Below are 44,999 nucleotides of genomic sequence, written 5' to 3'. Positions count from 1 at the left end.
GTGAAGGTAAAGAATGTTGAAGGGTGCAATCTAAATTTTCAGATAAAGTCATAAAAAAATGAGCGTATTTACATACACTCATTTTTACTACATTTTACTAATATTTGCTTAACTGACTGGCATTACAGTTAAGACTGGGTTTTTTATTTAATTATCCTCTTTATCTGGATTTACCCTTCCTACTCGTAGCGATAGTGGCCAACTTACTACCCGGGGCAATTCCGGATCTTCCCATTCTGGCAATAAGGCATCTGCCAATACATTCAGCGGATTATGTCCGAGTGCCTGGGTGGCTGCTTTTACGGCTGACCAGGTACTCATATAGCCTATCAGTTGGTAAAAGTTCCACTCGACTTGTAATACCGGCGGCTGTACAGAAATTTCCTGAAATGGAAATGGCAGATTTTTGTATCCTTCATCGACATGGCGACGTTCAGGTGCCCAATAGGGTGCGATCGTCACTTCATAAAAATGTCTGAAATAATGATTCAGATGTTCTTCATCAATGCTGAATACCCCATAACTAATAAGAGCCAGAATGGCATTGGATTTTGCAATACGGTGAACTTCCGCATAGAACTTGTCCAGATCCAGCCAATGGGCAGCTTGTGCGACTGAAATCAGGTCAGCACTTTGATCAGCTAAGGGTATATTTTCAGCTAGGGCATGAAGGTATTGAATTTTCGGATGAGGTTTGGCCTGTGCGATTTGTTCGCTACTCGCATCAATGGCAATGATCTGATCAAAATAATGCGCCAAAACCTCTGAAAACTGTCCTGAGCCACAGCCGACGTCTAAAGCCAATTTGGTACTCGTTGATAGCTCTGCCAGCATCTTCCCCAAAGTGTCCGGATAATGCGGGCGAAACAAGGCATAATCTTGAGACTGCTGGGAGAAATGGTCTTTAAATTCCCGACTTTTCATCTGCACTTTCCTGACCTGCTTTCTAACAGCTTAGCTTGATCCGGAAAGGCGACAATAGTAATTTGGTTTCATTTCCAATAATTTTAAAACTAAAAAATTAGCGTATTTTAATTATCTAAAATTTTTAAAAATCAGCGAGTTTAACTATTTTGCTTGATCTGATAATCGGCTTTAAAGTTCTGATAATCACGTCGCTCTGCGGAATCTTCAGTTAAAGCTTCTACTTCCTGCAAGGTATTCAAACAACGTGCAGTGAGCTGGATATATTGCTCGGTGCCATGGCTTTTCCAGACAATTTCTTTTTCTTCTAAAGGACGGATGACTTTTGCCGGACTGCCAAGTACCAAATTATTCGCTGGCACTTTGAATTTGGCCTTAACTGTACTGTTGGCCCCAACAATGACATTCTCCCCGATCTCGGCCTCATCCAGAATTACGCTGTTCATACCGATCAAGGCATTTTTTCGTACCACGCAGCCATGCAGAATGGCACCATGACCGACATGGCCATATTCTTCAACCAAGGTCACACTGTCCGGAAATCCATGGATGGTACAGGAGTCTTGGACATTGGCATTTTTCTGGATATGAATCCGGCCAAAATCGGCACGCAGCGAAGCGAACGGACCAATATAAACTCCGGCTTCAATGATCACATCACCGATCAGCACAGCCGTAGGATGGATATAAGCTTCAGGGCTGACGACAGGAATCACCCCATCAATCGCATAACATGGCATAGACTCCTCCTTGAGCTATTACATTCATGATTTTTTAAAATATTAAAAAGTCAATTCCGGCTGCTTTAAGCCACCAAAACGTTTATAAAATTGTGGATGTGCAGGTGGCATAAGGCCTTCCGCTGTCCGGGCAGTCTCCAGGAAAAACTCATCTCCTGCTGCAAATACTGCCTGATATAGATTGGTACTTAAGTTACGTGCAATCAGTGACAACCAGTCTGTTGGTAACAGTTCAAATGGCAGATTCGGGTCTTTCAGTAAAATACGGCGATATTGATGGATCAGCAGAATACGAATCTGAAAGGCTTGTACTGGATCCAGTTCCTCTTCATTTTCCACCAGATAGAAAAATTCACGGAAATCACTAATAAATTTTTCATAACGCTGATGCAATTCAGGGATTGGCCAATTGGTTTCAACCATGCGTTTAATGGTCGGATAAGATTCCTGCCAAAGCTGTAAAGTTTCAGCACGGAATACTACCACCTGATCAGTCATCTTGTTATTCAGTAAAAGGTTTTGCAATTTCTGCTGATCACAACCCGGATAGGCCATGACATTGGTCGCGATATTGGCAAAGCCTAACCATTCCAGTTCTTTTTTTAGTATCTGTTTATTTTCCAATTCAACTGAACTGAGCAGAACCAGATCCCATTTCTGATCCCATTCATTATGTTGGAAGCTGTAAATTTTCTGGTCTGCGGTAATAAAACGCTGACGGCTGCTTTCGGTAATCCGGTAATAACTGGTGCGGCCAATTTTTTCAGAACTCAGCCAGCCATTTTGTACCAGACGGAATACGGCGGTACGCACAGAACGCTCATTGAAGCCGAATACATCCATCAGCTGAATCAGGCTGGCAAGACTAATGACTCCCCCGCGGTGATAAATACTGTCACCAAAAATCGTCATTACCAATGAGGTTCCACTGAGGGTCTCATTCTGAATGAAATCATCAATTACTTGTTTTAATTTCGGATTCATTACGTTCAATTTACCTTGTTAAAGCCGGATGACAGACCTGAGCCTGTCATCCAGACGTATTTAAGCGGACTTTCGGATATCAAACACCCGCTGAGCCTTACCTTCAGAGCGTGGCAAGCTACCTTCCGGTAAAACTTCCACACTGACACTAATCCCGACCATGGTCTTGATTTGTACTTTCAGCTGATTTGCCAATTGGTGTGTCATATTTATAGCATTATCTTTACGCATTTCGGTACGAATATGCAATGTATCCAGGTGACCCTGTTTACAAATCTGAATCTGATAATTTGGAATAAGCTGCGGAATATGCAGGATTTGCTCTTCAATTTGTGATGGGAACACATTCACACCACGAATAATCATCATGTCATCACTGCGACCGACAATCTTGTCCATACGACGCATGGTACGTGCTGTACCTGGCAATAAGCGTGTCAGATCACGGGTACGGTAACGAATCACTGGCATACCTTCTTTGGTAATAGTGGTAAATACCAGTTCACCTAATTCACCATCAGATAATACTTCACCAGTTTCCGGATGGATAATTTCAGGATAGAAGTGGTCTTCCCAGATGGTAGGTCCATCTTTGGATTCCAGACATTCCATCGCCACACCTGGCCCCATCACTTCAGACAGGCCATAAATATCCAGTGCATCAATACCCAGACGTTCTTCGATTTCACGGCGCATTTCATTGGTCCAAGGTTCCGCACCAAAGATCCCGGTCTTGATGGAACAGTCCTTGGCAGTCCCGAATTTTTTCTCCAGACACTCAATAATGTTCAGACAATAAGATGGCGTGACCATTAAAGCTGTTGGCTTGAAATCATGAATCAGCTGTGCCTGCTTGTCGGTCTGGCCACCTGACATTGGAATTACGGTGGCACCCAGACGTTCTACGCCATAATGTGCACCTAGGCCACCAGTAAACAAGCCGTAACCATAAGATACCTGAATCGTATCTTTACTGCTGAGTCCGGCTGCACGTAACGAGCGTGCCACCACATCTGACCAAGTATTAATGTCATTCTGGGTATAACCGACTACAGTAGGCTGACCTGTGGTTCCTGAAGAAGCATGTACACGGACAATCTGCTCCTGAGGCACAGCAAACATGCCAAATGGATAGTTTTCGCGCAGATCCTGCTTGGTGGTAAAGGGGAATTTTGCCAGGTCTTCCAGTGATTTCAGATCATCCGGATGCACACCGGCTTCATCAAACTTTTTCTTGTAAACCGTACTGTTCTGATAGGCATGCTGCATCATTTTTTTCATACGTTCCAATTGCAGGCTACGTAATTCATCTACTGAAGCGGTTTCAATCTGTTCCATTGCATTGTTATTCATATTCTTGCTCCTGCTGCAGTCATCCTGACTGCTGATGATTTCTCTTTTGATTCAGTCCTTAAGCCACATTTTCCAGAATCAGTGCGACACCCTGTCCAACACCGACACACATGGTACAAAGGGCATATTTTCCTTGCTTGCGCTGTAATTCTTTCATGGCAGTAATCACGAGTCGTGTACCGCTCATTCCGAGTGGATGGCCAACGGCAATAGCACCCCCGTTTGGATTGACTCGTGGATCATCATCCTGAAGGCCTAGCTCACGTAGCACTGCAAGTGCCTGTGCGGCAAAGGCTTCATTCAGTTCGATCACATCCATCTGTTCCAGACTTAAGTTTGTCTGTTTTAATACTTTCTGTATCGCTGGTACTGGTCCAATCCCCATATAGCGTGGCTCTACACCTGCACTGGCAATTCCTACCACCCGTACTAGCGGTTTCAGTCCATATTGTTCTGCGAAATATTTATTACCCAGTAGCACACAGGCTGCACCGTCATTGACACCAGACGCATTACCCGCAGTTACCGAACCACCTTCCTTTCGAAATGGTGCTTTTAAAGAAGATAACTTTTCTAAAGTAGTATCGGCACGTGGATGCTCATCTTCAGTAATCACCTGAGTAGAACCTTTAGCGCCCTTGATTTCCACTGGCAGGATTTCTGCCTGAAAAATGCCATTCTGCTGTGCCTGTGCAGTTTTTTGCTGACTGTGATAAGTAAACAGATCCTGATCTTCACGATTAATCTGATATTTTTCAGCCACATTTTCTGCCGTTTCCGGCATGCTATCTACGCCGAAACCTGCCTTGAATTTTGGATTGATAAAACGCCAGCCAATGGTGGTGTCATAAATTTCCGGAGTACGGCTAAATGCTGTGATGGGCTTGGATTGTACAAATGGCGCACGGCTCATGGATTCTACCCCACCGGCGACTACAAATTGCGCTTCACCCGATTTAATTGCACGTGCTGCCAGACCGACAGCATCCAGACCGGAAGCACAGAGACGATTTACAGTAATCGCGGGTACACTTTCCGGCAGGCCCGCTAAAAGTGCTGCCATACGCGCGACATTACGATTATCTTCACTGGCCTGATTGGCACAGCCTAAAATCACTTCATCAACTTCTGCCCATGGCAGGTTGGGATGCTGCTGTTTTAAATACTGGATCGGCAAAGCAGCAAGGTCATCAGTACGAATACTGCTCAAACCACCTGCGTAACGACCAATTGGGGTACGAATACCGTCAAAAATATAAACATGTTCCATCGTTCTTGTTCCTTAGCTCGCCATACCTCAGTCTGTTGGCGATACTTGTTGCGCCTGTCCTAGCGCTGTCTGCTTAGTTCAATATATACCAGGTTGTATCACTCTTCACCAAAAATACGATACATATTTTTTAAGATTTGTAAATTTGTGTCATATTAAATTCTATTTACTCACCCGAATCATTTATCTGAATAAATAAAATAAAAAACAAATTACATATCAATAGCTTGATTAGAAAAATATTACGTAAACCCATGTTTTCAGATTTCATTTACTATCAGAGTAATACAACATATAACATAGGACCTAGCTAACCATCAGATCAAATAGGTATCACATTCATACCTATCGGGAATAATTCAACTCGACCAAGTTGCTAAGCGATAACTGAAAGGAAAAAATCGCACAACTTTGAGCCGAGTCAAATCCATCTCCGGCAGATTTAGCAGCCCTTATATTGTGGTGTGCGTTTTTGCATAAAGGCCTGAACGCCCTCACGATAATCACTAGAACGGCCTGCCAGACGTTGCAGATCCTGCTCCAGAATCAGTTGCTCATCCAGATTATTGTCTGCAGCGGCATGAATCGCTTTCTTGATCAGGGATAGACCATAAGTCGGCTGAGTCGCCAGATGTTCAGCCATTTTTTCAGTTTCTGCCTTTAACTGATCATCTTCAACTACCTGCCAGATCATGCCGAGTTGCAGCGCACGTTCAGCCGAGATTTTGTCACCCAGCATCGCCAGACCCATCGCTTGAGCACGGCCAACCAGGCGTGGTAGGAACCAGGTACCCCCTGAATCTGGCACCAGACCGAGACGGCAAAAAGCCTGAATAAATGAAGCAGATTTCGCTGCTACCACGATGTCACAAGCCAGAGCAATATTGGCACCTGCACCCGCTGCTACACCATTTACGGCACAGATCACCGGTTTTGGCATTTCAGTAATCAGTTTAATCAGCGGGTTGTAGTATTTTTCAATGGATAAACCTAAATCTGGAGCATCAGCATTTGGATCTACTACACGGTCGTTCAGGTCCTGACCAGCGCAGAAACCACGACCTTCTGCAGAAATCACCACTGCGCGAATTGCTGAATCTTGCGCCCAGCGTTTTACGACAGAAGATACTTCCTGATGCATGGTTTCATTAAAACTGTTGAGCTGTTTTGGACGGTTAAAAGTCAGGTAGCCCACTGCATTTTTTTCTTCAACAATAATTGTTTGGTAATCCATTACACACCTTTTAAGTTTCTATTTCGTTCATGCATTTATCTGCATAGTACTTAATTTAAAATCTTTACTCGTCGAAACTGAGACGAACATTTCGAGTGGTTGGACGCGCCTGACAGCTCAGCACATAACCTTTCTGGATTTCTTCTTCTTCCAGGCTATAGTTGATTGCCATTTCCACTTCACCCTGCAGCACCTTACATTTACAGGTTGCACATACCCCGCCCTTGCAGGCATAAGGCAGATCCGCACCTGCACGTAAAGCGGCATCCAGAATGCTGTCATCCTGTTTGGATACTTCAATGATCAGCTCACGACCATCCAGAATGATGTTGACCTTTTCCTCGGTACGGCTTTCGATCTGCTGTGCAGATGCTTTTGGTGCAGCCCCGGTATTGAAGCGTTCGGTGTGAATTTTGCTGCGTTCGATCCCAAGGGTTGGCAAAACGGTTTCTACTGCATTCATCATTTCTTCAGGGCCACAGGCAAAGCAGTGATCGGTTTCTGCTGGAATCAGGCCTGCCTGGAACAGCTGCTGCAGTTTTTCTGCATCAATACGACCATTGAAAATCTCGCTGTCATTCAGTTCACGCGAGAAAATATTGATCAGTTGCAAACGCTCTTTAAAACGGTCTTTCAGATCCATGATCTGTTCAGAGAACATGGTCTGTTTCCAGGAACGGTTACCATAAACCAGGGTAAAAGTGGCATCTTGCTTACGGCTCAACACTGCTTTGACAATAGACAAAATTGGTGTAATGCCACTACCTGCAGCAAAACCCAGATAATGTTTACCACCAGTCTTGGCCGCTTTCTGGAAAAACACACCTTGTGGTGGCATCACTTCCAGTACATCGCCCACTTTCAGGTTTTCATTGGCCCAGGCTGAGAACTGGCCTTGATCAATTTTCTTGATCGCAATACTCATGTCTTCATCACTATCGCTACAGATCGAATAGCAACGGCGCAATTCTTCCTGTTCTGTAAGATGACGGATGGTCAGGTGTTGGCCCGGCTGATACTGAAAATTTTCGGCATGTTCCGGACTCAGTTCAAAAGCAATGCAAATTGCCTGTTCAGTCTGAGGCTGAATAGATTTAATGGTTAACGGAATAAACTGGCTCATTTCAAAATCCTTCTTAAGCTGTGGCGATCTCACGCTTTATTGTTATGGCTTGTGCGCTTAAGCCCTTAAATACATTTAAAATAGTCAAACGGCTCCAAGCATTCCTGACATTTGTACAGCGCCTTGCAAGCGGTTGAACTGAATTCACTGAGTAATCGGGTGTGGTGGCTATGACAATGTGGACACTGGATGCCATCGCTGAGTGCGACATGGGTACCGCAGCTGTTTGAACCACCTTTGGGCGGAGCAATACCATATTGCTGCAGCTTCTGTTTGCCTTCCTCACTCATCCAGTCGGTGGTCCATGCTTCTGACAGATCGACCACAACTTTGACCGGCGTCAGCTCATGTGCTGCAAATGCCTGGGTGATTTCCGCCTTGAGCAGATCGGTTGCCGGACAGCCACTATAGGTGGGGGTCAATCGGACGATGATTTCCTCCTGCGAGTTGATCTCCACCCCACGAATCATGCCTAGGTCAAGGACCGACAGGACCGGGATTTCCGGATCGGAAACCTGTGCCAGGACTTCCCAGCATTGATCTTCTACATGTCTAATCAAGTTCATGCCACTCACTCCCTGTGATGTGCTGGATTTACCAGTTCATGCCTGGATAGCTGCGCTGCATATATTGCAGTTCCGTCAGTACATAACCTAGATGTTCGGTATGTAGTCCTTGCTTGGCACCGCTACGGTAAGCGCCGCTTTCTGGCATGCTCAGTTCAAAACGTTGCAGCTCGGCAGATATGGTTTCCAGCCATTTTGGTTTCAGCAGTTCAAGGTCAGGAATCAGGTGAGCATCAACCAGCTGACGTTCATCTGCAGTCAGGCTGAACAGCTCTTCAGTAAAACGCCATAGCTGGTTTAGACCATGCTGAATTTTTTCATGTGCTTCTGCCGTACCTAAGCTCAGGCGTTCCATCCATGCAGTAGAAAAACGCAAATGGTATTTCACCTCTTTCAGCGACTTGATGGCGAATGAGGAAATCTCTTCATTCCTGCTATTGCTCAGGGCTGCAAACAGCAAAGCATGGTAATGATCCATCAACCATTGACGCACAATGGTTTGACCAAAGTCATTATTTGGCTGTTCGCACAGCAATAGGTTGCGGTATTCACGCTCGGTACGGAAATAGGCCAGTTTGTCTTCATCACGACCTTGCCCTTCAATTTCACTGGCTAGACTCAACGCGGTACGTGCCTGACCCAGCAGGTCCAAACCGATATTTGCCAATGCAATATCCAGCTCTAGCTCCGGTGCGTGACCGCACCACTCTGCCAGACGGTGTGAAAGGATGAGTTGGCTGTCGCCAACATGCAGTAAAAATTGTGCCAATACCTGATTCGTCATTGCTCTTTCCTCCACCTTACATGTGTTCGATGCCATCTGGAATGTGATAGAAGGTCGGATGACGGTAGACCTTGTTCAATGAAGGATCAAAAAACTCCGATTTTTCATCTGGTTGAGATGAGGTAATCAGTTCAGATTTCACGACCCAGATACTTACACCTTCATTGCGACGGGTATAGACGTCACGGGCATTTTGCAGGGCAATTTCATCATCAGGGGCGCGCAGGCTGCCGACATGACGGTGGCTCAGACCCTGTTTGCTGCGAATAAATACTTCGTATAAAGACCAGTTATTCTTGTTCATTTGCATATCCTTGTGCTATTCCGTTGCCTTAAGCGATTTTTCGTTGATCTGACTGCTGCTGTTGCTTGCTGGCATAAACTGCTGCTGATTCACGCACCCATTTGCCGTCTTCCCAAGCCTTGCGACGTGCTTCAATACGTTCGTGGTTGCATGGACCTTTGCCTGCCAGTACATCGAAAAACTCATCCCAGTTCACTTCGCCAAATTCATAGTGGCCTGTTTCTTCATTAAACTTCAGGTCTGGATCCGGTACAGTTAGGCCAAGCTGCAATACTTGCGGCACAGTGTTATCGACAAATTTCTGACGCAATGCATCATTACTGAATAATTTGATTTTCCACTGCATGCTTTGCGCACTGTTTGGAGAATTGTCATCACTTGGACCAAACATCATTAATGCCGGCCACCAGAAACGATTCACTGCATCCTGTGCCATTTGTTTCTGTTCTGGCGTGCCTTGTGCCAGTTGCATCATGGCCTCAAAGCCCTGACGCTGGTGGAAACTTTCTTCTTTACAGATACGCACCATGGCACGTGCATAAGGACCATAAGAGGTACGGCATAACGCCACCTGATTGACGATTGCAGCACCATCTACCAGCCAGCCAATCGCCGCTACATCTGCCCAGGTCAGAGTTGGATAGTTAAAAATGGATGAATATTTCATGCGGCCAGCAATCAGCTTTTCCATCATGTCATCACGGTCTGCACCTAGCGTTTCTGCTGCACTGTAGAGGTATAGGCCATGCCCTGCTTCATCTTGTACTTTAGCCAGCAATACCGCTTTACGTTTCAAAGTCGGTGCGCGGGTAATCCAATTACCTTCTGGCAGCATGCCAATCACTTCTGAATGTCCATGCTGGCCAATCTGGCGGATCAGGGTCTTTCTATAGGCATCCGGCATCCAGTCCTTCGCTTCAATCGAAATGTCCTGCTCTATCTTCTGATCGAATGTTTGTTGTTGCTTATTCATGTTTGTCTCACTTATCCCAAGTGCTGATACAATCAAATTAAAACGATACAAATATAAAATCAATACTATTTTTTAAGTATCATATATTTTTTAAAAGCATTTTCTATTAAGCTATTGTTTTTATTGTTTTTAAATTTTTAATTACATGAAAGTTACTTTTTTGTTTGCGGATTATGATTGACATTTAAGTTTTTTGATTGCAATTTATGAAACATCAAAAGTAAAAATAAACTCAACAACGTATCATAAATGGAGTTATACAATGTTGGAACTGGACAGCACAACCCAGAGTACGGATCTTCAGGACGACACACAGGCGCATTACGCAGCTAAAGTTAAAGTATTGAGTTCACTGGTTTTAGGTGGTGAACATAGCGCACAAAATGACTTGCGTACGGTCTATCACGCCATTAGCGGTGAAGCGATTTATCAAGTCAGCAGTCACGGCATCGACATGCATAACGTAGTGCAATATGCCAAACAGAAAGGTGCTGCTATTGCCCACTGGACCTTCCACCAGCGTGCCAACGCCCTGAAACAGGTGGCACAATATTTACTGGAACGTAAGGAAGATTATTACCGCTTGGCAGCCGCAACCGGCTGTACCCGCAAAGATGCCTGGATTGATATTGAAGGTGGGATCGGCACTCTGTTTGCCTATTCAAGTCTGGTTCGCCGTGAACTCAGCGATGAAACGGCACTGGTTGAAGATGCCTGGATTCCATTGTCCAAACAGGGCAGCTTTGGTGCTAAACATATCCTGAGCCCGAAAGCCGGTGTGGCCGTACATATCAATGCATTTAACTTCCCAATCTGGGGTATGCTGGAAAAAATTGCACCTACTCTACTAGCCGGTGTGCCATGTATTGTGAAGCCGGCAACAGAAGGCGCAGAACTGACACATGCAGTCGTTAAAGACATTTTAGCCAGCAATTTACTGCCAGAAGGCACCCTTCAGCTGATCTGCGGACAGACTTATGACCTGTTTGATCACCTGAATGCACAGGATACGGTAACCTTCACAGGTTCGGCTGCTACCGGCCAGAAACTGCGTGCGCATCCACACCTGAATGCCCACTCCATTCCATTCAGCATGGAAGCCGATTCGGTGAACAGCGCCATCCTGACCCAGCAAGCCAACGATGAAACCATTGACCTGTTTGTGCGTGAAGTCTTCCGTGAAATGACAACCAAGGCCGGACAAAAATGTACTGCAATTCGTCGTGCCTTTGTGCCAGCAGCATTGCTCGATACCGTACAACAACGCCTGACTGAAAAACTACAGAAAGTGGTCATCGGTGATCCTGCACAGGACGGCGTAACCATGGGTGCTCTGGCCAGCGTTAAACAGAAGCATGATGTTGCTGCCAAGGTAGAACAGCTGGCACAGGAAGCTGAAATCATCATAGGTAGCCACCTGCGCCAGGACTTTGCCATCCAGGTCGCACATCCGGAAAAATCTGCTTTCTATCCACCAACAGTATTGTTATGTAAAGATCCGGTACAGGCCCAACAGATTCATAATATCGAAGCCTTTGGCCCAGTGGTTACATTGATGCCCTATAGTGACCTACCACAACTGGCAACATTAGTAGCTCGTGGTGAAGGCAGTCTGGTCGCTTCAATCGTGCGTAACCATGATGAAAATATTGAACAGCTACTCAGCAAGATCGCGCCTTGGCATGGTCGTGTGCATATTCTGGATCGTGAAAGCGCTAAGGAAAGTACCGGTCATGGTTCACCACTGCCATTGTTAGTGCATGGTGGTCCGGGGCGTGCTGGCGGTGGTGAGGAACTCGGTGGTCTGCGTGCAGTGAAACACTATATGCAGCGTACTGCTATTCAAGGCTCACCAAATGTGCTGACTCAGGTCGGTCATAGCTGGACCGCGGGTGCGGAGGTATTTGAAGACCGCGTGCATCCATTCAAGAAATCCTTTGATGAACTGCGGATCGGTGAACGCCTGCTGACTGCACGCCGTACCATTACTGAAGCTGATATTGTCAACTTTGGTGGTTTAAGTGGTGATTACTTCTATGCACATATGGACAAGATTGCGGCTGCAGAATCCCTGTTCGGTGAACGCGTCGCACATGGTTACTTCATTGTTTCTGCCGCTGCTGGCTTGTTTGTTGATGCTGCTCCAGGTCCGGTTATTGCCAACTACGGCATGGACAACCTACGCTTCGTAGAACCGGTGAAAATTGGTGATACCATTCAGGTAGAACTGACCTGCAAGCAAAAAACACCTAAACCACTGCGTGATGAGCAAAAACCGCATGGTGTCGTGGTTTGGGACATCAAAGTGAAAAACCAGCGCAATGAACTGGTCGCGACCTATGACATCCTAACTCTCGTAGAAAAAGCTGCTTAACAAATATTTTCAGACACTTAAAGTAAGAAGGGAATCTATTTGATTCCCTTTTTTATTTATTTGAAAATAATTGTATCTTTTTAATACAGACATATTGACGGCTGTGCAAATTACTCCTAGATTAGATTAATTGATACACATTAAAAATAAAAATAATTAAATTTGTATCAAATAAACCAATCACTATAACTTGCACAGGATGTTGCATGATGAATGAAAAAACATTGGTCATAGACAAGGTTGACAATGACGTCCAACCACTCGATTCTCATCTAAAAATTACTACGCCTATCCCCGAACAGGTAGCTACAGAAATTCCACCAGCAGCTCCAGAACGTAGTAGCTATCAATGGTATGTGGTGATCATCTGTATGGTGGCCTATATTTTGTCTTTTGTAGACCGCCAGATTTTATCCTTGATGATTGAGCCGATTAAGGCCGACTTGATGCTCAGTGATACCCAGTTCAGCCTGTTACAAGGTCTAGCATTTTCCCTGTTCTATGCCTTTATGGGCGTACCAATTGCGGCACTCGCAGATAAAAAGTCTCGTGTGAAAATTATTTCGGTTGGGATTGCTTTCTGGAGTCTGGCAACTGCAGCCTGCGGTCTCAGCAAAAACTTTATCCAGATGTTCCTGGCTCGCCTCAGTGTCGGTGCAGGTGAGGCAGCCCTATCTCCTGCTTTTTACTCAATCGTAGCGGATCTATTCCCTAAACATAAACTGGGTCGTGCGCTAGGCGTATATGCGATTGGTGCTTTTATCGGTTCAGGGCTGGCGTTCCTGATCGGCGGTTATGTGATTGGTCTGCTCAAAGATGTTAGCTTTGTCACTTTACCGGTAATTGGTGAGATCAAGACTTGGCAACTGACCTTTATGATTGTCGGTTTACCGGGTGTATTGCTGGCGCTGCTCATGATTTTGACCGTACGTGAACCCGAGCGTAAAGGCCTCAAAATGGATGCGAATGGTGTCGCAGTGAAAGCATCTTTTAAGAATTCCATCGGTTTTATCAAAACCCATAAAAAGACATTCTTCTGTCATTTTATTGGCTTCTCTTTCTATACCATGATGCTGTATTCCCTGCTCGGCTGGGCACCGGCCTACTACATGCGTCACTTTGGCCTGGATGCAAGCCAGACCGGATATATCCTTGGAAGTATTATTCTTGTCGCAAATACTTCAGGCGCCCTATTCTGTGGCTGGCTCATCGACTTCTTTTCTAAACGTGGCTATAGCGATGCAGCGATTCGTGCCGGTGCAATTGGCTGTGCTGCCCTGATCATTCCAAGTGTGCTATTTACTCAGGTCGACAATATGCAGCTTTCATTCGCACTGATCTTTGTCGCCATGTTCTTCTCCACCTTCCCGATTCCAGCATCAGCCGCTGCTACCCAGATGTTGACACCAAACCAGTTGCGCTCTCAGGTATCAGCCAAATTCCTGTTGATTTCTAACCTGATTGCACTCGGTGTGGGTACAACTGCGGTGGCGCTGATTACAGACCGATATTATGAAAATACCCTAATGGTGGGGAATTCAATTTCTATCGTCAATGCGATAGCCGGCCTGATTGGTGTATTCCTACTGTATAAAGGCTGTCAGTATTATCGTGAAAGCATGAAAGTTGAAAAGCTGGTCGATTAAGACAATATTAGATTTTCAAGCTTTAAATCCAAACCTTAAATCAGCCGATTTAAGGTTTTTTATTTAGATAGCAAAAGATCAATAGATACTCATTCACACTCAATCTTTTTCTGCAATTCATATGAAAATTAAACTGCCTGGACTTTCCCACCAAAAAGCCGTATAACACCGTTTTTCGAATTAACAGGTGTTGACCATTGAAACTTGTTCTTGCACCCATGGAAGGCTTAACTGACCCGATTATGCGCGATGTACTGACATCCGTCGGGAGCTTCGACTGGTGTGTAACCGAGTTTATTCGTGTCACGGATTCGGTGCTACCAGATCATATCTATCACACCTACTGCCCTGAACTGTTAAATGAGGGCAAAACTGCTGCCGGTACGCCGGTGCATGTACAGTTTCTGGGAAATAATCCGGAAATGCTGGCAGCCAATGCAGTGAAGGTCGCTGCCATGGGCGCGCCTGCAATTGATATGAATTTCGGTTGCCCAGCTAAAACCGTGAATCGTCACCGTGGTGGTTCAGTGCTGCTAGATGAACCTGAAGTCGTCTATGAATTGGTCAAAGCTGTTCGTGATGCAGTGCCTGCACATATCCCGGTTTCGGCGAAAATGCGTCTGGGTTATATGGATCGCAACTTCATGATGGAAAATGCCCATGCCATTGAAGATGCTGGAGCGGCCTGGGTCACTGTCCATGCACGAACCAAAGCCGATGGCTATACTCCGCCAGCCTTCTGGGACCAACTGCAACCGATTCGTGAAGCACTAAAAATCAATGTGATTGCCAATGGTGAAATCTGGACCAATACCGATGCCAAGCAATGTCAGCTAGAATCAGGCTGTGAAGACCTGATGATTGGCCGTGGTGCGGTCACTACACCTGATCTGACCCAATGTATTCGCCAGAATTCTGATGAGCCGCTCATCACCTGGAATGAACTACTGAAACTGCAAATCCGTTTCCTGAATGGTTCCTATAAAAAGGAAATGAATATGGTCGGCCGTTACAAACAATGGTTGGGGATGATGTCCAAGCATTATCCTGAAGCTAAAGCACTCTGGGATGAGGTTAAACGGATTAAACAGCTGGTTGAAATTACTGAAAAGCTAAAAGCCTCGAAAAATTAAGAAAAAAGCCTTTGAATGATTCAAAGGCTTTTTTATTCGGATTGCCGCCTGTTTAAATTTGCAACATGTTCACGGTTGGTTTTCCAGGATTTTTCTAGTACTTCCTTCTCCAAGCGAATCTGGATATGTTTAATCTTGGTGTCAGAAATAACTCGCTGATTAAAGCTTTTTACATAATCTGTCCAACCTGCACCCCGAAATACATAATTCGGCATTGGGGTTTTGAATACCGCATCTGGCATAAATACAATCACAGAATGCAGCTGGGCTGGCTCAATAATATCAACCAGCAACTGCTCCAGAACTTTGATGTGCTTATAATTCTGATGAATCGGATTTTGAAATTTATAGCTATTTTTATAAAGTTTTTGCGTCCAGGTTTTTTGTCGCTTGCTACCAAAGATCCAGCCTTTATAGTTTTTGGTTTCAATCACAAACAGGCCATAAGGACTTAATAAGAAATGATCAATTTGTGTTGTGCTCCCTTCTCCATCTGGAAGAGTCAAATCGTTTAATAACCGATACTCAGGGTCTTTCAGATAAAGTTTGACATGCGTGGCAACAGCGAACTCTCCCAGCTTCCCTTTTAAAAATGGTTTAAATAACTTAAAAATGATTAAACCAATAAAAAGTAGAAGAACCCACCATAAACTGGACCAGAGTTGGCCTAAGATTAGTGTTGCGAACTGATCCATATTTTAATTTTCATTAATTTTATGATTTTGATCTTAATGGGTTCGCTCAATATTTAACAGAATTTCTTTTTTATCCAGACCACCCGCAAAGCCTACCAGCTTACCACTACTGCCAATCACCCGATGACAAGGTGCAATAATCGAAATCGGGTTTTTACCATTAGCAGCACCCACGGCGCGTACTGCTTTAACATTACCGACCTGTTCAGCGATTTCCCGGTAACTTCGGGTCTGTCCATAAGGAATATTCAGCAAAGCCTGCCAGACTTTTTTTTGAAAATCAGTACCGGCAAAATCTAAAGGCAGTTCAAAAACATTGCGCTGACCGGCAAAATATTCTTGAAGCTGACGCCGAGCTTCTATCAATACAGGATGCTGTGGATCTTCAACCAGAGTTGCCAACCTGACCCGATTCGGTTTTTCACAATCCCAGAGTACAGCTACCAGCGCCGTTTCATTGGCGACCAGCTGCAACTGCCCTACAGGCGAGTCCATATAAATATAACTGAGCTGCATGGCCCTACTCCTACAGAATCAAGCTTGCCAGTTTTTATTTTACTCGAAATCAGAACTGCTCAACAGCTCTTAGGAGGAGGATAATTTCATCAAAACAAGTCCGGAAATAATCAGCACCGCAGCCAGCATACGCATAGCAGAAGCAGGTTCACCTAAAACTATAACACCGACCAGAAATGAGCCGACTGCGCCAATGCCCGTCCAGATGGTATAGGCAGTTCCTAGAGGCAAAGTACGCATGGCATAGGCCAGTAATACAAAACTGAGCACCATAAAAACAATCGTAAAAATACTCGGTGTGAGTTTAGTAAAACCCTCTGAGAGCTTCATGGAATAGGCCCAGACAATCTCAAATAGTCCAGCGAATACAAGTATAATCCAGGCCATATTGCCCTCCTCCTAATTAACAGAGTCAGGCCGTCCTGACGATTTTTCTTGTTGAATTTTATAAATTTAATCAACAAGGGAGGTCGTTCCCCCTAAAAAAATAAACATCTTATAAAACAGATGACAAAACCAAACTGCCGTTTACAAAATTTGACTGAATGAGAATTAACTTAACCATGTCTTACTCAAATGCTCAGGACAACTTGAAGATTTCAGCCTATCTTAAGGAACGCCAACATGGGACATCGTGTTATGGCATTACAGAGACTTGAGTAAGAAAAACAAACAAGGAATAAGTCCATATTATTAAGTTATGCACATGAATTAAATTTAAAAATAGCGTGGAGATCTTACACAATGAAACACAAAACTAAGACCTATTGATCACTTTTTGTTTGGCTTGATTATTAACCTTTGATGAATAAACGACCACTAAAATCAAGGGCTGACATATGTAAAAAGAACTCCAATTGAGTTCTTTTTATACAAATTTTGTCTAAGATACAATCAATCAGGCTACAAACGATTACAAAATATGCAACATATCCATATGGTTATCAACATAGATATCTACACACTTATCCATAAAGTTATCCACAGATTTATGCACCTTAAACATTTTAGAGATTAAAGCTGGATTTGACCGACTTTAGCCAGCTCACTACGCATTTCATCAATCACAGCTTTATAATCTGGCTTGCCAAAAATCGCTGAACCGGCCACAAACATATCTGCACCAGCTTCTGCAATTTCACGAATATTTGCTGGTCCCACACCGCCATCTACTTCTAAGCGGATATCACGACCTGAAGCATCAATGATCTTGCGCGCCTGACGTAATTTATCCAAAGTCATTGGAATGAATTTCTGTCCACCAAAGCCAGGGTTCACACTCATTAGCAATACCTGATCAACCTTATCCAGTACATAATCCAGATAATGCAATGGTGTCGCTGGATTAAATACCAGACCGGCTTTAGCACCACCTGATTTGATCAACTGTAAAGAACGGTCAATATGATCAGATGCTTCCGGATGAAACGTAATAATATCTGCGCCTGCTTCCAGAAAGTCACCAATCATGCGATCTACAGGTTTCACCATGAGATGCACATCAATAGGTGCCTGAATACCATATTTTTTCAGTGCCTTACATACACCTGCGCCAAAGGTTAAATTGGGTACATAGTGATTATCCATAACATCGAAATGCACAACGTCTGCACCGGCCTGAAGTACATTTTCAACTTCTTCACCTAAACGGGCAAAGTCGGCAGACAAAATAGAAGGTGCAATTAAATAAGGCTTGGACATGAAAGGACCTGGCTAACTGAAATTGGATTTTTCTCATTATACCAAATCCAGTCCTGCTACTGTGACTTGGATGTTATGTGAATACAATGCTATGTAACGCTGGACAGTATTTATGCTTAATATCACTAGACCTGGATGAAAATGATTGATTAAGACAGGAAAACTCGCATATCCATCAATAAAAAATCGAGGCTAAACACGCCTCGATCCTCAGGATATAGAGATATGAATTTTTATACTCAATATCAGGGCTAAACAGGTTGGCTCATTTTTTCTTCGAATGCATGAATCCGTTCAATTCTTTTGTCCAGCTCGGGATGCGATTCCAGATATTTTTTTGAGTTTTCCAATCAAACGCAACCATTTCAGTTCAGACTCGGTAATTTGCCGTTCTTTTCCATCAATATTCAGGGTAAAGTTTTTCATTTTTATCGTTTTACTCTGCTCTGCCAGGATTCTAGCGTTTTCAACCCGCTGCAAAAAGTTCGACAAATGGATACTGGATATCTGCTGTTGATGTAAATGTTGCATGGCATAATCATCCGCAGCAAGTTCAAGCGCCTGTGAATATCCCGCATCGGCGAGTACCGCTATAGATGCCGCCACGACATCACTTAAGTCTCCCGTTACCAAGGCAAATAATCCTGCTGCACCCAGGTTGGAAATCACTTTTTGCATGCTATGTTTTTGTACCAGATGACCTTGTTCATGCGCCAGTACTGCAAGAACTTCTTCATCTGCGCCACTGAGCTTGACCAGTTCATCGGTGACAATAATGGTATTGTTCGGAATCGCAGCTGCATTAAGTCTCATGATTTCTCCGCCTTGACGGAAAATAACCTTAGCGGGTTTCCCTACTGCAATTTTTTGTTCATACAATTTTTTTAGATGTGCTTGATGCTCTGCGGAGAGCTTGGATGGCTCAGTTTGCTCAATTAATTTCTGCTCAGTTTGATTTCCTACCTCGATCAAGGTCTGTTCGGGAAGTAATTGAGCGAGCTGCTGAGCGGTATAAGGAATTCCCCATTTAAGAATAAAAATTACCGCACATATCACGATAATCATCGAGAAGAAAATCAGGAGTGGAGAACGTTCAAATTTCCATATGGCATGATAGATTTCTTTGGATTTAATCTTCAGCCAATGCGGTGCTTTGGTCAAAAATTCAATCCGACGATCTTCAGGTAATTCGATAATCGGTTTACGTCCCCCGACCCCGCTAATATACGCCATATCGGGATAAGTAAAATAAAAGTCAGCCTCGCTCACTTGCTTGGGTGTTTCTTCACTAAGCTTTAGGGCAATCCCGCGTTGCTGATCAGGGACAATCCATGCACGCTGGGCTTCGGCCAAAACCCCATCATAAAATCTGACTTCAACAGGTCGCTTCATCCTACTTGCCTCTATAACGATGCATCGAAATCAAAGATATCCAGTACTTCATTGGCTATAGCATTTGGATCACGCTGCAAGATATTTTTTAGATTAGTTTCGTCCTCTGCTAGATAGAGTTCTAGGTTAGCCAGTTGATATTCATATAAACGGATGCTCGCCCAAGGGGTCATGAGTCCCAAACTGAGTGCACGCACAATCCAGTTACTCAGTACAATCCAGCTATAACGCCATGTCGTTACCCGGGTTTTAAAGTAGCTTTGACCAAGCTCTACATGATTCCAGGTATACATATATAAGCGTGCAGAGATCATCGGCCAGACCAAGGCCAGACAAAACAGATAGCTCAATACAACACCTAAGGTAAACAAGTTTGTACCGATCAAATCGATCCAGTAAACGATTACCGCGATCCATGCAATGCCGATCAGCAGACACAAACATAAGGGGATATAGACTGCCGACATAAATTTAGACCACTGAATCCCCAGCCTGAACTGAAGTTGTCCGATCGATAAATGATTAAAGCAGTAACGTTTGTATAGCCAGATCACCACTGGGCTGAAAAGAAACAAAGTAAAAATATTGACCAATATCGCGAGCCATAAAACCCTATAGGCTTCCCGATTGCTTCCACTAAAATGAAACCGGACATTGCCATATTTACTATTCCGAGCCTTAAATTTCAGGGTCATCCGAATTAACCAAGGTAGAGAGATCGCAGCAATCAGAAATAATGAACTGGTAGCCAAGATGGAGTAATTGGTTAAGATCACTGTCACCACATACAGCTCCAATGCCAGTAGACGACCTAGTAGAATTCGGCTTGGCATGGCAATGAAGTCAAAGCGATATTTTAACAATTGGGTATTGCCGTAGAAATATCGGATACGGCGTGCCTTTGCCCAAGGGCTATACAAAGTAAGCGTAATGATGGTTAACATCAGATTCACCATCCAGATTCCAAAATATTCCGTGGCACTGCCATGAAATCGGAAGCTGTGTTTTTCTAGTGAAGTTGATGACTGGTCAATCTCTGGTTCAGGCTTATTGTGCATCGTGTTCTTAACTGCAACTGGTTCTACCTGATTTCTGAATAGCAACTTATATGCCATTTTTATTATATTTATTTGATATTCATATAAAAAACTCCAAAAATATGACCTATTTTTGAAGTTTCATTATACTTTTAAATTTGCTTCGCTTTTGCTGCTTGGCTTATGGATTTAATTGCACGGCATGGAATTGTAGGTGGTCATCTACAAAGCTTTGAATAAAATAGTAACCATGATCATAACCCTGATGTTCACGTAAGGTTAATTTCTGGTTCACGGCATCACAAGCTTGCTGAAATAACGCCGGATTCAGCTGGCTATAGAACTGATCAGAAAAGCCCTGATCAATCAGGATATCGCTAAACAGTGCACCTTTTTCCTGAACCAGCGCAGTTGCATCATGCTTCAACCATTCTTCGCGGTTTTCGCCCAGATAATTTGAGAATGCTTTTTCACCCCATGGGCATTGGCTTGGTGCACAAATCGGTGCAAATGCCGAAACTGAACAGAATTTTTCCGGGTATTTAAAAGCCAAAGTTAAAGCGCCATGTCCACCCATGGAATGACCGAAAATCCCAATCTTATCCGCCTGAACTACGAATTCTTCACACACCAGTTCATACAACTCATCGATAATAAAGCTTTCCATCTGATAATGTTCAGCCCACGGTGCTTGAGTGGCATTGATATAGAATCCGGCACCTTGCCCGATATCCCAGTGATCCCCTTTGGCAACATCATCTCCACGTGGTGAAGTGTCAGGTGTAATCAGAATCAGGCCAAGCTGGGCCGCCAGACGCTGGGCATGTGCCTTGATCGCAAAAGTCTCTTCCGTACAGGTCAGGCCAGCTAAATAGAACAAAGCTGGACAATTCTGCCCTTCCAGAGCTTGTGGCGGCAGGAAGATTCCAAATCTGGTTGGCTTTTTTAATATTTTAGACTCAAAGCTATAAATCCGCTGTTCACCCTCAAAGCTTCGATTATTCTGTACCAGTTCCATCATCATTCCTTTTTCTATTTTCTAAAGTTGTAGATTGGTTTATGGAGTCAAAGCGACAGACGGAGATGCTGAAGTGGTCGTCGCTGGAGGGAAAAGACGCTGTTCTAGTTGTGGCAACATCAATTCCATGTTTTTGCCAATCACCCATTGTGGTTCTGACGGTTCAAATCCCTGAGCTGCTTCCCATTTAGCCACTGTAGTCTTGGCCTGCTCAAAAGAGGCTTTCAGACTGTTATTTTCACGCATGGCCTCATCAAAGAAAGCACGACCGAAATAAGTATAGTCAGCTTCGTTCGAACAACCGAATGACTGACGGTCAGCAGCAGAGGCTGTGATAATTAAAGTATTATCATTCTGCAGAGCCGAAGCGAAACCACCTGAGAAACAGGCAGAAATAACAATCACTCGCCAACGCACACCTGAGGCATCCAGAGTATCACGCAACCATTTTGGATCGACTGATGCCAGATCTAGCGGTGCATTTTCCATTTCAAATTCATTTGGCAAGCCATGTGAGGTCATATACAGGAACAGTACATCACTTTCCCGGTTCATCTGCTGGCCAATACGGCGCAAGGCCAATTCCATGCTGGTTTTGGAAGCAAGTGGAATCTCAGTCCGTGTTGCCGGATGATTCACCAGCATAATCGAACGGCCAAAAGTCCCAAACCGGGTATCAAACTGCTTTTTAATCCGCTCTATTTCTGAATAGAACACATCCTGATAACTCGCGCCAGCCACACCCATAAAGTACCAATGCGACTGTGCAAATTCACCATATTCAATTGCATCCAGCGCCTTATTCAGCAAGATCGGCTGAGCATAGAAAGCATCTTCAGCAAAACTTGGTGGAATTTCTTCAACTTTCCAGATGGGCTGATCTTTCACCGAAATCTGCCACACCACCAAGGTAAACAAGGTGGCCAGCATAATCAGTGCCCGTTCCCACCACGGCCATTTTAATTCACGTGAAATCACCCAGACCACAGCCAGACTTTGCCAGACAAACAGCATGACAAACAGGGTCGGAATATAGGCATAGAAAATATAGGGTAGATAATCCAGATCACCCAGATACTGGATCAAGCTCTGGAACAGCATGATATGCGTATCCAGCACCAGCCAGAGCAATGCGGGTACCAGCATCAGACGAGGATTATTCACTCGCTGGGACAAGAAAATCCCGACAATCAAGGCAATAAAGGGCCAAAGTGCATAACTGATCAAACCTTGAGAGTTAAAATCTCCCATGCGGCCGGAACTGAGCCAGCTAAACAGGCTATTAGCACAGCCGCCCAAAATGCCCCAGAACACCAGTTGCAGAATAGAGGGACGCACCAGTTGCAGCGAACGCCGAGATCCCAGAAATAACCACATCCCGGCAATTTGGTTGCTTTTAAAATCGTGCCAAAAATTGATGGAGGGTTTAAAGTCGATCATATGATTTCAGGGAGGTGAGTGGCTCGCTAATGTGCCCAATAAGTTTATGCTTGATATAAGTTTTATCAATGCCAATTTTTAAATATATAACAAATCCTTGATCTATTTTGAAGCAATTCTCATATTAAGTAACCAGTTCATGCTGAAAATAGGCATCAAAACGGCAAGCATCACCAGACCATTGATGATTTGGCTCTTTTCCAGCTAAAAATACGGCCAGACGAGGACGTTTCACCACCACCCGCTTGCCAATTTTTTGTGCTAATTCTAAGAGATTATCCCCCAGATCCATTTCACCATCTTCCGGTAAAAGCAAATGTAATAACTGCATTTGTTTTTTCACCTGTGCCTGCTTTTTCGGTGCCTGCTGATTCTGGTCGCGTTGTGGAAACATCGGGTCCAGATAAACCACATCGACGACCGCATTCTGCTCAGCCTGTGATTTCAGATAGTCTGCAGAATCTGAAAAAACCAGATGAATCCGGTTAACCACCGAACTTAGAAAAGTATCCTTTTTCGCTCGGTGATGACTGTCTTCAAGCAGGGTAAATAAAATAGGATGTCGTTCGACCAAGGTCACCTGAGCACCCAAATGTGCCATCAACAGACTGTCATGACCTAGCCCAGCTGTCGCATCGATAAGAGTCGGCTTTTCTCCGAGGTTACAAGCACGAGCAATCATTTCCGATTTTAAAGAGGCACGTTTTAAACGCCCTACTTCTGCTTGCCAATCTGGTTGCATTTTCATGCCATTGGCACAGAGCCATAGGCCGTCAGCATCAACACACAGAGCCAGTTCGGAATGTAAACGCAAGAAACGTGCATTCAGCTTTTCAATAACCTCAATACTAACCTCTACACCACGAGAAGAAAGCACAGCCTCGAAGTGCTGTGCTTTCTCTTGATACTCAGATTCGGTATATAAGCGAATCGTGCTTACCATAATCTCCAACCTGTAAAGGCAAATAATAAAATCAGTAAACCTGAGGCTATGCGATACCAGGCAAAAACCATGAAATCACGTTTTGCCACATAGGCTACCAAGGCACGGATTAATAAAAGCGCTGAGATGAACGATACGATGATACCGACTGCCAGAACCGTCCAGTCTTCTGTGGTACTGTAAACATCATAGCTTTGATACAGATCGAGCAGGCCTGCACCGATAATAACCGGAATCCCCAAGAAGAATGAAAATTCAGTTGCAGCCTTACGTGATACGCCAAGGAACATCGCCCCGATAATGGTCGCACCTGAACGTGAAGTTCCCGGTATCAGGGATAAGACCTGAATCAGACCAATCCAGATCGCATCTTTTACGGTTAGATCTTCAACTTCCTGGGCACGTACCTTAGGTGGATTCTTTTCAATCCAGATAATGATCAGACCACCGACGATCAAGCCAATGGCAATTGCAATATTATTGAATAGCAGTTCTTTTACAGTTTGCCCTAGGGTCAGACCAATCAGCACAATGGGAATAGAGGCCAGAATCAGGCCAATCCCTAAACGGCGTCCTTGCGGTTCACCACTTACGATCCCGGTTGCTGCACCCCAAAGCCGTGCCCAATATTCATAAATAACCGCGGCAATTGCCCCCATCTGAATTGCGACGACAAAAACATCGCTTTTTTGTTTAGTCCAGAAATTCATTAATTCTGAAGCCAAAATCAGATGCCCAGTACTGGAAATAGGCAAAAACTCAGTAATACCTTCAACAATACCCATAATTGCTGCTTTCAGCAGCAGTAAAAGATCCATGCTTAATCCTGATTAATTATGCTTTGCCTTGTTCTGGAATTTTTTTCCATGCGTTATCACGTAAATATACCGGAAGTGCCAATTCTGCACTGACCCAATTTTCTGTTTTTGCTGCTGCACGCGCAATCATGGCAATATCCTGCGCTGTTGCACTGACATTTTTATATTCAGATGCTGTTTCTTGAACTAGATTGGCACCTGAACCCACCACAGTAAATTTTACTGCTTCAGCACTTTGTTCATAACTCAAAAGCTGTTCTTCATCAACAGCCTGCATAACCCCTTGAGCATCTAACTGATAACTGGCCACGTAGACTTCATTCATCCGTGCATCCAGTACGGCAGTTACTGTAGTTAAACCATGCAAACGATATGCCGCTTGCGCCAAAGCTTGTAAAGTGGATACCGGAATTACAGGCAGATCATTTGACCAAGCCAAAGCTTGGGTCACAGCCGCATTGATGCGAACACCACTAAACGATCCCGGGCCACGACTAAAGGCAATTGCTGTCAGATCAGATACAGCCAAGCCCAGATCATTGAGGCCTTGTTCAATCATTGGGAGAATGGTTTGCGTTTGTGCCTTGGCGCGCGCATCAAGCTGAAAAAATAGTTCTTGAGTATCATCGATCACAGAGACGGAACACTGCTCATTGGCAGTCTCCAATGCCAGCACTTTCATGCACAACCTTAATTCAGAGAATATAAAAAACGTCGAATATAATACTCCACTCATATCTTCTAGGCGAGATTTTCCCAAGCCAGATACAAAAATGCCTAGAAAATTCTAGGCTTAACTGAGGACATTATTCAGATAACAGCCTAAAGCTGTACTTCTTCCAGGTCCTGAAATTTCTGGAAATGCTCAGCATAGTGCATGGCACTCATTTTCAGTTTCTGAATACTGGCTTCATCTAAAGTTTTCACGACTTTGCCTGGTGAGCCCATTACCACCGAATTATCAGGAATCACCTTCCCTTCTGGAATCAGGGCATTGGCACCAATAATACAATTCTTGCCAATCACGGCATGATTCAAGATCACTGCCTGAATTCCAATCAGGCTATTATCGCCAATCGTGCAACCATGCAGCATGGCTTGATGACCAATGGTCACATAATTTCCGATGTTCATTTCAATTCCGGCATCAGTATGTAGCACTGCATTTTCCTGAACATTGGTGAAGTCACCTAACCGAATTTTGCTGTTATCTGCACGAACGACGGCGCCAAACCAGACACTCACCTGCTTGCCTAATTCAACCTGTCCAATGACCGTCGCTGTAGGTGCCACCCAACCATCCCATGGCTGATGCGTTACTTTTGGTGAATGTCCCTGAAATTGATATAACATGGCTGAAATCCTGTTCAACGGTTAAAAAATTTTGAGCGTTTAAACGCAGGTGAATTAAGTAAAAATGGCCAGTCTTTTTTATAGTCAAGCCCGTACTGAAATAATGAAATTAGCATACGTGCGGTCAGTCCCCAGACAATCTCATTTTCCACCCGCATACTTGGAAAATATAAAGACTGCTGGGCAAACCGCACTTCATAAGGCATCGGCTGGGCTTCCAGCAAATGCTGCAAGGAAGCAAAGAAAATCCGGTCAATTTCCGTCGGCTGAGGAATAAGTTGAATGGTAGGCGGAATTAAACCGACCACAGGCTTAACCAGCATCCCGTTACGTGCCTTTTGCATCGGGAGATCCCCGATCAGATGCACATCAAATGGGTTAAGCGCCGTTTCCTCATACGCCTCTCTCAAAGCCACTACAATATTACTGGTATCTTGCGGGTCGCGTTTACCCCCTGGAAAAGAGACTTCCCCTGCATGATTATTCATATAAGCTGAACGACGTGTCAGCAAAACTTTGGGATCAGCTTCATCTGTGATCGCAATTAATACAGCAGCCTGTGCAGTTTGAATCCGTTTGGAAAATCGTAAATGTTTCTGCAAGCGTTGTATTAATCCCAGCTCATCCATTCATTCAGCTCCCTATGCGACTATAATTTCATCATAGCTGATTTTTGATTTGGCGGGATAGAAATGATGCCAAATTTTGATTTTTCAGTTATCCTGACCTTACTGTTATCATTGATGATGAATATGAACTTCTGTGTGAACTGTGGACATAAAACAACAGAGAAAATTCCTTTAGGCGATCAGAAGGTTCGCAAGGTTTGTACTACATGCGGATATATTCATTACATTAATCCAAAAGTGATTTGCGGTGCATTGGTGCTCTGGGAAGATAAAGTTCTGCTCTGCCGCCGTGCAATTGAACCACGTTATGGACTGTGGACCCTCCCTGCCGGTTATATGGAACTGTTTGAAACCATGGAACAGGGCGCAGCACGTGAAACCCGTGAAGAAGCCGAAGCTGAAGTAGATATTGAACAGCTGTACTGCATGTACAATATTCCGCGGATTGGCCAGATTTATGTCCTGTTTAAATCTCAACTGATTGATGGAAAATTTGGTGCAGGTGAAGAAACCATTGAAGCACGTTTATTTGATGAAGATGAAATTCCCTGGAGTGAACTGGCTTTCCCGAGTGTAGAGCATACGCTTCGTCATTATTTTGAAGACCGTAAAACCAATAACTTCCCGATGCATCTAGAGACCTTGGGAACTCGTTTGGATCATACAGGTTAAAATGTCTTTTTATAAAAAAGCCCATCATTGGATGGGCTTTTTTATTTCATGATTTGTTTTTAGTTTTGATGCTATAACAATCCGCTAATTTGAATGAAACACTTCCGCCACTTAGCTTGGCCAGATTGGTCTCTTCTGTCGTTTCATCAGTATTATTGTTGTTATAGACTTTCTGGAAGCTGGCATAAGTATTCGCCCAACCTACGCTTTCTCCAGCTGAGTTGGTAAAGCCCACACGACTGGTTCCATTCAATACATTAGATAAATTGAGTAATGCCCCACCAATCACAATCTTATCCTCTGTATTGGTTGAAGCCTGAATAGTGGAGTTCATACCTACCAAGGCACCATTTAATGAACCAAATACAGGATCAGCGAAGACCAGTCGCATAGATACTGTTTTTTCATCTATAAATGCACGGCCTAAGGTACCGAGACGATATTGTTGAACGCCGTTATTGTCTTTAAGTCCAGCCGGTAAGATATCTCCCTGGCAACCATTAATGCTATCAGTTGCAAGATTGCTCGCGGACTGCATATTGGTACGCACATCACCATTACTATCAATCACAACACCCACTGTAACAGGGCTAATTGAGTTTTCACTAAATTTAAATTCCATGTTGCCATACATTGGGAAAATATATTCTTCACCTGACTTTACATTTTCAGCTGTTTTAAAGACTTGACGATCCAGATAGCTGATCGGGAAAATTTTATAAAGATCAATTGAGCCACTATAGTTGTCATCATCAGCATTAAAGCGCCATAAACCAAGACTGGCACGATCAGCATCGCTGATTTCAGTTTTACCTGTGGCCATCTTATAAAATGCTTCTTTACCGGCGATCACATAATCGCTCAGCAAACGACCTTGGTAAATTTCTAATGGATTGCTGTTGTTAGCCACATTCATTTTATATGGTGCATTTGATGAAAGCATTCTCGTTGCAGGGCTAATCCAACTGGTTTGCGGTACTGCGGTAATTTGCTGTGGTTTAACCTTACGGATCAATTCCGCATTAATGCCACCCAAAGATCCCAGATTATTGGAGCCCAGTTTTAATTGGGTATCGCGCCACTGTAGTCCACTGCCGAAGGTATAACCTTGGCGGTCTGTAATCAGGATAAAATGTCCAAATAAATATTTAGTCGTTTTATCTTTAATGTCACATACAGATTTATTACATCCCGCCAGACCGTCAGAACCAGTCAAGTTACTGCTAATAATGCCTGAAGTTGAGAACAGAGAAAATTCCGGTTGATATACTGCAGCACTGGCAATATTGGCCAGTTTTTTTACGACTTCAAAGGCCTGATCATCACTAATCTGGCTAATATCAATAAAAGGTTTAAGGGTTTCTGCCAAATTTGCATCTGTCAGGCTGATATCTTTATTAATTTTGCCCAGATTCTTTCGCATATCCTCTGTGATATACAAGGGCTGTATATCCGTCGGATTATAGATACGGCCTTTTTCCAGTGCCAAGGTCTGCCAGATTTTGACCAGTTTCATCGCCACCTGTACGGTTGGATCTGTCTGTTCGATTCTGGCAATATTACGACCGGTAATTCCCTTGGCAATATCAAGTACACTTAGTCGAGGTAATTGACTCGATGTACTGAGGTTCATATATTCAGAAAGCTTGACAGTACCCAATTTGATTTTGGTATCACTAAAACTTTTCAGATAAAATTCAATACTATCTGCTTTTTGACAAGTACCTGACGCCACCCCCTCATTTTGGTCAAATAAAGTAATAAAGGTATTTTCTTTATCACCACTACAATTAAAGTTAAGACCATCAATTGGATATTCAAGTCCCCATTCCAGACAATTCGTTGCAGTAGCAGAGCAGGAACCATTCATGGTGGCTTCATCATTTTGTTCTGGTATGACATTCGCACTTTCACCTCCGCATCCACTGAGGGCAGCAAATAAAGCAGTGAAAGCAAATGGATATAATATTTTATTTTTCATCTTATTCTACTCGAATCGTCCTTATCGAATGGCGACTAGTTTTAGTTGTCCATAATTTGTCAGCATCTTGTCTTCAACATCTATGGCTGAAGCGAGTGGAGTCATTAAAACATATTGGCTTTGCGCAGGAACCTGAATAATTCCCTGTATCTTCTCATGTTGAATAATATTGGCTTGTGCTTCCTGATTTTTGAAACCGCCTGCCCCTTCTAAAACACAGCCTCGTTCATCCAGAAATACAACAAATGGCCAGTAATAGGCAGGATTATTCTGACGGGAAGCATACGACTGAATCTGAACATTTTTAATTTCAGATTTTAGCTTCACAATTTCATAATCAAACTCATCTGATTTCAGCGGTGCCCGGGGCCAAAGATTAATGGATTTACCTGCACTAATCTCTTTCGCATTCTTAACTTTTTTATCTTTAAAACACTGCTTACCTAAGCTTTCTACAGATTCAGGCTGAGAAATACGATAGTAGGTTTGAGCCAGTACAATAGGACCAGAATCTACGACAGGTTGTTGAAACAAGGATTTTATAATCGACTGTCCAACTCCTTTTTCACGCTCAATCGTCTGTACACGTGTTGACCCAATATTTTTATCAACTATCCCTTCAGGCATACTATAGAAACGTTTTTTACCTTCCAGATTAAATTCTTTATTTTCCAGATATTCACTATCCACATATTCCACCCCTTCAACCTGACTGAAACCCTGTTTTTGAACAGGATCAGGTACTGCCTGAATGACAGGTTCAAGGGTTTGAAGCTGTGTCACTGGTGGTAAGTGCTGCGGTAATCTAGACTCAACGTGTTTAGTTGGTTGTACTGGTTGTACTGGTTGTACTGGTTGTACTGGTTGTACTGGTTGTACTGGTTGTACTGGTTGTACTGGTTGTACTGGTTGTACTGGTTGTACTGGTTGTACTGGTTGTACTGGTTGTACTGGTTGTACAACCATATTATTTTTTTGCTCACCTGTTGTCACACTTTTTTCCACCGCCTTTGGCTCGGATTTTTTCAGATCCTGTGCAGTAGATGTAACGGACGTAGTCAATTTTTTCGGAGTAGTGGCCGCTTGGTTTTTTGTTGTTTCTTTCTGCTCATTATTTTGACGTGGCACAACTAATGGTCGCCCATCGGGCCCAATGATCGTAATAAACTCTCTGGCATTTGTATAAAAAGACCATGGTACCAGACTTAATGCCAGTACCATTTTTATCCCTAAGTTCCCTGTTCTGATCATTTCTTCCTTACCAACGGGTGCGATAGTTCAAACCTAAAATTGTGATCTTGGTATCTGTTTTGACATTCAAGCCTGCATATGGATTCAGTAACAGGTTATTTACCCCGGTCTGGTTCGCTAGGCTACTGGTATTTGCTGGAATATTATCTTTACTGCGTAAGAAACCAATAGATAGATCCAGATCCGTATCTGCGTCAAAACGGTAGCCCACTCCTAAACCAAATAGCTGTGCACCATTAATCGGTACCATAGTATTGCGTTTATCTTTTGGAATGGCACTGGTACGTGGTTCATAGCCAGCACGAAGTTTCAGTCGGTCAGTTGCTGAATACTCTACTCCGATCCCGAAGTTCCATGGCGACTCAAACCTAAGCGGTAATGCAAGTGAAGAATCCGTTACATTGGCAGATAACAGTTTGGCAATCTTCAAGGCAGACAGGGTACGGTCGAACTCAAACTTGAATTGGTCCCAAGCAGCATAATCTGTCCAGCCAATATCAAAATTGACTTGTAGATCTGGCATTACCTTATATTTGATCCCCGCCTGAAAGTGAGCTGGGTATTCGAAATCCATGGAAACCAGACCTGATTCACTCGAAGGGATATAATTTGGAAAACCAAGAATTGCAGCCAAAATCTGGCCAGTTGGAGAGGTCATCAGACCTTTAATCATTTCCTGTGGCGCTTTGGCATTATCGATATGATATTTACCTTTTAAGCGCATTTTGGCCGCACTCTGGTAAACCATACCAAAACTGAAATCTTCAGTAGGCTCCCATAGAACACCCAGGTTATAGCTTGGACTTAAATTTTGTTCTAATGAAAGTTGCATTTGGCCAAATTTACCAAATGGGTTCATTCCTTCATCAGCATTACAGATCCCGAGCAACAAGATGTCAGTAATGATGTCAGAATTTTCTTTAAATGGTGTACATACGACTTCATCAATCATACGCAACATGCCAATCAGCTCATTGGGAAAACGTAAATCTGTTTTCATGGCAATGGCTTGATAAGACATCCCGATTGAAGCACCAATCGAAAGCTGGTCGTTGACTTCATAACCAATTGATGGAGATAAATATGTAATCCGCTCCAGAGCAACCTGTTGTCCCATAAAATTGGCAGGATTACCATCTTCATGACCAAAACCTGCAACTAGCGGTGCATAAACGGCAGTTGCATAAGTTGCTTTAGAGCCTGGTGGTTTATAAGAGACCCCCATGGTAGGTGCTGCCATCGGGAGGCCTTCACCCAAATCCACCATTTTTTTCAAAATTGGTACGTAGAGACTGACATACTCTACATCACCCTTCACTGGGCCCTTAAAATCTGTACATAAATCAGAAGACACTTCAGGTCCATCATTACAGACCATTGGATCATCTGAATAACCAAAAACGTTATATCCAGCAGGAACCGTAAATTCACGCTGAATATCAAAGTTCGCAACAATAATTTGCTGTTCGGTTTGTAAGCCTTCAATTTTAGCCAATGCAGCCGGGTTAAAGTGAATTGCATTCACTCCTAGCGGATCTGCAGTAACTGCGTTCCCCATAGACAATGCACGCAGGTCAACAGAAAGGTTGGTCCCTAATTGTGCAAAGGTATAACTTGAACAGCCCGCAAGAATAATTCCTGTTAATAACGGGCTAAGTCGAATGTTTTTCATACGACACCCCTATTAACTGAATTTCTTACCGAAACCTAAAATATCAAGTGGGAATGAGAGTCCCAGTGAAACATCTGGTGCATCTTCGGTCAGCCCCAATCCGACCGTACCATTTACAATGGTTTCTGGGGATACACGCACCCCTAAAGAAATCGCAAAAGTAGAACTAGTCTGATCAGCTGCTGAATAGCTTTCACCCGTGTGATACTTAAATTCTGCACCAGTATTAAAGCTTTGCTGATATGACATGGTCATGGAAACATCATAGTTAAATGAATAAGCGAAACCGAAAGCAAAACCACCACTAATCCCTGGTTCAAATTCTTCAATAATGCGTGTACCACGACGCTGATCTAAGCCAGATTCCTTAAACCCATAATTTGCAGAAACAGAGGCAAATAGCACCACTGGATCAATATATTTACGTGTACTCGCCCCCACACCGGCTGAGTAATACCCTTTACCTGCAGCCAGATCTTTTGCTGCATTAATTTCATATGGGCTATCACCTGTTTTAGTCGACAAATTAGCAAATAAAATAAGTGGTAAACGACCTGCTTTTAAAGGGAATGGCTCCCAACGTGCACCTAGACTAATATCCCCTAATCCTGCTGTAGAGGTATCCTTTAACAAATCTGTCTTAGCAACTAAAGGTAAGGAAGCTGTTAAGGTCAGGTTATCTTTCACCCCGTACTGAAAAGTGAAAGTATTGGTCAGGCTATGTGTTGCATTTTCCTGAACACGGAGCTGATACAACTGGCCCTGTGCCATTTCCATATCGAGTTGTGTATCTCGATAATAGGTATAATCGATATCATAATAGGATGAAATCTCACCTTGTTTAATAAGTGAGTATTGACGCTCATTTGAAGTAAATACTTCTTCTAGACTCGCTTCCTGAGTAGCATCTCCTTCTTTTTTCTGTAAGGCTTGAGATGCATCTACTGCTTGAGTGGCTGGAGCTTCAACAGGTGCAGCTGTTTCAACAACAGCTTCTTCCTGAACGGTTTCATATCCTCCCAGTTCAGGCTCTGCTACAGCTTCCTCCTGAACTGTTTCATACCCCCCAAGTTCAGGTTCTTCTACAGCCTGAGTTGCTGCTGGTTCAGGCTGAATATCAACGGATGCGGCAGTCTCGACTACTTCTTCCTCAACCGTTTCATACTCACCCAGTTCAGGCTCATCCGCAGCCCATGCCACTCCCATGACCATCTGAATGCTGAGCGCCAAGAATGTCTTGTTCATCCATTTACTGTTCATATCCATTTCACCATTTTTAATTTTTCTATAGCCATCTTTTCGTTTTATTTATTCTTGTAATAAAGTCTGAGAAAATTATATTGATATTCCCCAAATTTTTCTGAATCTACATTACGGTTACGATCCATACGGATAGTCGATGCTTTATCGGCAATTTTATCCATATAGAACTGTGGATACTGCATATCAACTAAAGCATAACGGTTAATGGTTGCATCTTCGACATGACGCATATCCGACTCTTTTAATGCCAAAAAGTTTTTTCGATATTGTTCAGGGACATTAATTAAATATAAAGTATTGTTTTCCCAAATTTCCTTAAATCGCTGTTCATCAAAACTGATATTACCTAGCGCAGGATCTGCAACATACACCCGTCCATTTTTATAAGCTTTGTACACGACAAAATGTTTAAATCCTGCATAGGAAATAGGAACAATGGCGGGTTGCCCCTGTTTAACCAGATCTTCAAATTCTCCGCGATAGCCGCCACTTTCCAGACCTAAGGCAGCAACAAAACGCTTCATATCAAGAAGGGAAAAGCTACGACGTTCGATGATTTTATCCGTTTCACCAAATTTCATTAGGCCATTCATGACTTGCTGCTCATCCAGCCGAGTACCTACATAGCCATTTAATAAAGTCGTAAGTGCTGCCGAACCACAACTATAATCATAAGCCTGACGCACAATCCCCTGAAACTGGTCTAACAGTGCAGGTTTGACTTCCACATGTTCGCGGTGCATACGTACGAAAGAATCATTTCTTGAATCAAGAACTTCAGTATAGTGAACAGCGCCTGGTGGCTGTTTTTTAATATCCAGAGCTTCTTTGGCAGCGTAATACATCAATGCCGAGCCCAATGCAATCTCTAACATATTCTTTTACTTTTCTTATCATTGGCATGATGTGCCTAATTTTTCTTTTTATAGAGTCTTCACTCTACTTCCCTGTAACTAGAAAGATACCTTCTTTTTCAAAAAAATACAGTCTTTTTTTATTTTTTTAGATAGATGTTGTAGTCATAAAAAAAAGCGCGTGTAAACACGCGCTTTTTTAAGGTAAAAATTAGTGACCAGAAATGGTAATAATTGCACCTTTTGCATATTGGCCAGGTGCCGGGCTAAAGTAAGTTTGCAGACCTTGAATTTCCATATCACCAATTGATGCTGCATTTTGGCTACCTAGGTGAATACCTTTCACATAGTTATCATGTGCACCACTTGTACTCGTAATACGAATGAAACCATCGTTTGCACTTGATTCGCCAAATACACTGATGCTTTGGTTCAATGTCAAATCTTTAGAGTTAGCATCTGTCAACTTAATGCTTTCAATGAAGATTTCACCTGGGCCTGAGGTGGTTACACCTGCAGCAACTTGTCCACCAGTCGTTGAATTATCAAGAATACCCAAATCTGTAATTGTTAAGCCGCCAATCATTGTTGCATTCAACTTAATCATTGCACCCTGTGGAGCAGCACCTAATTGAATATTGGCAGACATTGGACCTGTTTTAAGTGATAGGCCAGATAAAATCGCATTTTCCTTACCAGCACCACCACGGCGAATACTAGTAGCTGAAGCTAAACCACTTTCATAATCTGTAAGAGATGAAGCTGATCCCACAACCCCAATTTCACCGATGTTAATATCTAAACCAGATACTTCAGCGGCAATGTTGATGAACGGGTTACCAGCACCAGCATCTGAGTCAATGGTTAAATCTGCAAGGTTACGTGAAGCTAGTAAATACGCACCATTGTTATCGTAGTTTGCACCAATCACGATACCATTAGCTGTTGTTTTACCTTTACCATTCGCTTTGATATAGATCGCACCTGCTTCACCAGTACCCCCCACAATACCCTTAGCAGCCGTTCCAGGGCGAACAATATTTCCTTCGCCATCATAAATTGCAATAACGCCCGCTGTTGCAGTAGAGTCCTCAGCTAAACCATCATTATCATGGATAAATAGTTTTTCAATTTCAATTTTTGAAATACCGATACCGATTTTCAAACCGTCCTGACCTGTAGTCGCGCTTAGAGATGCATCGTCCAGTGATTGCATCGCCATTGCGTTTGCACTAAAAGCAACTGAAGCAGCTAAAGCCAATTTTGTGAATTTTTTCATTGTTTACTCTCCCAAGAGTACTATTTTTTTTGGTTGTGAATCACTCAGTGCTGACGTTGTGTTTTTTATTTTCTGACAACGCAAAGCATCTTTCCTTGAGTAATTTTGCTCGCCCACTTAAATTAACGTCGAGTCATATTTTGATCAACTGTTGTTGGTCGCAATATTGAGCTTACCGACAAACGGTATTTGATGATTTAGAAATATTTTTTCCTATTCTTGATATAAAATACCGGGTCATATCGGAATATGCGCTACTGAATGAACGAAACTCCTTACCATTGTCCTTTAAGTTTTGCATCTCTTCAGCTTAAAGATCTATTGCATGCATTAAGCCCCTTAGATCACCTGATATATTTAAATAATAATGGGCAGCCTTTTATTGCCTGCTGTGCACAGAAATATTTTATGGTGCAAGATGGACAACCTCAGTCATTTAAGAGAGTGGATATCGAACAATATCAGGCTAATATAGCTAAACTCATCTTAGAGCTTGAGCAAACTCCAGATATTCAAGCGAATGAATTTTCTGGGGGTTATGTTGGGTTTATTGGCTATGATTACGCTGCTCAACAGCACATCCAATACCCGGAGCGAGCTCAACCTGGCTTATTTATCGGTCAATTTGATTCTTATATCAAGTTCGAAGCTGATCAATGGGTATTTTATAGTCATGATCCGCAAGCAGCAGATATTTTCAATCATCTTCAAAATCTATTAAATCAAGCCTCCATAGCGCCTAAGTTTCAATTAAAAACCCTTTGCAGCCCACGTTGGGACAAATCTCGCTATGCACAGACATTCCAGGATATTCAGGATTATATTCTAGCCGGTGATTGTTACCAGATTAACTTGACCCAGGAATTTACAGCACTGGCTGAAGGTTCATTATTAGAAACTGCACATGCTTTCTGGACATTAACCAATGCGCCATATGCGGGCTATCTTCGTATTGGTGATTTTGAATTATTGAGCTGTTCACCTGAACTGTTTATTGATTTTGAAGCACATCGAAAAATTGTCACCAAACCGATTAAAGGTACCATGCCACGTTTTGCCGATCCGGTGCTTGATGAACAATCCAAACAACGCTTAAAAGACTCAAAGAAGGATCAGGCTGAAAATGTCATGATTGTAGATTTACTACGCAATGACCTCAGTGTTTATGCAGAAACAGGTTCAGTCAAGACACCTAAGTTATTCAATATTGAGTCATTTAATCAGGTACATCATATGGTCAGCGAAGTCGAAGCGACCTTAAAAGAAGGTGTACATCCTTTTGAGGTATTGCTGTATGCACTTCCAGGTGGATCAATTACCGGTGCACCAAAGATTCGCGCCATGCAAATTATTGAAGAGTTAGAAGGTGCTCCACGTGGAGCGTATTGTGGTTCATTAGGTTATTTTAATTTTGATGGAACAGGAAGCTGGAATATTCTGATTCGCTCGATTCAGAAATATCAAGATGAGGTTTCACTTTGGGCTGGTGGCGGAATTACGATTTCTTCTGACTGTGATGCAGAATATCAGGAGTGTTTTGATAAAGTCGAGGCCATGCTGGATTTACTCAATACCTGGTATAAACCTAAATAAATAAAAAAGCGGCTCGGTTGAGCCGCTTTTTTATAAATCTCCCCTAACCCCTCTTTGTAAAAGAGGGGATTCTCTCTCTTTAAAAAGAAAAAGGTTCCCTCCTTTATCAAAGGAGGGTTAGGGTGGATTTAATTAAGCTAAAATATCATTCTTCAATGTATCCACTAAACGCTGATTTTGCTCATCTGTACCAATGGTAATACGTAAAAATTGATTGATACGAGGTTTATTAAAGTAACGTACGATAATGCCGCGTTCCCGTAATTCAGCTGCTAACTCACCTGCATCTTTTGATGGTAGTGAAGCAAAAATAAAGTTCGCACTTGATGGCAAGACTTTGAAACCGAGCTCATTCAACTGATTAACCAGTTTTTCACGACTGGCAATCACTTTAGCATTTTGTGCTTCAAAGTATTCCTGATCTTCGAATGAAGCCACTGCAGCCGCAATCGCAAAACGATCCATTGGATAAGAGTTAAAGCTGTTTTTTACCGCTTCAAGCGCCGCAATCAGATGAGGTTGCGCAATCGCGAAACCAACACGTAGGCCTGCTAAAGAGCGGGATTTTGAAGTCGTCTGACAGACTACTAGATTCTCGTATTTATCAATCAAACTCACTGCTGATTCAGCACCAAAATCTACATAGGCTTCATCAATGACGACTACTGAATCTGGATTCGCTTGCAGGATTTCTTCAATGGCAGACAAACCAAGTGCAATACTGGTTGGCGCATTTGGATTAGTGATGATAATGCCGCCATTTGGCTGTTTATAATCATCTACCACAATTTCAAAATTTTCATTGAGCGGCAAGATTTTGGTTTTGACACCAAAGAACTGGCTATAAACTGGATAGAAGCTATAGGTAATATCTGGATAAAGCAGTGGCTGTTCCTGAATAAAGAAGGCTTTAAAGATATGTGCTAGAACTTCATCAGAACCGTTACCGACAAAGACATTTTCAGCAGCCACATTTTGTTGTTTAGCTATGGCATGTTTCAATTCAGATGCATCGGGATCTGGATAAAGGCGTAAAACATCTGCGCCATTGGCTAAAACTTTTTGCACCGCTTCCACGACTTTCGGTGATGGTGGATACGGATTTTCATTGGTATTTAATTTTAAAAGGTTTTGAATTTTGGGCTGTTCGCCTGGAACGTAAGGCTCTAGCTCACGGACTTCAGGGCTCCAAAAACGCATTTGCTCTATGGTGATATTCGACATTTTCTATTCTCAAATTCCCTCTCCTTTTAGGAGAGGGTTAGGGAGAGGTCAAATAATTCCCCTTACCTAACCTCTCCCGAAGGGAAAGAAATATCTTTTATTTAATATAAGTATTTAATTACTGATAACGGTAGCGTGCTGAACGGGCATGCGCATCCAGATTTTCCTGCTGTGCCAGAACATCTGCAGTTTTCGCAAGGGTTTTCACACCATCTTCAGAACACATAATCAGGCTTGAACGTTTCTGGAAATCATACACACCCAGTGGTGATGAGAAACGTGCTGTACCCGATGTCGGTAATACATGGTTTGGACCTGCACAATAGTCACCAATCGCTTCAGGCGTATAACGTCCCATGAAGATCGCACCGGCATGGCGAATCTCTTCAGCCATTTCTTGAGCTTCATCCAAACACAGCATTAAATGTTCAGGTGCTACTTGGTTAATCAGCTCAATACCTTCAGCACGATCTTTCACAAGCACTAATGCACCACGATTGGCAATTGAAGTGCGGGCAATTTCTGCTTTTGGTAGAGCTAGCAAATGCTCTTCAATTGCTTGTTCTACTTCATTGAGAAGCTGTTCATCAGGCGTAATAAATACAGCTTGAGCCACCGTGTCATGTTCAGCTTGAGATAACAAATCCATTGCTAACCATTTGGCATTGTTCTGCCCTTCTGCATAGACCAGAATTTCTGAAGGACCAGCAATCATGTCGATACCGACCTGACCAAATACTGCACGTTTTGCCGCAGCCACAAAACGGTTACCTGGACCAGTGATTTTATCGACACGTGGAATGGTTTCTGTACCATAGGCCAATGCAGCAACCGCTTGTGCGCCACCAATGGTAAATACACGGTGTACGCCAGCCAGATAGGCAGCAGCCAAGACCAATGGATTCAGTTCACCATTTGGAGCAGGCACCACCATAACAATTTCACCTACACCTGCCACATGTGCAGGAACAGCATTCATTAACACCGAAGATGGATATGAAGCCAAGCCACCTGGTACATAGATCCCTACGCGATCCAATGGCGTCACTTTCTGACCCAAGGTATTACCTAGAGCATCGACATACGTCCAACCATCCTGTTTTTGTGCCTGATGGAATTCGCGAATACGGTTTGCAGCCAATTCTAAGGCTTCACGCACTTCAGTCGTTAAGCCTTCGAAAGCTGCTTGAAGTTGCTCTTGAGTCAGTTCTAAATCTGAAAATTGATGCGCTGGATGTCGATCGAACTGCTGAGTCAATTTAAGAACATGAGCATCACCATGCTGACGTACGTCAGCAATAATTTGGTCTACAGTTTTTAAAAGTTCAGGATCATTCACGGTTTCAAAAGCCAACAAGTCAGCAAACGCTTGCTTGAAGTTTTGATCTTGTGTCGATAAACGTCGCATCAATTTACCCATAAGGTTTGAATTCGAAGGCTTTAGTTTACCTGTTTTCAAAGACTTTGTCGGTAGCTAGAACAGACTTGTGCTATGAGTTTTATTGGAAATAGCTTTTGATAAAATTGATGAAAGCATTGAGCTTCTTATATTTATAATCAGCAATAAAAAACCGCCCAAAGTGGGCGGTCTTTAATACAGCGTAAATTTAAGCTTTTTTCGCCTGTTCGCGTGCTTCCACTGCTTGCTCAAGCTGGGCAAGAATTGGATTCAGCAATGCTTGCTTACGTTTAAAGCTGGCTTTGTTCACAATCAGACGTGAAGAGACTTTGCAGATTTCTTCAAGTGGCTCAAGACCATTGGCACGCAGTGTATTGCCTGTATCGACCACGTCAACAATGTAATCACCTAAACCCACCAATGGTGCAAGTTCCATTGAACCATAAAGCTTGATCACATCAACCTGTTCACCGAGGCTCGCGTAGTATTGACGGGTCAGATTCACGTATTTAGTCGCAATTTTTAAACGGCCTTTCGGACGCTCCATGCCGACTTTACCTGCTGTCATCAATTTGCAGTTGGCAATTTTAAGATCTAATGGTTCATAGACATTTTGCGCGCCATGTTCCATCAACACATCTTTACCTGCTACACCGATATCTGCTGCACCATTTTCAACATAAGTCGGCACATCAGAAGCACGTAAAATCAGGATACGTACCTGTTTATGCGTGGTTGGAAAAATCAGCTTACGTGATTTATCCGGATCTTCCAGCAGGTTAATCCCTGCTGTTTCAAGCAGAGGTAAAGTTTCTTTTAAGATACGGCCCTTGCTTAATGCTAACGTTAAACCATGATCAAAATTGCCCATTACGTCAAAGTTTGGATCATCGTTTCTCATATCACTCATTAACTTACTCGCTTAATTTGGGCACCTAAACCTTGTAACTTTGCTTCGACATCTTCATAACCGCGGTCAATATGATAAATACGGTCAATCAATGTTTCTCCTTCGGCTGCAAGTGCTGCAAGAACTAAAGAGAATGAAGCACGTAAATCTGTTGCCATCACAGGTGCTGCAGAAAGTTTTTCTACACCCGTTACGACAGCATCATTACCTTCGACCTGAATATTGGCTCCCATACGGGCCAATTCAGGAACATGCATAAAACGGTTTTCAAAAATCGTTTCAGAAATTGTGGCAAATCCACGGCCAATGGCATTGACTGCCATTAACTGGGCTTGCATATCTGTTGGGAAATCTGGATGTGGCAAGGTACGGAAGCTCACCGCTTTCGGACGTTTGCCCATCATATCCAGTTCAATCCAGTCATCACCACGAGTGACTTCTGCGCCCATTTCCTCAAACTTATCTAGTACAGCTTCCATTAAAGCCGGATCTGTATGCGTGGTTTTAACACGTCCACCAGTAATGGCTGCAGCAGCCAAGTAAGAACCGGTTTCAATACGGTCGGCCACTACTGCATATTCACAGCCATGCAGGCTTTCTACACCGGTAACCACTAGGGTATCGGTATCCAGACCTTCAATTTTCGCACCCATCTTAATCAGCATTTGAGCAAGATCGGTAATTTCAGGTTCGCGCGCCGCATTACGAATCGTGGTCACACCATCCGCCAATACTGCAGCCATCAGAATATTTTCAGTACCACCCACAGTCACCATATCAAAGACAACTTCACCGCCTTTCAGACGACCATCGACTTTAGCATGGACATAGCCGGCCTCAACCTCAATCTCGGCACCTAAAGCTTCTAGTGCTTTCAAATGCTGATCGACTGGACGAGAACCAATCGCACATCCACCTGGCAGGGATACTTTTGCACTACCGTAGCGCGCCAATAGAGGACCAAGCACCAAAATAGAAGCACGCATGGTTTTTACGAGTTCATAAGGTGCAAACTGGTTATCCAAAGTAGAGGTATCTGCAATAACTGTATCGCCTTCATAACTAATCGTGATCCCAAGACCTGCGATCAGCTTTACCAAGGTATTTACATCTTTTAGATTTGGAACATTTTTAAGTGTGATTGGCGTATCAGCAAGAATCATTGCTGCTAATAATGGAAGCGCTGCATTTTTTGCACCAGAAATACGCACTTCACCGTCGAGCTTAATACCGCCCTGAATTAAGAATTTATCCATTAATTGATTAAGCTCCAAATAAGCTTGCTTTACGCCATTCTTCTTTGGTCAATGCACGAATGGTCACAGCATGCACTGCACCACTGGCAATATGGGAATTGAGAGGAGCATAAACAGCTTGTTGACGTGCAACCGGACGTTTACCTTCAAACTGATCATCCACAATACGGAGATCGAATTTTCCGCCCTGACCACTCACAGCAACATCCGCCTCAGGAAAAGCGGCTTTTAAAATTTCAGCGAGCTGTTCATTATTCATCACAAGACCTCTTATAGGACTAAGGGTGTAAAACGAGTCATTTTACTATAAATGTAAAAAATAATTCATTAGTCACATACATTATATATATAAAAAAAGAGGCTTTTAAAAACCTCTTTTTCCCCATTTGGTCGCTTAAATGGCTAAACTCTGATGATTCAGCTGCATTTCGCGATATCGGTCAATCTGTTTTTTTAATTTTTCCGTCAAAATTTTAATCGAGGTATACATGTCATCAGCATTGGCATGGGCAAAAAACTCAATACCCGGTAAACGGACAATCGCTTCTGCGATATGGTTACTGCTGCCTCTTTTTGAGCGCTTATCAATCTGATGATCTTTGGAAAGCTTAACCTGCATGCTGTTCACCTGATCCAGATGTTTGGTCATCTGTGAAAATTTCGTTTTTATAGTTTCTTCAATCGCTGGCGTAATTGATAAATGATGTCCACGAATTGTTATTTGCATAGTTCTATCCCTCACCTTCGTTAGGATCAGAAGAGTCACAGTTAAAAATGAAAAGAATACAATAACTTGCTCAATCAAAATCGTGATTTAAAGCATTTATTCAGATCATTTTTACCATTCCTCAAAAGAAAAAAGATTCATTACGATGTCATAATGAACCTCTAGAATAATCAAATTTCAAAAACTAGATCAAGACTTTTCGCTCAGAAGAGGAAGGAATATGTAACGATTCACGATATTTCGCGACCGTACGTCGTGCCACATCAATCCCCTCTTCTTTCAAAAGATTGGCAATTGCATTGTCCGATAAAGGCTTACGTGCATTTTCTTCAGCAATCATTTTCTTAATTTTGGCACGGATTGCAGTAGATGAAGCCTCACCACCAGAAGTCGTCCCCACATGACTCGAGAAGAAGTATTTCAGTTCGAATAATCCACGTGGGGTCAGCATATATTTGTTAGTCGTTACACGAGATACAGTTGATTCATGTAGTTCCACTTCTTCAGCAATATCACGTAAAACCAGAGGCTGCATACCTTCAGGGCCAATTTCTAAAAAACTTTTCTGATGTTCAACAATACAGGTGGCTACTTTCAATAAAGTTTTATGACGTTCATCGATGCTTTTAATAAAGTTTTTCGCTTCCAGCATCTGATTACGCAAATATTGATTATCTTCGCTTTGATCAGCACGACGAATCATATTGGTATAAAAAGAATTTAGTCTCAACTTAGGCATCACATCAGGGTTTAACGTCACCTGCCAGCAGTCATTCTTTTTCATTACCACGACATCGGGGATCTGATAATCAGATTCCTTACTTTCAAACTCCAGTCCCGGATATGGTTTAAGAGTTTTTAGCAAATCAACCGCACAGCGTAATTGTTCCTGATTTAAACCAGTTTGCTTAATGAGTTTTGGTAATTCATTGGTAATCAGCAGCTCATAATGTTGCAGCAATTTAACCGCATCATTACGACAAGGGGTATTAACTGGCAGGCTATCCAGCTGAATCAATAAACACTCAGCTAGATTTCTGGAACCTACTCCAATCGGATCAAGACGCTGAATATGCTTAAGAACAACGAGTACTTCATCCTCTTCGATTTCTTCCTCATAATCCATGGAAGATAAAAGATGTTGTACTGATGCAGTAATTTCGGAAATTTCTGCATCCAGAAAACCCTTTTCATCTAGAGAATCAATAATGCAGTATGCAATCAGCTGATCAATGCGAGAAAAGTGCAGCAGATTAACCTGCTCGAGCATATATTCTTGTAAGCTTTGCTGGCTTTGACGATTGTCTTCGCGCTCTTCGAACTCTGCTGCACCCAGACTTGTCGGTTGATGAGTATAGACATCATCCCAGTCGGTATCTACAGGTAGATCGTCCGGAAGATGGTCTGCATTGAGTTCATTGGTTAAATCCTTTTGACTCGCATCAACAGTAGAAAGACTTTCAACACTGATTTGCTCTTCAACTTTTTCTAACAAAGGATTACTATCAAGTTGTAGCTGGATTTCTTGCTCTAATTCCAGACTGGATAATTGTAATAAGCGGATTGCTTGTTGTAACTGTGGAGTTAATGACAGCGAGTTGGCAATTCGTAATCCCACTGATAATTTCATATGACCCCCTAATAAAAATCTCGTTTTATAAGCAATTTTCATGCCGCTTTAACTTTTATAACATAGTTTGATAAAAAAACACACAAAACTATAATGATTTCATGAACTTTAATGTCATTCTTATATAATTTTTTAAGCATTATTAATCACTTATTTTTATTAAACAGTAATTAATCTATTTGTAAATTAATATAATTTGACTTAATTTTTTAAACCCCACGCATAAAAAAAGCCCCCTGCGTGAGCAGAGGGCTTTAGGAATAATGAGCTGGCGATGACTTACTCTCACATGGGAGACCCCACACTACCATCAGCGCTAAGAGGTTTCACTTCTGAGT

General features: G+C 42.9%; 42 protein-coding genes. 5 read left to right on the top strand and 37 right to left on the bottom strand.

Annotated elements, in window-relative coordinates; all coding sequences use genetic code 11:
* Window positions 1–147: 147 nt before the first annotated feature.
* The 11 genes from FTV12_RS11090 to paaA form a co-directional block, all read right to left on the bottom strand.
* Window positions 148–924, bottom strand: coding sequence for a class I SAM-dependent methyltransferase (locus FTV12_RS11090; RefSeq protein ID WP_180034049.1), 777 nt, complete (start codon window positions 922–924; stop codon window positions 148–150).
* A gap of 140 nt (window positions 925–1,064) precedes the next feature.
* Window positions 1,065–1,664 carry a gamma carbonic anhydrase family protein gene (locus tag FTV12_RS11085; RefSeq protein WP_180017076.1) on the bottom strand — a complete coding sequence of 200 codons (600 nt, stop codon included), beginning with the start codon at window positions 1,662–1,664 and terminating at the stop codon, window positions 1,065–1,067.
* Window positions 1,665–1,706: 42 nt separating this feature from the next.
* The gene (gene paaX, locus FTV12_RS11080; RefSeq protein WP_034701554.1) at window positions 1,707–2,648 is read right to left on the bottom strand and encodes a phenylacetic acid degradation operon negative regulatory protein PaaX; all 942 of its coding nucleotides are present in this window, start codon (window positions 2,646–2,648) and stop codon (window positions 1,707–1,709) included.
* Between the two features lie 60 nt (window positions 2,649–2,708).
* On the bottom strand, window positions 2,709–4,001 hold the full coding sequence (paaK, locus tag FTV12_RS11075) for a phenylacetate--CoA ligase PaaK (RefSeq protein WP_180034048.1): 1,293 nt from the start codon (window positions 3,999–4,001) through the stop codon (window positions 2,709–2,711).
* A gap of 58 nt (window positions 4,002–4,059) precedes the next feature.
* Window positions 4,060–5,271: a 3-oxoadipyl-CoA thiolase gene (gene pcaF / locus FTV12_RS11070; protein ID WP_180034047.1), complete on the bottom strand. Its 1,212-nt coding sequence runs from the start codon at window positions 5,269–5,271 to the stop codon at window positions 4,060–4,062.
* 442 nt (window positions 5,272–5,713) lie between these two features.
* The gene (paaG, locus tag FTV12_RS11065) at window positions 5,714–6,505 is read right to left on the bottom strand and encodes a 2-(1,2-epoxy-1,2-dihydrophenyl)acetyl-CoA isomerase PaaG (RefSeq protein WP_180034046.1); all 792 of its coding nucleotides are present in this window, start codon (window positions 6,503–6,505) and stop codon (window positions 5,714–5,716) included.
* A 64-nt stretch (window positions 6,506–6,569) separates the two neighbouring features.
* Window positions 6,570–7,628, bottom strand: coding sequence for a 1,2-phenylacetyl-CoA epoxidase subunit PaaE (paaE, locus tag FTV12_RS11060; protein ID WP_180034045.1), 1,059 nt, complete (start codon window positions 7,626–7,628; stop codon window positions 6,570–6,572).
* 65 nt (window positions 7,629–7,693) lie between these two features.
* Window positions 7,694–8,194, bottom strand: coding sequence for a 1,2-phenylacetyl-CoA epoxidase subunit PaaD (gene paaD / locus FTV12_RS11055; RefSeq protein WP_180034044.1), 501 nt, complete (start codon window positions 8,192–8,194; stop codon window positions 7,694–7,696).
* A gap of 28 nt (window positions 8,195–8,222) precedes the next feature.
* Window positions 8,223–8,978: a 1,2-phenylacetyl-CoA epoxidase subunit PaaC gene (paaC, locus tag FTV12_RS11050; protein WP_180034043.1), complete on the bottom strand. Its 756-nt coding sequence runs from the start codon at window positions 8,976–8,978 to the stop codon at window positions 8,223–8,225.
* 16 nt (window positions 8,979–8,994) lie between these two features.
* A complete protein-coding gene (gene paaB, locus FTV12_RS11045; protein ID WP_004783374.1) occupies window positions 8,995–9,282 on the bottom strand; it encodes a 1,2-phenylacetyl-CoA epoxidase subunit PaaB in 288 nt (95 codons plus the stop codon).
* 28 nt (window positions 9,283–9,310) lie between these two features.
* Entirely contained in the window at window positions 9,311–10,255 is a 945-nt protein-coding gene (gene paaA, locus FTV12_RS11040; protein WP_004783375.1) for a 1,2-phenylacetyl-CoA epoxidase subunit PaaA, read from the bottom strand.
* A gap of 262 nt (window positions 10,256–10,517) precedes the next feature.
* Here paaA and paaZ point away from each other — a divergent pair, with 262 nt between their 5' ends.
* From paaZ to FTV12_RS11025, 3 genes are all read left to right on the top strand, one after another.
* A complete protein-coding gene (paaZ, locus tag FTV12_RS11035) occupies window positions 10,518–12,629 on the top strand; it encodes a phenylacetic acid degradation bifunctional protein PaaZ (protein WP_180034042.1) in 2,112 nt (703 codons plus the stop codon).
* Window positions 12,630–12,835: 206 nt separating this feature from the next.
* Entirely contained in the window at window positions 12,836–14,275 is a 1,440-nt protein-coding gene (locus FTV12_RS11030) for an MFS transporter (protein WP_180012882.1), read from the top strand.
* A 197-nt stretch (window positions 14,276–14,472) separates the two neighbouring features.
* The gene (locus FTV12_RS11025) at window positions 14,473–15,408 is read left to right on the top strand and encodes a tRNA-dihydrouridine synthase (protein ID WP_180034041.1); all 936 of its coding nucleotides are present in this window, start codon (window positions 14,473–14,475) and stop codon (window positions 15,406–15,408) included.
* Between the two features lie 32 nt (window positions 15,409–15,440).
* Here FTV12_RS11025 and FTV12_RS11020 read toward each other — a convergent pair whose 3' ends face one another.
* From FTV12_RS11020 to FTV12_RS10960, 13 genes are all read right to left on the bottom strand, one after another.
* Window positions 15,441–16,103, bottom strand: coding sequence for a nuclease-related domain-containing protein (locus FTV12_RS11020; RefSeq protein WP_180034040.1), 663 nt, complete (start codon window positions 16,101–16,103; stop codon window positions 15,441–15,443).
* Between the two features lie 33 nt (window positions 16,104–16,136).
* On the bottom strand, window positions 16,137–16,619 hold the full coding sequence (locus FTV12_RS11015; RefSeq protein ID WP_034170626.1) for a methylated-DNA--[protein]-cysteine S-methyltransferase: 483 nt from the start codon (window positions 16,617–16,619) through the stop codon (window positions 16,137–16,139).
* 69 nt (window positions 16,620–16,688) lie between these two features.
* Window positions 16,689–17,006: a quaternary ammonium compound efflux SMR transporter SugE gene (gene sugE / locus FTV12_RS11010; RefSeq protein WP_034170625.1), complete on the bottom strand. Its 318-nt coding sequence runs from the start codon at window positions 17,004–17,006 to the stop codon at window positions 16,689–16,691.
* A gap of 627 nt (window positions 17,007–17,633) precedes the next feature.
* Complete coding sequence (rpe, locus tag FTV12_RS11005; RefSeq protein WP_034170624.1) at window positions 17,634–18,320, bottom strand: ribulose-phosphate 3-epimerase; 687 nt, start codon at window positions 18,318–18,320, stop codon at window positions 17,634–17,636.
* 294 nt (window positions 18,321–18,614) lie between these two features.
* Window positions 18,615–19,712: a M48 family metallopeptidase gene (locus tag FTV12_RS11000; protein ID WP_257220886.1), complete on the bottom strand. Its 1,098-nt coding sequence runs from the start codon at window positions 19,710–19,712 to the stop codon at window positions 18,615–18,617.
* A gap of 11 nt (window positions 19,713–19,723) precedes the next feature.
* Window positions 19,724–20,770 carry a YjgN family protein gene (locus FTV12_RS10995; RefSeq protein WP_257220885.1) on the bottom strand — a complete coding sequence of 349 codons (1,047 nt, stop codon included), beginning with the start codon at window positions 20,768–20,770 and terminating at the stop codon, window positions 19,724–19,726.
* A 160-nt stretch (window positions 20,771–20,930) separates the two neighbouring features.
* Window positions 20,931–21,767 (bottom strand): S-formylglutathione hydrolase, encoded by an 837-nt coding sequence (gene fghA / locus FTV12_RS10990; protein ID WP_180034038.1) that lies wholly within the window; start codon window positions 21,765–21,767, stop codon window positions 20,931–20,933.
* A 39-nt stretch (window positions 21,768–21,806) separates the two neighbouring features.
* Window positions 21,807–23,207 (bottom strand): C13 family peptidase, encoded by a 1,401-nt coding sequence (locus FTV12_RS10985; RefSeq protein WP_180034037.1) that lies wholly within the window; start codon window positions 23,205–23,207, stop codon window positions 21,807–21,809.
* Window positions 23,208–23,331: 124 nt separating this feature from the next.
* A complete protein-coding gene (locus FTV12_RS10980; RefSeq protein WP_180034036.1) occupies window positions 23,332–24,150 on the bottom strand; it encodes a class I SAM-dependent methyltransferase in 819 nt (272 codons plus the stop codon).
* Window positions 24,144–24,968, bottom strand: a complete 825-nt coding sequence (locus tag FTV12_RS10975; RefSeq protein ID WP_034705726.1) for an undecaprenyl-diphosphate phosphatase — start codon at window positions 24,966–24,968, stop codon at window positions 24,144–24,146. Before FTV12_RS10975 ends, FTV12_RS10980 begins: the two co-directional genes overlap by 7 nt.
* 16 nt (window positions 24,969–24,984) lie before the next feature.
* A complete protein-coding gene (gene tsaB / locus FTV12_RS10970) occupies window positions 24,985–25,650 on the bottom strand; it encodes a tRNA (adenosine(37)-N6)-threonylcarbamoyltransferase complex dimerization subunit type 1 TsaB (RefSeq protein WP_180017104.1) in 666 nt (221 codons plus the stop codon).
* A gap of 140 nt (window positions 25,651–25,790) precedes the next feature.
* Window positions 25,791–26,321, bottom strand: a complete 531-nt coding sequence (locus FTV12_RS10965; protein WP_180034035.1) for a gamma carbonic anhydrase family protein — start codon at window positions 26,319–26,321, stop codon at window positions 25,791–25,793.
* 14 nt (window positions 26,322–26,335) lie between these two features.
* On the bottom strand, window positions 26,336–26,950 hold the full coding sequence (locus FTV12_RS10960; RefSeq protein ID WP_004783401.1) for a CoA pyrophosphatase: 615 nt from the start codon (window positions 26,948–26,950) through the stop codon (window positions 26,336–26,338).
* Between the two features lie 123 nt (window positions 26,951–27,073).
* On the opposite strand from FTV12_RS10960, the gene FTV12_RS10955 reads away from it, so the two are divergent.
* Window positions 27,074–27,622, top strand: coding sequence for an NUDIX hydrolase (locus FTV12_RS10955; protein ID WP_166136775.1), 549 nt, complete (start codon window positions 27,074–27,076; stop codon window positions 27,620–27,622).
* A 46-nt stretch (window positions 27,623–27,668) separates the two neighbouring features.
* Here the strand turns inward: FTV12_RS10955 and FTV12_RS10950 are convergent, their stop codons facing one another.
* The 6 genes from FTV12_RS10950 to FTV12_RS10925 all read right to left on the bottom strand — a co-directional run bounded on the left by FTV12_RS10950 (window position 27,669) and on the right by FTV12_RS10925 (window position 35,922).
* A complete protein-coding gene (locus FTV12_RS10950) occupies window positions 27,669–29,603 on the bottom strand; it encodes a hypothetical protein (protein WP_180034034.1) in 1,935 nt (644 codons plus the stop codon).
* Between the two features lie 21 nt (window positions 29,604–29,624).
* On the bottom strand, window positions 29,625–30,854 hold the full coding sequence (gene filE / locus FTV12_RS10945) for a putative pilus assembly protein FilE (RefSeq protein WP_180034033.1): 1,230 nt from the start codon (window positions 30,852–30,854) through the stop codon (window positions 29,625–29,627).
* Between the two features lie 7 nt (window positions 30,855–30,861).
* Window positions 30,862–32,526, bottom strand: coding sequence for an OmpP1/FadL family transporter (locus tag FTV12_RS10940; RefSeq protein WP_180034032.1), 1,665 nt, complete (start codon window positions 32,524–32,526; stop codon window positions 30,862–30,864).
* Window positions 32,527–32,538: 12 nt separating this feature from the next.
* Window positions 32,539–33,792: a hypothetical protein gene (locus FTV12_RS10935; protein WP_171505611.1), complete on the bottom strand. Its 1,254-nt coding sequence runs from the start codon at window positions 33,790–33,792 to the stop codon at window positions 32,539–32,541.
* 38 nt (window positions 33,793–33,830) lie between these two features.
* Window positions 33,831–34,664: a C39 family peptidase gene (locus tag FTV12_RS10930; protein WP_180003094.1), complete on the bottom strand. Its 834-nt coding sequence runs from the start codon at window positions 34,662–34,664 to the stop codon at window positions 33,831–33,833.
* Between the two features lie 190 nt (window positions 34,665–34,854).
* Entirely contained in the window at window positions 34,855–35,922 is a 1,068-nt protein-coding gene (locus tag FTV12_RS10925; protein WP_180003096.1) for a DUF6160 family protein, read from the bottom strand.
* Between the two features lie 261 nt (window positions 35,923–36,183).
* Between FTV12_RS10925 and FTV12_RS10920 the strand changes: the two genes are divergently transcribed.
* Window positions 36,184–37,515, top strand: a complete 1,332-nt coding sequence (locus FTV12_RS10920; RefSeq protein WP_180034031.1) for an anthranilate synthase component I family protein — start codon at window positions 36,184–36,186, stop codon at window positions 37,513–37,515.
* Window positions 37,516–37,647: 132 nt separating this feature from the next.
* Here FTV12_RS10920 and hisC read toward each other — a convergent pair whose 3' ends face one another.
* From hisC to FTV12_RS10885, 7 genes are all read right to left on the bottom strand, one after another.
* Entirely contained in the window at window positions 37,648–38,739 is a 1,092-nt protein-coding gene (gene hisC, locus FTV12_RS10915) for a histidinol-phosphate transaminase (protein ID WP_180034030.1), read from the bottom strand.
* A 118-nt stretch (window positions 38,740–38,857) separates the two neighbouring features.
* The gene (gene hisD / locus FTV12_RS10910; protein ID WP_180034029.1) at window positions 38,858–40,159 is read right to left on the bottom strand and encodes a histidinol dehydrogenase; all 1,302 of its coding nucleotides are present in this window, start codon (window positions 40,157–40,159) and stop codon (window positions 38,858–38,860) included.
* Window positions 40,160–40,346: 187 nt separating this feature from the next.
* Entirely contained in the window at window positions 40,347–41,048 is a 702-nt protein-coding gene (hisG, locus tag FTV12_RS10905; protein WP_005234128.1) for an ATP phosphoribosyltransferase, read from the bottom strand.
* The gene (gene murA / locus FTV12_RS10900) at window positions 41,048–42,304 is read right to left on the bottom strand and encodes a UDP-N-acetylglucosamine 1-carboxyvinyltransferase (RefSeq protein WP_159124271.1); all 1,257 of its coding nucleotides are present in this window, start codon (window positions 42,302–42,304) and stop codon (window positions 41,048–41,050) included. Before murA ends, hisG begins: the two co-directional genes overlap by 1 nt.
* 7 nt (window positions 42,305–42,311) lie before the next feature.
* Entirely contained in the window at window positions 42,312–42,563 is a 252-nt protein-coding gene (gene ibaG / locus FTV12_RS10895; protein ID WP_004783413.1) for a BolA family iron metabolism protein IbaG, read from the bottom strand.
* A 135-nt stretch (window positions 42,564–42,698) separates the two neighbouring features.
* Window positions 42,699–43,031, bottom strand: coding sequence for a ribosome hibernation-promoting factor, HPF/YfiA family (hpf, locus tag FTV12_RS10890; protein WP_004783414.1), 333 nt, complete (start codon window positions 43,029–43,031; stop codon window positions 42,699–42,701).
* Between the two features lie 184 nt (window positions 43,032–43,215).
* Complete coding sequence (locus FTV12_RS10885; protein ID WP_180034028.1) at window positions 43,216–44,661, bottom strand: RNA polymerase factor sigma-54; 1,446 nt, start codon at window positions 44,659–44,661, stop codon at window positions 43,216–43,218.
* Between the last annotated feature and the right edge of the window lie 338 nt (window positions 44,662–44,999).

This window comes from Acinetobacter sp. YH12233 (assembly GCF_013417725.1).
GTDB lineage: Bacteria > Pseudomonadota > Gammaproteobacteria > Pseudomonadales > Moraxellaceae > Acinetobacter.
This window is presented reverse-complemented; position numbering and strand designations above follow the sequence as displayed.

What these genes read in the sequence shown, in the direction of transcription:
- FTV12_RS10975 (WP_034705726.1), bottom strand. Translation starts at nt 24,968, where the DNA reads ATGGATCTTTTACTGCTGCTGAAAGCAGCAATTATGGGTATTGTTGAA.
- hisD (WP_180034029.1), bottom strand. Translation starts at nt 40,159, where the DNA reads ATGGGTAAATTGATGCGACGTTTATCGACACAAGATCAAAACTTCAAG.
- paaK (WP_180034048.1), bottom strand. Translation starts at nt 4,001, where the DNA reads ATGAATAACAATGCAATGGAACAGATTGAAACCGCTTCAGTAGATGAA.
- murA (WP_159124271.1), bottom strand. Translation starts at nt 42,304, where the DNA reads ATGGATAAATTCTTAATTCAGGGCGGTATTAAGCTCGACGGTGAAGTG.
- paaX (WP_034701554.1), bottom strand. Translation starts at nt 2,648, where the DNA reads ATGAATCCGAAATTAAAACAAGTAATTGATGATTTCATTCAGAATGAG.
- paaG (WP_180034046.1), bottom strand. Translation starts at nt 6,505, where the DNA reads ATGGATTACCAAACAATTATTGTTGAAGAAAAAAATGCAGTGGGCTAC.
- FTV12_RS10885 (WP_180034028.1), bottom strand. Translation starts at nt 44,661, where the DNA reads ATGAAATTATCAGTGGGATTACGAATTGCCAACTCGCTGTCATTAACT.
- FTV12_RS10960 (WP_004783401.1), bottom strand. Translation starts at nt 26,950, where the DNA reads ATGGATGAGCTGGGATTAATACAACGCTTGCAGAAACATTTACGATTT.
- fghA (WP_180034038.1), bottom strand. Translation starts at nt 21,767, where the DNA reads ATGGAACTGGTACAGAATAATCGAAGCTTTGAGGGTGAACAGCGGATT.
- hisC (WP_180034030.1), bottom strand. Translation starts at nt 38,739, where the DNA reads ATGTCGAATATCACCATAGAGCAAATGCGTTTTTGGAGCCCTGAAGTC.
- FTV12_RS11030 (WP_180012882.1), top strand. Translation starts at nt 12,836, where the DNA reads ATGATGAATGAAAAAACATTGGTCATAGACAAGGTTGACAATGACGTC.
- sugE (WP_034170625.1), bottom strand. Translation starts at nt 17,006, where the DNA reads ATGGCCTGGATTATACTTGTATTCGCTGGACTATTTGAGATTGTCTGG.
- ibaG (WP_004783413.1), bottom strand. Translation starts at nt 42,563, where the DNA reads ATGAATAATGAACAGCTCGCTGAAATTTTAAAAGCCGCTTTTCCTGAG.
- paaE (WP_180034045.1), bottom strand. Translation starts at nt 7,628, where the DNA reads ATGAGCCAGTTTATTCCGTTAACCATTAAATCTATTCAGCCTCAGACT.
- hpf (WP_004783414.1), bottom strand. Translation starts at nt 43,031, where the DNA reads ATGCAAATAACAATTCGTGGACATCATTTATCAATTACGCCAGCGATT.
- FTV12_RS11020 (WP_180034040.1), bottom strand. Translation starts at nt 16,103, where the DNA reads ATGGATCAGTTCGCAACACTAATCTTAGGCCAACTCTGGTCCAGTTTA.
- FTV12_RS11000 (WP_257220886.1), bottom strand. Translation starts at nt 19,712, where the DNA reads ATGAAGCGACCTGTTGAAGTCAGATTTTATGATGGGGTTTTGGCCGAA.
- paaB (WP_004783374.1), bottom strand. Translation starts at nt 9,282, where the DNA reads ATGAACAAGAATAACTGGTCTTTATACGAAGTATTTATTCGCAGCAAA.
- rpe (WP_034170624.1), bottom strand. Translation starts at nt 18,320, where the DNA reads ATGTCCAAGCCTTATTTAATTGCACCTTCTATTTTGTCTGCCGACTTT.
- FTV12_RS10995 (WP_257220885.1), bottom strand. Translation starts at nt 20,770, where the DNA reads ATGCACAATAAGCCTGAACCAGAGATTGACCAGTCATCAACTTCACTA.
- FTV12_RS11015 (WP_034170626.1), bottom strand. Translation starts at nt 16,619, where the DNA reads ATGCAGCTCAGTTATATTTATATGGACTCGCCTGTAGGGCAGTTGCAG.
- paaA (WP_004783375.1), bottom strand. Translation starts at nt 10,255, where the DNA reads ATGAATAAGCAACAACAAACATTCGATCAGAAGATAGAGCAGGACATT.
- FTV12_RS10940 (WP_180034032.1), bottom strand. Translation starts at nt 32,526, where the DNA reads ATGAAAAACATTCGACTTAGCCCGTTATTAACAGGAATTATTCTTGCG.
- FTV12_RS10985 (WP_180034037.1), bottom strand. Translation starts at nt 23,207, where the DNA reads ATGATCGACTTTAAACCCTCCATCAATTTTTGGCACGATTTTAAAAGC.
- paaD (WP_180034044.1), bottom strand. Translation starts at nt 8,194, where the DNA reads ATGAACTTGATTAGACATGTAGAAGATCAATGCTGGGAAGTCCTGGCA.
- hisG (WP_005234128.1), bottom strand. Translation starts at nt 41,048, where the DNA reads ATGAGTGATATGAGAAACGATGATCCAAACTTTGACGTAATGGGCAAT.
- tsaB (WP_180017104.1), bottom strand. Translation starts at nt 25,650, where the DNA reads ATGAAAGTGCTGGCATTGGAGACTGCCAATGAGCAGTGTTCCGTCTCT.
- FTV12_RS10925 (WP_180003096.1), bottom strand. Translation starts at nt 35,922, where the DNA reads ATGAAAAAATTCACAAAATTGGCTTTAGCTGCTTCAGTTGCTTTTAGT.
- paaZ (WP_180034042.1), top strand. Translation starts at nt 10,518, where the DNA reads ATGTTGGAACTGGACAGCACAACCCAGAGTACGGATCTTCAGGACGAC.
- FTV12_RS10950 (WP_180034034.1), bottom strand. Translation starts at nt 29,603, where the DNA reads ATGAAAAATAAAATATTATATCCATTTGCTTTCACTGCTTTATTTGCT.
- paaC (WP_180034043.1), bottom strand. Translation starts at nt 8,978, where the DNA reads ATGACGAATCAGGTATTGGCACAATTTTTACTGCATGTTGGCGACAGC.
- pcaF (WP_180034047.1), bottom strand. Translation starts at nt 5,271, where the DNA reads ATGGAACATGTTTATATTTTTGACGGTATTCGTACCCCAATTGGTCGT.
- FTV12_RS10955 (WP_166136775.1), top strand. Translation starts at nt 27,074, where the DNA reads ATGAACTTCTGTGTGAACTGTGGACATAAAACAACAGAGAAAATTCCT.
- FTV12_RS10980 (WP_180034036.1), bottom strand. Translation starts at nt 24,150, where the DNA reads ATGGTAAGCACGATTCGCTTATATACCGAATCTGAGTATCAAGAGAAA.
- FTV12_RS10930 (WP_180003094.1), bottom strand. Translation starts at nt 34,664, where the DNA reads ATGTTAGAGATTGCATTGGGCTCGGCATTGATGTATTACGCTGCCAAA.
- FTV12_RS11090 (WP_180034049.1), bottom strand. Translation starts at nt 924, where the DNA reads ATGAAAAGTCGGGAATTTAAAGACCATTTCTCCCAGCAGTCTCAAGAT.
- FTV12_RS11085 (WP_180017076.1), bottom strand. Translation starts at nt 1,664, where the DNA reads ATGCCATGTTATGCGATTGATGGGGTGATTCCTGTCGTCAGCCCTGAA.
- FTV12_RS10965 (WP_180034035.1), bottom strand. Translation starts at nt 26,321, where the DNA reads ATGTTATATCAATTTCAGGGACATTCACCAAAAGTAACGCATCAGCCA.
- FTV12_RS10935 (WP_171505611.1), bottom strand. Translation starts at nt 33,792, where the DNA reads ATGGATATGAACAGTAAATGGATGAACAAGACATTCTTGGCGCTCAGC.
- filE (WP_180034033.1), bottom strand. Translation starts at nt 30,854, where the DNA reads ATGATCAGAACAGGGAACTTAGGGATAAAAATGGTACTGGCATTAAGT.
- FTV12_RS10920 (WP_180034031.1), top strand. Translation starts at nt 36,184, where the DNA reads ATGAACGAAACTCCTTACCATTGTCCTTTAAGTTTTGCATCTCTTCAG.